Origin of the sequence: uncultured Duncaniella sp., assembly GCF_910577345.1 — a bacterium.
Classification (GTDB): Bacteria; Bacteroidota; Bacteroidia; order Bacteroidales; family Muribaculaceae; genus Duncaniella.
In genome coordinates this window covers 1-45,792 of record NZ_CAJTMT010000026.1, presented here as the reverse complement: position 1 = coordinate 45,792, position 45,792 = coordinate 1, and the positions used below count along the sequence as shown (strand labels likewise).

Sequence of the window (45,792 nt, the reverse complement as noted above, 5' to 3'; positions counted from 1 at the left end):
AATTTCGCCCTGCGGGCTTCATTGCATCGCGCTCGATGAGGGGCTACCACCGCACCGCTGCTTCGCAGCTCGCTTGCTGCCTTTCGGTAATAGAAAGGCAATCCGAATTTTGCCTTCCGGTTGGGGTTAATACGGATATTACCTTCTTGTAATAGGATGCCAATTCGGGTGTTGCCTTTCGGTTAGGGTTAATACGGATGTCACCTTCTTGTAATAGGGAGCCAATCCGGTTTTGCCTTTCGGTTAGGGTTAATACGGATGTTACCTTCTTGTAATAGAATGCCAATTCGGGGGTTGCCTTCCGGTTGGGGGTAATACGGATATTACCTTCTTGTAATAGGGTGTCAATCCGGTTTTGCCTTTCTGTAATAGTATGCTAATCCGGGTTCAATCCGAAAATCCGGCTCATGTAAGATGAAAAGAGATACAAAAGTCCCTATAACACGTTCCGTATTAGCTTGAAGCAATATAACAAATTCGTTATATGATAGAACGGAATAAACAAAAGTCCCTATAACATGTTCCGCATTAGCTTAGAGCAGTATAACAAATTTGTTATATGATAGAACAGAATAAACAAAAGCAACAGATACATAATTTGCTGAAAATTAATCTTTTTGTATCTTCTGACCGTTTGTCTTTCTGTACCCTTTTCAGATGTTGACGGATTTAATACGCCGTAATTATGGCTTGTGCCCTAATCCGGATTTTAGGATTGACTTGAAATCAGCACAACAGGCCCGCGGAATTCTGAATTCCACAGGCCTTTTGTGCTGATTTTGTATCTTTTTTGAAATTGATCCTTTTGTGAGGCGGTTGGATTAGTCGCCCATTGTGCGGAGGAGTTCGTCGTTGTCGGAGGTGCGTTCCATGCGGTCTTTGATGAATTCCATTGCCTCGATTGAGTTGCGGTCGCTGAGGAAACGGCGGAGAATCCACATGCGGTTGAGGGTCTCGTTGCGCAGCAGGAGGTCGTCGCGGCGGGTTGAGGATGCCATGATGTCGACGGCGGGGAAGATGCGTTTGTTGGAGAGCTTGCGGTCAAGCTGAAGCTCCATGTTGCCAGTTCCCTTGAACTCCTCGAAGATGACTTCGTCCATCTTTGAGCTTGTCTCGGTAAGTGCGGTAGCGATGATTGTGAGCGAACCGCCGTTTTCGATGTTACGCGCCGCGCCGAAGAAGCGTTTGGGCTTCTGAAGAGCGTTGGCGTCCACACCACCGGAGAGGATTTTGCCTGATGCGGGAGCGCAAGTGTTGTAAGCGCGGGCAAGACGGGTGATTGAGTCAAGGAGAATCACGACATCGTGGCCACATTCGACCATGCGCTTTGCCTTTTCAAGCACGATGGACGCGATTTTGACATGGCGGTCGGCAGGTTCGTCGAATGTCGAGGCAATGACTTCGGCGTTTACGCTGCGGCTCATGTCGGTCACTTCCTCCGGACGTTCGTCGATGAGGAGAATCATGATGTATGTTTCCGGGTGGTTCTCTGCAATGGCATTGGCGATGTCTTTGAGGAGAAGTGTCTTACCTGTTTTTGGAGGCGCTACAATCAGACCGCGCTGGCCTTTGCCGATAGGGGAGAACATGTCGACGACGCGGGTCGAGATATTGCTCGAACGACCGGAAGTAAGGTCGAATTTCTCGTTGGGGAAGAGGGGTGTAAGATGCTCGAATGCCACACGGTCGCGGATATATTCGGGTGAACGGCCGTTTACGCTTCGCACTGAGCTGAGGGGATAGTATTTATCGCCTTCGCGGGGAGCGCGGAGTGTTGCGTCGACAACGTCGCCGGTGCGGAGGGCATATTGTTTGATCTGTTCCTTGGTGACGAGGACATCGTCGGGCGAGGGGAGATAGTTGTAGTCGCTTGAACGGAGGAAGCCATGACCTGCGGGGTCGATTTCAAGCACGCCGGTTGTCTCGATTATGCCATCGAAATTATAGGGCTGAGGCTTCGGCTGATCGAACTGCTGATTCTTGTTGCGGTTCTTCTTGTTTTTCTTGTTCTGAGGCTGCTGTTTCTCCATTCCCGGTTCGCCAAGCACGATTGGTGCGGCAGGGACAGGTGCGGGAGCAGGTTGCGGAGCCTGCATGGCCTGTTCTTTTTCCTGCTGGGAGCGGGGTGCGAATGTGCGGCCACCGGCGCGGGGGAAGAGTGAGCCAAACGAGCTGTCCTTCGGGCGGAAGTCGCGTTTGGGCTGCTGCTGTCCGTCAGGACGGTTGTCATTGTCGGGAGCAGGCCCAATCATGTCGGGCGACTGGCCGGGGCGGATGAATACACCGTGGCGCGGACGCTCTTCTTTCGGCTGACCCTCAGCAGATTCAGTTGTGGGCTGGTTCTGCTGAGTATTTTCTGTGTCAGCATTGTTGTTGCTTGCAGCAGGAAGGAATCCCTTGGGTTCGGAAGACTTGACGTCGCCTTCGGCTGCTTCTGCATTATTATTGTTTTCGATTGCGTTTTCTGCAGCAGGAGCAGGAGTGTTTGTGTCTTCGGGGCGGGGATTGCGTGGAGGACGGCCACGGCGGCGCTTCGGCTGCTGTTCGCCCTGTTCCTGCTGGGCTTCGCCGACAGGCTGTTCTGCGCTTGCCGCTTCCTGCTGAGGCGCGGTTTCCTGCGCTTTAGCTTCGGGAGCGGGAGCGTCGGCAGCGTCCTGATTCTGCTGGTTTTGAGCGTTTTCGGCCTTGGGCTTGCGTCCGCGGCGCTTTGCAGGTTGCTCAGTCGGTTGTGCAGCGGCTGCTTCGGCAGGCTGCGGTTGTTCGTCAGGATTGTTTTTTTTCTGTTTGGAAGCGCTCTGGGGCTTATCCTCCTTATTATTGTCTTTTTTTCGACGGCCTTTCGCTATATTGGCAGTCGAAGTGGCAGCCACGTCGCGTGCCTGCTGTTCAAGAATGTCATAAATGATGCTTTCCTTGTCGGAAGAGTCGATTTTCTTTATACCATGTGATAGTCCGATTTCCCGCAATTGCGAGTCGTCCATGGCTTCAAGCTCATTGTAGTTATACATATATTTAATATATAGATTGCGGCTGAAAGTGTTCAGCGGCCCTGGGGGGATATATTAATAAATAGAAATCTTTAGGTAAAAATCCGGTATGATAAAAATCCGGTGATTATTTGCCGTGGGAAATTGATTTTTATCTGCCGTTGACAAATTGCATTCGAAGAAAAGTTGTCAGTGGGGAGAGGGGTGGGGTGTGAGAATGTGGATTGCTTGGAATTGAAATAGAGCGGAGAAGGGGAGTGGCGGAAAATTGAAAAGAGGGAGCTGCGCCCAAACGGACGGACGTAAGAAACCACTGCTTCACCGGATGAAAATAGTTGAAAACTGCTCTGTGGATTTTTTTTGAGGAAGAGATGTTTGTTGAGAATCTCGACCGGCGACCTTAATAAATTATCATGGATTATGAAGAGGGGGAGGTCGCTGATGCAGTCTTGGAAAAGACCGATCTTTAATCACTGCAAAGATACAACTATTTTTCTTAAACAACAAAGGAAACATGAAAAATGTTTTATATTGTGTTTTCATCCCATAATTGTGAGATATATTCAGAAAAAGTCGTAAATTTGCAGCGTTAAAATCATTAGCAAGTTATAAAAATAGCTCTTTATAATCATGATAAATCGAGTTTTGATCCGAATCAAAGTGGTGCAGCTCCTCTATTCCTACCTGCTTACGCAGAGCGAATTCAAGATTGAGCCCCCGGTGGAAAATCCTTCACGCGATAAGAAATATGGCCATGAACTTTATCTTGATTTGCTGATGATGGTTCTGGAAATGTCAGGCTTCGATGTCTCCTCCGGTCGCCGGCAGTCTCCTCTCCGTGGCATTGCACTCAACAAGCATATTGACCATAACGCACTCGCACGTTCGCTCAACGGACTTGACGAGATCAGGGCGATTATCCTGCGTGACCGCTCGGGCGTGGCGCAGTTCGACTCCATTATCCCTGCGATCTACGATGCCATCCCGACACTTCCAGCCTATAAAAGCTATATCCGTATCAAGAAACCCGAGCTTAAGGACGATGTGACCCTCTGGGCCTCTATCATCACCAACCTCATTGCCAACAATCCGGAATTCGTGGCCGTGGCCCGCAAGAACCCCGGCTTTACAGTGGCAGGTTTCACCCGTGGTGTGAATTCGCTCATGCACACGCTCAATGAGTATAACGACAACCGTGGTCTCTTCAACCATGCCCGTCATGCTCTTGACTATTCGCTTGACAAGGCCCATGAGCTTTACCACAGCCTCCTGCTCCTTTCGGTAGAGCTCACCCGCCTGCAGGACCAGCGTCTCGATGCTGCCAAACACAAGTTCCTGCCGACCGACGAGGATCTCCATCCCAACATGCGCTTTGTCGAGAACAAATTTGTCAAGGCGCTTTCTGAGAATGAGGATTTCATTGCAGCGGTAGATGAGAAAAAACTCAACTGGGACTCGGATGCTCTCCTTCTCAGAAGTATTCTCGACAAAATCACCGAAAGCGACTTATATAAGGAATACATGAGCCGCGAGGGTGAACCGACTCTTGAAGAGGATGCCGATTTCTGGCGACAGGTCTACAAGACCATCATCCTTCAGGGTGACGAACTCGCTGACGCTCTCGAATCCAAGTCCGTGTACTGGAACGACGACCTCCATGTCATCGGCACTTTCGTCCTCAAGACAATCCGTCGTATCGGTCAGGGTGATGTCTTCGGCGCGCTCCTCCCGCAGTTCAAGGATGATGAGGACAGCCGCTTCGGTGGCGAGCTTTTCGAGCTTGCAGTCAAGAACTATGAGGCATATCGCGAACTCATTGACTCCTTCGTCAACCGCAACCGCTGGGATGCCGAACGCCTCGCGTTCATGGACATTGTCATCATGGTCACTGCCCTTGCCGAAATCATGAATTTCCCCGCGATACCCCTTGCCGTAAGCCTCAACGAATATATCGAGATTGCCAATGCCTACAGCACTCCGAGGAGCGGAGCGTTCATCAACGGTATCCTCTATGCGGTCATCAACCATCTTAAGGAAGAGGGCAAATTGATGAAGGCCTGATTATCCCATTAAACAGACAGAATACTAATCTCCCAATATAAAAACAGAAAAATATGCTTAACACTATTCTTCTTCAGGGCAACAGCGCAAGCTGGGCAAACATCCTGATGATTGTGGCGCTCATCGCAGTCTTCTACTTCATGATGATCCGTCCGCAGCAGAAACGACAGAACGAAATCAAGAAATTCCGTGAAGGTCTCCGTGTCAACGACAATATCGTGACCGCCGGTGGTATCTACGGTAAGATCAAGAGCATCGACGAGACTACTTTCGTTGTTGAGATTGCCAAGGATGTCCGCATCACAATCGACAAGGGTTCTGTCTATCCTTCTGCACAGCAGGCTCTCCGCGACGCCGCCGAGAAGGAAAACAAACAGTAATCATTTCCTCTGAATGAACGAAAAAGCTCAGAAGATACAGAAGAAAGTGGCTACGGCTCTTAAATCGAGCCGTGGCCAAAACGTATTGCTCTACCTCCTCTTTGTGGCGGTGGCCTTCGTCTTCTGGGTTTTTCTTTCGCTCGACACCGAGGTGCAGCGGGATTTCGACATTCCTGTCGAACTGCAGGATGTCCCCGACAGTGTCACGGTGATAGGGCAGGTGCCCCCGTCGCTCGGTGTGAGTGTCAAGGGTAAGGACTCGCAGCTCCTGCGCTTCCTCTGGGGCAAGCTGTCGCCTGTCAAACTGAAATGGCAGGACAACATCGAGGATGATGCGCTTGTCCTTAACCATCAGAAACTCGATTCGCGCATGAGGGAATATTTCGGCAACGGTGTGCAGATTGTCTCATGCCGTCCCGATTCGTTGCGCCTTCCGTTCACAACCCAGCCGGGAGTGAAGGTGAAACTCATCGTCCAGGCTGACATCCATCCTAATCTCCAATACATCATTTCGGGTCCGATCATGGCGAGCACTGATTCCGTGACCCTCTATTCCGTAGCCGACCTTCCTCATTCGCTCAAATTCGTCTCGACTGAGCCTATCGTTAAATCAAATCTCAAGGATACGACGCGCTATGAGGTGAAGGTGAAGCCGATTGCAGGTGTGCGTATCATTCCTGATGTGGTGACAGTCACTGTGCCGATCGAGCCTCTGATTATGCGTAAGCGCTCTATCGGCATTGAGGTCGAGAACCTTCCTGAAGAAACCAATCTCATCACTTTCCCGTCGAAGGTCGAGATAAGCTATCTTGTGCCTATGAGCGCATATAACGATGACTATCCCGTGAAGGCCTACGTTGACTTCCGTGCTGCAAAGCCGTCGAAAAAGAAGCTTGGTGTGTCGCTGTCTTCACTTCCGGCGGTTTACCACAATGTAAGTTTTACGCCTGACAGCGTTGAATACATCATCGAGAACAGCAAATGATTCCGTAACGTTCTCGCCTGTTCCCCTCCCTGCCTTTGAATTCTAATCCATACACAATCCTGAAAATATTATGCTGATAGCTATATCCGGTGGTATTGGCTGCGGAAAGACCGTGGTGAGCCGAATTGTGGCAGCCATGGGCTATCCGGTCTATGATTGCGACAGCCGTGCCGCCCGCATCATGGACACAGATACTGCAATAAAAGCCAATCTGGCCGAGCACGTGCATCCAGAATGCATCACCCCTGCCGGAGAGATTGACCGCAAACGTCTGAGCGAAATCGTCTTTTCCGACTATGAGGCCCTGCAGCGCTTGAATTCGATTGTCCACGAAGCTGTCAGACGCGATCTTGCCCGATGGTATGGCGAACAGACCGCCCCGAAGTCATTTGTGGAGACGGCCATACTCTATCAGAGCGGTCTCGACAAGATGGTCGACGAAGTTTGGGAGGTTGAAGCTCCTCTTGACGTCCGTGTAGCGAGGGTCATGGAGCGCAACGGCTTCGACCGCAATCAGGTGCTTGCGCGCATCAGTTCGCAGGAACAGTTTGAGGTGGTTGAGCCACACGCCTGCGTCAGGATAATTGTCAACGATTCCATACTCCCCGTGCTTCCCCAGATAGAGGAGGCTATTTGAATTTTTGTGTCAGAACCATCCGCTGACGCATGAAATTGACATGCTTTTATAATATTAACGTTTTGTTAACGTTAGATTAGTGTAATGCCTCGGTGGTATTATGCTTTATGAGAACAACTCTTTATGAAAACCAAATCATTATTCCTGAGCGTTATTGTTGCCGGTTTGTTTGCCTCTTGCAATAGCAGCAAGACGGTTTTGCCTTATTTCACAGACATTTCAACCATTAAAGAGGGCAGTTTTCCGGCCGAGAACTATATGCCGGAAATCAAACCTGATGATGAACTTTTCATATCCGTGACCTCAATCAATCCCGAGGCCACGGCAGTCTACAATGTCCCTACGCTGAATCCCGCGACCCGTGAAATGTTCGGGAATACGATTACCCCGACTCCCCAGACCTACGTCGTGAGCAGCACCGGTGACATCAATTTCCCCGAACTCGGCAAACTCCATGTGGCCGGAATGACCACTGAACAGCTCCAGCAGGAACTTACAAATCAGATAAGCAAAGACGTGGAGGACCCGATGGTCATCGTAGACCTGGTCAACTTCAAGGTCAATGTGGCAGGTGAGGTCAACAATCCGGGCCAGATCCGTGTGACGCGCAACCGATTCTCAATTCTTGATGCTCTCTCTGCCGCAGGCGACATGACGCCCTACGGCGAGCGCTCGAATGTGCTTCTCATCCGTGAGAACAACGGCAAGAAGGAATATGTGCACCTCGACATGAATAAATCCGATGTGCTTGATTCGCCGTACTACTATCTCCAGCAGAACGATTACATATATGTGGAACCCAACAAGGTCCGTCAGGCTAACTCCAAATATAATCAGGACAATGCCTTCAAACTGTCGGTGATTTCAACAGTGGTCAGCGCCGCTTCGGTCATCGCTTCACTTGTCATTGCTCTCACTGTAAAATAAGTAAACACGAATATCTCGAATTATGGCAAAGAAAAACACATCAGACTTCTTTGATGTAAATGCTTTGGTTAAAACATACGTGTCGAAATGGTACTGGTTTGTCATTTCGGTAATTTTCTGCCTTGTCATGGCTTTCCTCTTCTGCCGCATCTACAAGCGGCCGATGGCCATCAGGGCCAACGTCCTGATTCAGCAGGAGGATTCCAACCCCATGGCTGACCTCGGGGGCATGGGCAGTCTGTTTGGCTCGAAAGGCTTCGTTGAGGATGAGGTGTTTGTCATCGCCTCACATTCGCTTTTCAGCGATGTGGCCAAAGAGCTTGGCATCAACAAGATGCACTATGTCAGTGACGGTTTCCTCAAATCGCACCTTGCTTATCCAGAGTTTCCTGTCGATGTCGTGGCCCCCGGCATTGCCGATACGCTTATGTCGACCATTGTGTTTAAGGTGAAAATCAACGATAAAGGCCTTGCGAATATCAAAGCCAAGGTGAAGCGCGATGTAATCGGTAAAGCCAAGGATGTCACTCTTCCGGCTCAACTCCACACCGACTATGGCGATTTCACCATTGTCACCACTCCTGAATATGTCAAGGGTAAGTCATTGAAAACCACCATCAGCTTTACCGGCTATGACGTTGCGGCCGAGGATCTTGACAAGGAGGTCATGGCCTATCGTGGAAGTAAGAAGAGCAATGTCATAAGCCTCGCGCTCAACACACCTAACGCTGACTACGGCACAGCCGTGCTCAACAAGATTATCGAGAAATATAATGAGCGTGGTATCAATGAAAAGAATCTTCAAGGCGAGAAGACAGCGGCTTTCCTCAACGACCGCATAGGACTGCTGTCTAACGAGCTCAATGAGTCGGAATCTGCAATCCAGCGTTATAAGGAGCAGAATCGGATAGTCGACGTTGCAGCCGAGGCCAACTACCAAAGTGTCAAAAAGGGTCAGATGGAATCCGCCGTGTTCAATACTGAGAAAGAAATCGCCCTTCTCAAACTCACCCGCGAATTCCTCGCAGACTCACTCAACTACACTGAACTCATCCCTGCGTCAGTGGCTAACGGTGGTGTGCAGAGCGGTATCAACACCTATAACGCCCTTGTGTTCAAGCGTCTTGAACTCACCCAGAATGCCAAGCAGAACAGCTATGCCCTCCGTCAGTTGACAAAACAGATGGATCTCGTCCGTGCCAACCTTCTTGTGTCGAGCGATAAGGCCCTTGAAAATGCCGAACTAAATCTCAGTAAGATTAAGGCGGAGCAAAGTTCGATTGCCGGAAAACTCGGAAATATCCCTACTCAGGAGCGCGAATATATCAACATGAAGCGCCAGCAGGAAATCAAGCAGGAAATCTATCTTTTCCTCCTCCAGAAGCAGGAAGAGAATGCCATGCTCCTTGCCAATTCAATTCCTAAGGGCCAGATTATTGACGAGGCTTTCTCGCTCAGCGAGCCCCTCGGTCTTTCGAAGAAGGTGATTCTTCTGATAGCATTAGTGCTCGGTCTTCTCTTCCCCCCGATGCTGCTCTATATCCGCAGTCTTGTGCGCAGCAAGTTCGAGACGAAGGAGGACGTGGAGCGCCGCATCTCGGCTCCTATACTTGGCGAGATGTGTGTGGACCGCTCTGGCCGCAACCTCGTCGTCTCTGCTACGGACACCTCTTCAGCTACGGAACTCTTCCGCCTCATCCGCACCAATCTCCAGTTTATGCTGGGCGGTGAAAACGACAAGGTTGTGCTCATGACCTCAACCCGTTCGGGCGAAGGCAAATCCTTCATCTCCCTTAACCTTGCCGCCACACTCTCCCTCCTTGAAGGCAAGAGAGTACTTCTCGTCGGCATGGACATCCGCAACCCGCAGCTTGCCAACTATCTGGGCATCAATCCTCCGATGGGTCTCACCAATTATCTCTCGGCAAGCAATGTCTCGCTTGAATCCATCATTCAGCCCGTCCCGGGTGTTGCTGACTGCGATGTCATTGTCGCCGGTCCGATTCCACCGAATCCCGCCGAACTCCTTGCATCGAAGAAGGTGGATGAACTCTTTGCCAAGCTCCGCACGATGTATGACTATATCGTCATCGACAGTGCCCCTGTCGGCATGGTCAGCGATACGTTCAGCCTCGACCGCGTGGCCGATGCGACAGTCTATGTCACCCGCGTCAACTACAGTACAGTCTCCGACCTTCGCTTCGTTGAGGACATCTATACCAACAACCGTCTTAAGAAGCTCTCCGTCGTTGTCAACGGCACGACTTCGAAGAAGGGCTACGGCTACGGCTATTCTGCAAAGAGTGCCCGTAAATAACCGCTGTTCCGGTTGTCGGTTATAGTAAAAAGTAAGATAAGGTCAAACAAGGTGAACCAACTTTGATATGGTAGAGAAATACAAGGTCTTTTCCGGCTTGTTTTTCGGGGCGATGTGGGCTCTTCTATGCTTCGGTTTCGTCGCAGAAGAACTCATTCCCCCGCTTGCATCGGCAAAAAGTGCGGTCTACCTTTTGTGTGACTTTGTATTTCTTGTTTGCGGACTCTATACATTACGGAACCGCCGCGATATAATTGTGTTTGGCAGTTTTGTCGTGCTTGGAGTGGTATCGGCTTGTTTGAACCATCTTGGATTTGTTTTCACTGTCAACGGCGCGCGTGATTTCTTCGGACTCCTGTTTGCCGCTCCTATCATTCGTTTCATGCTGACTTCCCGTCATCGTGAGCGCTTCATCGAGTCGTTTGACAAGCAACTTTACATCTTCCTTTGGATTCAGGCATTCTGCATGACTGAGCAGTTCCTGCGTTATGGTGCCAATGACCATGGCGGAGGCTCGATGGGTTATGGATTTTCCGGTATTGCATCGACATCCATTTATATCATCTCATTTTATCTTATTTCCAAAAAATGGAAATTCGGTAACTACTGGGGGGAGTTGGCAAAAAATAAAGTCTACGTTTTTCTCCTTTATCCGACATTCCTTAACGAGACGAAAATCAGCTTCCTGTTTCTATTGGCCTATTTTCTGCTTCTGCTTAAATTTGAATGGAAGACTGTATTCAAGCTGCTTGTATCAACCCCGATGATTATTGTCGGAATGATAGGAGCCGGTGTGGCATATCTTGGAATCACCGGTCAGGCTATGGAAGCAGTGTTTTCAGAAGACGCTATGGAAGCCTACATGGTAGGTGAGGATCCTGAAGGTCTGATGGAATTAGCTGAGTTAATACAGGATGAGGTTTATACGGTGGATGATATAGGCGGTGGTATTGATATTCCACGATTTACAAAGATTGTTTTTGTCCCGGAAGCACTTTCGTATTCTTCCGGAGGAATTTTATTTGGCGCAGGTCTTGGACAGTTTAAAGGTGGAACCGTTATTGAAATGTCGAAGTTTGCATCCGAATGGCAGTGGCTGCTTAGTGGTTCTCTTCCGTTGTCCTTTTCCATCTTGATTCAGTTGGGGATTGTTGGCTTTGTTTGGTTTGTTTTCAATATTGTGACATTAATGGCTCCGCGCAGTGCCTCTCTTCTCGGTATAAATATCAAATGTTTTATATGGATTATCATCCTCTTGGTTTTATTATATAATGACTCATTGCGTTTCTTCCCGTTTGCTTTTATCCTTTTTTACATTGCAATGAGAGGTTATGTATTTTCTGAATGCGATGGGGAAAGTGTGAAGGATGCCTGAAAAACGGGTGTCAATATTATAACACGGAAACAACTTGTTAAATGAGTGTTCAAAAAGACAAGAATATAAGGCCTAAAGCGCTGATAGCTGTGAGTCTCACAGGTTTCATGTCGTTCATACTTGATGATATTGACATCTTGCGTGATATGGGCTATGATGTGACTGTCGCTGCTGACAATCGTCTTGGTGAAGATTACATCCGCGGTGAGATCGCTCGTCGCGGTGCAAACTTCGTCGATATCAGGATGGATACCAAATCACCAGTGAAGAAGATTAATTGGGATTGTTACAGAAACTATTGCCGATTGATTCATGACGGAGGATATAAGGCTGTGGTATGTCATACCCCGATAACCGGTTTGGCAGTGCGCATGGCTGCTATCGGGACCGGAGCAAAAGTCATTTATGTCAGCCACGGCTTGTCTTGGACCCATCTTTCAGATTGGAAAACGAAGATTAAATTTAAGCCGATAGAGTTCTTTGCAAGCTGTTTCTGTGATGCCATTATAACTATTAATAATGAGGATTTTGAGGCTGTACAGTCGTTTAATTGTCCGAATGTTTATAAGATTAATGGTGTCGGATGTGACATAGCTGGCTACAGGGATGTACATGTCGATAGAATTGCCATGCGTCATGATTTAGGTGTGTCTGATGATAAAATTTTGGTGTTGGCCATAGGAGAGTTGTCTGAGCGTAAGAATCACATCGTGATAGCCCGCGCATTGGCTTCGTTGCCTGATGCACACCGTTATGTATATGCAATCGCAGGAAGGGAGATTGCTTCCTCGGGCGTTGGTAAGGAGATTCAGGCCTTTTGTGAGAATAATGGAGTACAACTCAAATTGCTTGGCTTCAGAAGTGATATAGACAAGCTCGTCCATTGTGCGGATATCGGAGTTATTCCGTCGGTTCGTGAAGGACTTGGGATGGCCGGTATCCAGCAACTTTGTGCCGGAGTCCCGATGGTTGGCACTGCTGTTCAGGGAATCAAGGAATATGTAATTGACGACCTTACAGGATTTACTGTCAATGAACCGGATGATATTCATGGATTTGCATCCGCGATTAATCGCCTTTCAGATGCGTCTCTCCGAAAATCGATGTCCGGCAATTGCATTCGTGTCGCCGAAAAATTTTCATTGGAGCAGTCACTCGCATCCCGACGAAAGATATTTGCTGAAGTTTTTAATGAGGCTCATGGTTAGCTTGTGTGGCTTATCAAAAAAGAGAACAGCGATGAATAATCCTGAATTATTATTGATAGACAAGGTCCCATTTGGAGAACTCACAGATTTATACAAATGGTGTGAGTATCTTAGGTGCGATTATAATATAACAGTTCTCACGACGAGGCATAAGAAAAAGTTTTGGGAAATGAACGGAGTGAATGTCATATATGTCCCGTTTAAATTTCCCCATTTGGTACGTGGCCTTATCTTTATCATAAGTGCCGTTTGGAAGAGCGCATTTTTCAAGGGCCCGATATTGGTGGAGTATTTCAAAGGTTGCTCTGTTTTGAAACTTCTTTGCCCCTGGCGGAGGATGATTATGGATGTCCGTACATTTTCGATTGAAGCCGATTCGGACGTGAGAAGTCGTGCTGATGCGGGATTGCGGAAAGAAAGCCGTCGTTTTGACCTTGTTTCCACTCTCTCTAAAGGTATTGCCGGAAAAATAGGGCTGGACACTGTCCGCTTGCTTCCTCTTGGTGCAGACGTTATTTCGACTGAACCTAAAGACTATATGAGTGGGTTGAATCTGCTCTATATCGGGACTTTCACCAACCGTAAGCTCGATGTGATGCTCAGAGGAATCAAATTGTTCCGCGACCGTCACCGCAATTTGCCGATGTCGGTTGATATTGTCGGCGATGGACTGCCGGGAATGCTTGATGGACTGAAAAAATTGTCTGCTGAACTTGGTTTGGATGAGATTGTAAAGTTTCATGGCTATGTTCCTTTGACACAGGTCAAACCGTTTTTCGACAGATGTAATGTCGGGTTAAGCTTCGTTCCGATAACTTCCTATTACGAGCATCAACCCCCTACAAAGACATTCGAATACGTCCTTTCTGGACTTTTCTGCATAGCGACCGCTACCGGAGCCAACAAGGAGATTATCACCCCGGAAAATGGCCTGCTGATTCAGGATACTCCGGAGAGCCTTTGCGACGGACTTGAACAATACCTTGCCATACGTTCGACTATCAACGAGACGACCCTTCGTGCCTCTCTCTCGGACAGCAACTGGAATTCAATTGCCCACAACTATCTTGTCCCTATTCTTGATGAATTGTCTGCCGGACAAAAAGATTAAAGCCATCTAAAAAATAATTCATATCACAGCATCGATAAATATTTATTGCGAAATTAAGTGGGTGTAAGGGATTTTTCATAATTTTGTATTCGGTACTCCCTAAATAGTTGTGACAGGGCAAATAAAATGACTACATCCAATAATAAGCGTATAGCGAAAAATACTTTTTTCCTCTACATCAGGATGCTCTTGATGATGGGGGCGACGCTTTATACCAGTCGGGTTGTTCTGGAGGTGCTTGGTATTGAGGATTACGGTATCTATAATCTTGTGGCCGGTGTGGTCGTGTTGTTTACATTTCTGAGCACGACGATGACCACTGCAACGCAACGCTATTTCTGTACTTTGATTGGTCGGGGTGAAAAAGGTTTGTTGCAGGAGATGTTTTCGTCAAGCTTGATTGCCCATCTCCTTCTGATTCTTCTTCTTGTTGTCATAGCGGAGACATTGGGCCTATGGTTCATCAACACACAACTGGTCATTCCGCCAGACAGGCACTATGCCGCGCTGATTGTCTATCAGCTTTCGATTGCTATCACTGTGACAAACGTATACCGCATACCGTTTAATGCTGCCGTCCTTTCCTATGAACGGATGTCGTTCTATGCCTATACCGGTATCGTGGAAGTTTTTTTGAAACTGGCCATACTTTGGCCCTTGTCAATGATTAAGGCCGACAAGCTTGTGCTCTATGTCATGCTGTTGCTTGCGGTAAATGTCATTGTGCTGTTATGGTATATCGTCTTTGTCCATACCCGCCTTGAGTCGGTCAGACATCGCTTTGCGGGCTTTAAATCATCATGCGTTACTGATATATTTAAATTTGCCGGATGGAGTTCATTCAGCGCGTTTGCAAATGTCGGTTCCCGTCAGGGTCTCAATTTCCTCGTAAATATTTTTTATGGGGTAACTCTAAACGCAAGCATCGGAGTGATGAATCAAGTGAGTTCCGCTGTCTTTCAGTTTATTGGTAACTTTCAGTCGGCGGTAACTCCTCCGCTGATAAAGGACTATGCTAACGGTGAGTTTGGAGAGGTGAGAAAGCTGCTCATTTTGTCATCGAAATTCTCGTTTTTTCTCTTGCTCCTGTTGATTACTCCGATTATATTCAATATTGACAAGATACTTGGAATATGGCTGACAGACGTACCTCCGCTTACATCTTGGTTCTGTGTATTCTCTCTCATATCCCTTCTCCCAAATACTATCGGTGGGCCTGTTTGGACGGTTATGCAGGCCTCCGGTCGCATTAAACGGTATCAGATTGTGATAAGTGCTGTGACCCTCCTTAACATTCCTGTCTATTACCTGTTGCTCAAATTAAATTTCAGTCCTCAATCCACAGTGTTGGTGCAGTTCGTGACAAATATGCTTGTCGTGTTTGTCGGAACGCGCATGGGATTGGGTAGACTTGGCATTACTGTCGGTTCAATGCTCACAGGCGTTGTGATTCCTTGCTTTTTGCCGTTGTTGATCGGATGGACATTGATTTTTGCCCAGATGCAATATCTCCCCATCCATATCTCCGGTGATTTTTTTGAAATCGTCGTGTCGGCGTGCTTGCAAATTGTGTTTGTTGGAATTATAATCGCCTTTGTCGGACTTTCTGGAAAAGAAAGAGAGCTATTCAAAAACATGCTGCTTTCAAGATTTAGAAAATGATTTCAATTATAATACCGGCTTACAATTGTGCTGAATGTGTCGGCCGGACCATAAATAGTATTCTCACGCAGACATATACAGACTATGAGATTGTGGTAGTCGACGATGGGTCTGCTGATGCAACATTCGATGTGCTGACAGATTTCGCAAAGAAGAATCCCGCCGTAAAAGTTTATTCCATATCTAACGGTGGGGCATACGCTGCGCGTCTTTATGGTGTGGGCAAGGCCGCTGGGGAATGGATCACTTTTGTCGATGCTGACGATGTTCTGCCTGCCAACGCTTTGGAATTGCTTATTTCCGAAGACGACGGTATGGCGGATATTATTGCCGGAACTTTAAGTTTAAACGGCAAGGATTTTCTGCCAAATAAACTTTCAGGACTCCAATCTCCTGAGAATTACATGGATGCTCTCTTGATGCACGAGACTTCGATAGGTCCTTACGCCAAACTTTATCGCAGGGACTTGTTCGGACGTACATCTTTGGAATTGGAATGCCGCATCCATCAGAATGAGGATTTGCTGATGCTTATGAGGCTTTCGGCAAAAGTTAAAGCTATAAAGATTGCACCCGACAAGGTGGTTTATGACTATATTCTCAATCCTCGTGGAGTCTCGAAACAGAAACGACCGTTGACTGAGTGGTTCGCTCTTTTTTCGTTGCTCGCTGAAGTGATTAAAACGCTACCATACGCCTCCGTTCTCCAGAAACCGTTCACATACTACAGAATCACTACTCTCTATGAACAAGGAGTGTTGAAGATGAACGATTTCAACGCTGTCGATCCGCAGCTTCATGAATTTTACAAATCCGTCAAACAGATGGATTTACCTGCTGATTATGCCCGTAAGTTGGCAATAATCAAATCTCCTTTTAGACGCTTTGTTTGGGGATGTGTTACGGTTGCTAAAAATAGAATTAAAGATTTGATTAAAGGCATTCTCAATTATGGCTAAAAATATCAGTAGTCTTGAAAATTGCTACGGTTGTGGCGTGTGTGTAAGCGCCTGTCCTGTGAAAATCATATCTCTTGACAAGAGTAAGGATGGCTTTTATATTCCGGTAATCAGGGAACAGGCTCGCTGTATCGACTGTGGTCTGTGTCTGAGGATTTGTGCTTTCAACCATGATGAGATTGCTTCGCAGTCTACCGATATTTTATCAACCGCTGTCTGGAGCAATGATGATGAAGTGCGCAGCTCATGCTCATCCGGTGGGATTGGCTTTGAAATTGGCAGAAAGTTGTTGGCCGATGGTTATTCGGCGGTTGGTGTCAGATATAATGCCGATTCTGAAAGAGCCGAACATTATATTGCAGATTCTGTCGATGAGTTCCGTGCTTCGAGAGGAAGTAAATATATCCCGAGTTTTACCGCTGATGCTCTTATTAAGATTGATTTGAAGAAGAAATATCTGGTTACCGGTACTCCTTGTCAGATTGATTCGTTCCGTCGGTTGATAAAACTCCGCAAAGTCGAGGACAATTTCATTCTGCTCGATTTCTTCTGCCATGGGGTCCCGAGTCTATTACTTTGGGACAAATATATCGCGGAGACCAAGACAAAAATCGGAAGCATCCGTGATGTCAACTGGCGCGACAAGCAGACCGGTTGGCATGATTCATGGGCGATGAGGATTGTCGGGCAGGCAGAAGGCGATGGTGCCGGTTCATCCGCCTGTCGGAAGGAGGATGAACACATTTCAAGAATGTCGCAAGGCGATTTGTTCTATGATTTCTTTCTCGGTAACTACTGCCTGAACCATTGTTGCTATAAGTCATGCAAATACAAGATGACCTCCTCTTCTGCCGACATCCGCATCGGTGATTTCTGGGGGAAGTCCTACGCATCCAACAAGGAAGGTGTCAGTGTCGCGCTTGCATTTACCGATCGAGGTAAGAGGCTATTGAATGACTTGAAAGACAGTTGCCATTTCGAGCCGCAACCTCTTGGCGTCTGTTGCGAGGGCCAGATGGCTCGTGCTCCGAAAATGCCCTTCATACGCAATCACTTGCTTGAGCAGTTACGTTCATCACGCTCGCTCCGGCAGATCCGTTCCGGATTGATTGCAGCATATAGATTGACTTTTCTTCACAAGCGCATCGCATATAGGATTAAGAAACTGATGGAAAGGGGGAGCAATTGATATGAAAATAGCTCTGATGACAATTTTTCAGGTACCGAACTATGGGTCGGTACTTCAGGCCTTCGCCACTCAGACTGTATTGGAAAAACTTGGCTATGAGTGCGATGTGATAAACTATAATTACCCCAATGACTGGCATTACCGTCATGGATTTATCCGGCCTTCGGCGTTGAAGCAACGTGTCAAGAAGGCGTTGGGGTTGTTAGGCATACATGTCGATAAGTTCAAGACCGGAATAGAGACATTCCGAAAATCACGGTTGAATCTCACACGGCTCTATAAGGATCTTGATGACCTCGCTGCCGAAGATTGGTCCGGGTATACTGCTTTAATCACAGGCAGTGACCAGGTATGGAATCCTCGTTTTCTTAAAGGAGATTCTGCTTTCATGCTGTCGTTCGGTCAGGATGTGAGGCGGATTTCTATTGCCTCAAGTTTTGCCTGCGACTCACTGCCGTCGGAGTTGATTCATAAGTATAAATCCTGTCTGGCTCGCTACTCCGCTATTTCCGTGCGTGAGGGGAGTGGGCTGAGGATTCTTCGTGAGCAACTTGGCCTTGAGTGTCCTTCCTGTACCATGCTTGATCCGACCTTGTTACTGTCTGCCGATGAATGGACGTCAAAGTTAAAGCTTAGGGATAAGCCTGATTGTAGGAAGTATGTCCTGCTCTATGTTCTTGACTATGCCTTTGACCCTCGTCCACAGATTTTGGATATAGCTGCAAAAATGAAAGAGCGTTATGCTTGTGACACAATTATAACTTTTTCAGAAAGAGACAGTCCTGAGGTCCGCGAACTTGGAGCTGTCAGTGTCGAGGTTCGGTCGGTCGATGAATTTGTCGGCTATTTCAAAAATGCAACCGTTGTGGTGACATCTTCCTTCCACGGCACAGCTTTTGCCCTTAATTATTCGCGCCCTTTGATTTCTGTCTGTCCTCAAAAAAGCGACGAACGGCAGCAAGGGTTGCTTAACGAATTGGGTATACCATCCAATGGTGTCGCTGCAACGAGTCCGATTGAATCTATTGATACTCTTGATGCAGACTATGATACCTTCAAAGTTCAATCGGCATTGACTGCCCGTCGTCAGAAACATTTAGAATGGATAAAGGCTTCGATTGAGCCTTGACAGTTAAATGCCAGTGAAAATAAAAAGCAGAAGATTAGAGCGTTTTAACTCTAATCTTCTGCTTTTTGTTTCCGCTGGTTTCGGAAAGCCTCAGCATTCAATCCCTTATTTTCTTCAAGGCTTTCTTGTTGATTTTGACTTTGTATTTCTTGCGGAGGGAGTTGACCCAGTTCTGTTCGAGTTCCTGCTGATAGTCGCCGGTGATGGCGCCGCGCACGTCGGCTGCTTCCTCAGGGGTGTCGATGATACGACCGTTGTAGGCGAACCATGCTGTCCATTTGCCGGGTGCCTCGGGACGTTCGCCGTTGAAAGCGACATTGTCGACAATGGCATTCTCACCCTTGGCAGTCACCACGCGCTCAATCTTGATATGGCGGCCGAAATTGTCGCGCAGACGGTTGACGAGCGAATCATTTTCGATTTTGGTTGATGCAAGATAATCCTTGGCCGCACCTGCAATGGAGTCTGAGGTCGCGAAGACCACATAACCCTTATAGTGAGGGGCATCCCAGTTGTATTTCGAGCGGTTTGCTGCGAAATAATTTGCAAGTCCCTCGCTGTCGGTCGTCGAGCGTTCCCACACATTGCGGTTGCTGATTTCAAAGAGAAGGATACCGTCGCGATACTCGTTGACGAGGTTGCGGTAGTCGGCATTCTCTTCTGCAAGACGTTCGCGCGCTTTGCCGATGACGGTCTCGTCGATGAGACTGTTCATTCCAAGGTTGAAAGCGGTGAAAGCATCTGCAGCGCCTTTGCGTACGTTTTCAGGAAGAGAGTTGCTGACCTCGGCGGCGGTGAGCTGGCGGTCACCGACAGTCGCAACCACCTCGTTGCCTGCTGTCGCAAAAGCTGCTGCGAGGTCGGAAGCCGCACCCATTCTGTCCTTCAGGCCGAAAAGCGCAGTGGAATCGACCTTCACGCCAAACTCGCGTTTCAGCTCTGCAAGGCGTTCCTTTTCAGGCATTGTCGAGCGCATGTCGCGGTTGATTGCAGCCTGTATGCCCGGAAGCTCCTCCTCGATTGTGCCGATGCTGTGGTGAGCGAGTGTCTGGACGATATGGTAGCCGTATGAGGTCTGGAACGGGGCTGAAATTTCCCCCTCCTTAAGTCCGAAGGATGTTTCCTCGAATTCCTTGACCATCTGGCCGGGGCCGAATGTGCCGAGCTTACCGCCGTTGGCTGCCGAACCGGGATCCTCGCTTTCCGCACGGGCTATTGCATCGAAGTCGCCGCCGTTGAGCAGGAGGGCATGGATTGAGTCAATCTGCGCCTTCTTGACCGCTGCTTCCTCAGGAGTAAGTCCCTGGGTCAGTTTGAGGATATGGCGGGCTTCCACCTTTCCGGGATTCGGACGCTCGTCCTCTACCTTTATGATATGGTAGCCGTAAGGAGCATCGTCAATCACCTCTGAAATCTCGCCGACAGGAGTATTGTAGGCGGCATATTCGAAAGGATAGGGGAAACGGTTTGCAAGGATGTAGCCCATTGAGCCACGGTTGCGGAGCGCCGATCGGTCCGACGAATATTTCATCGCCATCTCGCCGAAGTCTGCACCGCCGTTCACGATGGCATTCCTGATGCTGTCGAGGCGCTGGCGGTTGGCCACGTTCTCATCGTAGGTGCTTCCCATCGGGAGCATGATGTGGCTGACGCGGCGCGAGGTGGCCAGGCGGCCGTATGCTTCGTCGATGAGCTTCTTCCCGACAAGTGTGTCGCTCAGATATGGCTTGGAGAGTTCGGCACAGTAGCTTTCATATTCCTTCTTGAATCCGTCGGTCAGATGCAGACCTGCGGCTTCAGCCTCGGCTACCTTGAGCTTGTAGACTACGAACATGTCCACATACTCCTCCATTGTCTGCGGAGCGAGCTGTTGGAGATTGTTTTTCTGATAGAGGTATTCAAATTCGCTCTGGCGTATGTCCTTCCCGTTTACAGTCATCACGACGGGGTCGGTTGTCTTTGCAGCCGTGGCCGAGATGATGGCCGATGCGGCTATGGCAGACAGGATAAGCGTTTTTTTCTTCATGATTTTGTGGCGTATAGACCAATGTTTTCAGTTACATTTATCTAACGGATTTCTCCACGCTTTATTGCGGTCATGCATCTAAAACATCTTATTCAAAGGTTGTCGCGGGAGCTTAAATGGCATGGGAATATGCACACATACGGAGGACGAATGTTCCAATCCACGGACATATCCGTTTCTGAAACCTTTCGTCCTCCGTATGCGTATCTTCCTGCGCCGACAGTCCTTACCGGCGCTGTGGAATTCGGGAGTTATCGTGCCGAAGCGCTGTAGTTGGGAGCTTCGGAAGTGATTGCCACGTCATGGGGATGGCTTTCGGCCACACCGGCGTTGGTGATGCGGGTGAACTTGGCCTCATGCAGACGCTCGATGTCGGGGGCACCGCAGTAGCCCATACCGGCGCGGAGACCGCCGAGCATCTGGTAGACAACCTCGTAAAGAAGACCCTTGTAGGGGACGCGGGCTGCGATTCCTTCGGGCACGAGTTTCTTCGCGTCGGTCTCGTTGGCCTGGAAGTAGCGGTCCTTCGAACCTTTTTCCATAGCTTCGAGCGAACCCATGCCGCGATATGATTTGTATTTACGTCCGTTGTAGATGATGGTGTCGCCGGGTGATTCCTCGACTCCGGCAAGCATTCCGCCGAGCATCACTGAGTATGCGCCTGCTGCGAGAGCCTTCACGATGTCGCCTGAATAGCGGATACCGCCGTCGGCAATCAGAGGTACACCTGTGCCTTTCAGAGCCTTGGCAACGTCGTAGACAGCGCTGAGCTGGGGAACACCGACACCTGCGATGACGCGGGTTGTGCAGATTGAACCCGGGCCGATGCCTACCTTCACGCCGTCAGCTCCGTTCTCAACAAGATATTTGGCTGCTTCGCCGGTTGCGATGTTGCCGACAACGACATCGATATGGGGATACTTCTCCTTGATGGCTTTGAGTACGCCGATTACGCCTCTCGAATGGCCGTGGGCAGTGTCGATGACGATTGCGTCGACACCGGCTTCAACGAGAGCGTCGACACGCTCCATCGAATCAGCTGTCACGCCGACACCGGCTGCAACACGCAGGCGGCCGAGCTTGTCCTTGCAGGCGTAGGGTTTGTCCTTTGCCTTGGTGATGTCCTTATAGGTCACGAGGCCGACGAGACGGTTGTCGGAGTCAACGACGGGGAGTTTTTCGATTTTGTGTTGCTGGAGTATCTGTGCAGCTTCTTCGAGATTTGTCGACTGGTTTGTCACAACGAGTCCCTCCTTTGTCATGACCTCGTCGATCGGACGGTTGGGGTTCTGCTCGAAACGCAGGTCGCGGTTGGTGACGATACCGACGAGTTTGCGGTCCTCGTCAACGACGGGAATGCCGCCGATGTGGTATTCACGCATCATGTTGAGGGCATCGGCCACGGTGCTGCCGCGTTTGATTGTCACAGGGTCATAAATCATGCCGTTTTCCGCGCGCTTCACAGCGTGAACCTGACGAGCCTGTTCGGCAATCGACATGTTTTTGTGAATCACGCCGATACCACCTTCGCGGGCGATGGCGATAGCCAATGCAGCCTCGGTCACTGTATCCATAGCGGCAGAGACGAGGGGAACGTTGAGCGTGATGTTGCGGGAAAATCGGGTGCTAAGGTTTACTTCGCGGGGAAGAACTTCCGAATAAGCCGGAATAAGGAGGACATCATCAAATGTGAGTCCGTCCATTTTTACTCGATCAGCAATAAATGACATATAACGATTAAAATTTATTGCGTGCAAAGTTAATCATTTTTTTAGAAACACAGAAATGCTGCGCCGTGATATTTTTTGTGATGTTAAAAATTTTTTCACACGCTTTGCATTATCGCACCATTTCCATATATCCGGGATATTAACTTTGCCGAAGATAATATCACCCTTAAACCGAAATACTGCGATGAAACAATCCTCCACCTCATTTTCTCAATCCTCCACCTCATTTCCCAAAGTAAGCGACAAGACTCCCCGCTCCAAAGTTTCAAAAAAATTCCACGCCTACATCCACGGCCGGGTGAGTGAGGCGTGTGCCGTCTATGGTCAACCGGTTCTTGCCGTTGTGGCTTCAGGGATGATTGACGTCTATATAGCCGACGGTGCTGCACCCTCGGCTGATTCTGATGCGGTCTGCATGATGATTTTCACAATTCTGCGCCCTGAGATTGACCGCGCAATTGAGCGATCAGCCTCTGCGCGTCGTCGTGCCGCCTTGCGCCGCGGCGATTCTGCTGTGATTGAAGATGTGTTTGCCACTACTACAGAGCGCATAACCTCCGACGGCAATGATGAAGAAGTCCATGTCTGTCCGGACTGCGATGATGAAGCAACTGCCTGTCCCGACTGCGATGATGAAGCAACTGCCTGTCCCGACTGCGATGAGCCGGACTATTCCTCCATTCCATTTCCCAACCGCCGTGCGCGCCGCTTGTTTATGAACGATATGAAACGCCGTGCCCGCACACGGATAAAACCATTGACCGCCGCCGGCTGATGGCTCCAATAGCATCCCACAATCCGCATTTTTCATGCCTATGTCAAAGTTTTTGATGATGAAGACCGTAAATTTTCGTAAATATCCGTATCTTTGTCCCTGATGCAAATGGCACGCGGGCGCATGTCCGTCGTCAGAACAAATGTACGATTTTATAAAACTTAAGGTAGAAAATATTATGAAAATTGCTGTCATTGGAGCAGGAGCAATGGGTGGCGCTGTCGCCTCCGGACTGCTCAATTATGCAAAGGATAAATATTCGCTTACAGTTTCCAATCCCTCGGCCCGCCCGCTTGAAATCCTGTCGGCGGAGGGCGCTACAGTCACCAACAACAATGTCGAGGCCGCGCGTGATGCAGAAATCGTCATCGTTGCAGTCAAGCCCTGGATTGTCGAGACTGTTCTCACTGAAATTAAGGATTCTCTGGATTATTCCCGTCAGACCGTTGTCGTTATCGCTGCCGGACTGACCGGATTGCAGATGATGGAGTGGCTGAGAAAGGATGGCGCTGACGAGCCGTCGCTGCTGATTGCCATGCCCAACACCGCTGTCTCGGTCGCTCAGTCGATGACCTTCATCGTCCCTGTCCATGCCTCGCAGTCTGTCACGGCTGATGTGACCGGAGTTTTCGATTTCCTCGGTGAAACCATGGTCATCGACGAGGCTCATCTTCCGGCAGCCACCGCGCTTGCTTCATGCGGTATAGCCTACGCCATGCGCTATGTCCGTGCGGCTGTCGAGGGTGGCGTTGAACTTGGCTTCAAGGCTGCGGTAGCCCAGAAGATGGTCGTGCAGACTCTTCGTGGAGCCGCCGCTCTGCTTTCGATTGATGGCGCTCATCCGGAGAGTGAGATTGACAAGGTGACAACTCCCGGTGGCATAACCATCCGTGGCCTCAACGAGATGGAACATGCCGGTTTCACTTCCGCAGTAATCCGTGGGCTTAAAGCATCTGTGAAATAATCCCTTTGAAATTATGGCAGAAGAAAAGAAAGGATTGCGCATAGTCGTGAAGGTCGGGAGCAATGTGCTGACACGTCCCGACGGCAAACCCAATGTCACCAATATGTCGGCGCTTGTCGACCAGATTGCCGTGCTCCGTGCGCAGGGCCATGAGGTGATTCTCGTGTCGAGCGGTGCTGTGGCCTGCGGACGCGGTGCGCTCCGTCCGTCGCGTCAGCTCGACTCGGTGGCTCAGCGTCAGTTGTTTTCATCCATCGGTCAGATACGCCTCATCAACATCTACAATTCGCTTTTCAGCGAGTACGGCTATGTCGTGGGTCAGGTGCTGACTCAGAAGGAAAATTTCTCGTCGCGCACATCCTATCTCAACCAGCGGGCCTGTATGCAGACCATGCTTGAAAATGGTGTAGTTCCGATTGTCAACGAAAACGACACGGCAAGCCTTACGGAACTGATGTTTACCGATAATGACGAGCTGTCGGGACTCATTGCGGCGATGATGGATGCCGACATGCTTGTTATCCTCTCGAATGTCGACGGTATTTATGACGGCAACCCGTCGGATCCGGCTTCGCGTCTCATCGGGCGTGTGCGTCCGGGAGAGGATGTAAGCTCCAATGTCGTGGCTTCCAAGAGTGGTTTCGGCCGTGGAGGCATGGGCACCAAGTGTGGAATAGCCCGCAAACTTTCGGAGGAGGGTGTCAGTGTGTTCATCGCGCGTGGCGATCGTCCGAATGTGTTGGTCGACCTTATAAATTCCCCGTCTACCGTACCTCACACCCTTTTTGAACCCCGCCCGGAGGCTCTGAGCAACATCAAGCGCTGGATTGCCCACAGCGGAAGTTTTGCCAAGGGTGTCGTGACGGTCAATGATAATGCCGCAGCGGCTTTGCGCAGCGACCGTGCGGTAAGTCTTCTGCCTGTCGGTGTGACCGCTATTGATGGTGAATGGGAGGAGGGCGACATCATTACCCTTACTACCGATGGCGGTGAGGTCATCGGTGTCGGACGTGCCGCTCTCGGAAGCGGAGAGACAGCCGCGATGATTGGTCAGCGTGGCGGTCGCCCCGTCGTTCACTACGATTATCTTTTCATTGAATAACAGGATGATTTCAGATGTGTGCATACAATTATTAATTGTGTGATGTCTAAGGACGCATTCTGAATCGACAAATTAAAACGTAAAAATATGAATCAAAATATAACCGGCATTCTTTCCGGCGTGAAACAGGCTTCACGCTCACTGTCGTCTATCTCCGATGAGGAGCGTGTGGCGCTTCTTATGCGTCTTGCCGATGCTGTCGATGCTTCTCAGGAGGAGCTTCTCGCTGCCAATGTGGCTGACCTTCAACGGATGGATCCTGCAAATCCTCTCTACGACCGTCTGCAGCTCACTCCGGATAGACTGACTGCCATTGCCGGCGACATCCGCCATGTGGCCATGCTTCAGTCGCCTGTCGGTGAGGTAATCGAGGAGCGTACTCTGTCCAATGGTCTTCGTCTGCGCAGGGTTAGGGTGCCGTTTGGTGTTATAGGCGTCATTTATGAGGCCCGACCCAACGTGACCTTTGATGTCTTCTCGCTCTGTTTTCGCAGTGGAAATGCCTGTGTGCTGAAGGGTGGTGCGGATGCTGCATCGTCAAATGAAGCAATTGTCGGGCTGATTCATCGGGTGCTTGCCGATGCGGGCATGGACACCGCTTGCGTGGCTCTTCTCCCTTCGACCCATGAGGCTACGGCAGCTATGCTGAATGCTGTAGGCTATGTCGATGTGTGCATCCCCCGTGGCGGACGGCGACTGATTGATTTTGTGCGCGACAATGCCCGCATTCCTGTGATTGAGACCGGAGCAGGGGTGGTGAGTGCCTATTTCGACAAGGCCGGTGACCTTGCGATGGGATGCGACATAATCACCAATGCCAAGACCCGCAGGGTGAGCGTGTGTAATGCCCTCGACACTCTGCTTATCCATCGTGACCGCCTCGCCGATCTTCCCGCACTCTGTCGTAGGCTTGCCGAGAAAAATGTGGAAATTCATGCCGATGTTCCGGCGCGTGAAGCCCTTTCCGGACATTACCCCGCTGCGTTGCTGAAAGATGCGGACGAGGACACTTACGCTACCGAATGGATGGACTATAAGATGGGTATCCGCACTGTCGCTTCGCTTGACGAGGCTATTGACCACATCGCCCGCTATGGTTCGGGCCACAGTGAGTGTATCATTACCGATGACGAACAGGCGGCTGACCGTTTTCAGCGTGAGGTGGATGCTGCATGTGTTTATGTCAACGCTCCGACGAGCTTCACCGACGGCGCACAGTTCGGCCTCGGTGCGGAAATAGGCATCAGCACGCAAAAACTCGGTCCCCGTGGCCCGATGGGTCTGCGCGAAATCACCACCTACCGCTACCTCATCAACGGCCACGGCCAAACTCGTCCATAACAGCACGGCCAGCCCCGACCATAACAGCTACCGCCAGCCCCGGCCATAACGGCACGGTCATACCCGGCCATAACAGCTACGGCCATACCCCGCCATACCCCCGCTACGGCCTCACCCCTGCCGGATGGTAATTTCTAAGCTGCGAAGCAGCGGTATGATGGTAGCCCCGCATCGAGCGGTAAAGCAATGAAGCCCGTAGGGCGAAATTGCTTCACCGCGAAGGTGTGGGGTCACGCGTAAATCCACAAAAATGGGCATCGAAGATGTCCGATAATAACATGCTGTACCTTAATATAACATGCTGTACGTTAATATAAATTGTGGCTATATTGTGGATTTTTAGTATAAACGAAAAAGGCTGTCATCCCGACAGCCTTAATTTCGTTTAATAAACCAATCATTATCACATTTCTTGCAATGGAAAAAGTAATTTTTCTCTTATGCCATTATAACGCGGTGGTCAGGAAAAAGGTTCATGTAGGGTTGAAAAATTTTTTTATTCCATTATTTAGTGTCTTTCATGGCGGGACGTATCATGGTTGGATTGACGGGTCATGGCCGGTTGTAGGGACGCGCTGTAGCGCGTATGCCAAATGTAATAGTAAAAACATGGGTACAAAAATTCAAAAATAACAGAAATTACAGACGGTTTTCAGTTGCCGGTGGTTTGATGAATTAATCAAACCGGTATTGAAAAATATCAGCCTTGAAAAATATCTGTAATTTCTGTTATTTTTGAATTTCTGTACCCCTCTGGGAATATCCGGTTCATCTGGCATACGCGCTACAGCGCGTCCCTACAACCATTGTTTAAATGCCCGACAAATCACCCACCTCCTATTTCCCTGTGCCGAAGCGGGATGTGTCGATGTCTGTTTCATGGGGTTTGAAGCCATTGAAGCGATAGACGAAGGTGAGGTTGAGGCTTCGCGTCATGTCCACTACTTTCATGCGGTAGTCCTGTCCACGGGTATTGATGGTCAGGGTCGGTGACCAGGTGTTGAAGATGTCATTGCATTTTAGATTGAATTCGCAGCACCGTTTTCTTGCAAAGCTCCACTTTATACCGGCATCCATTTTCCATAAACCTGTCAGATTGCCTATACCTTGAATAGAGGGGGTAATGCAGGAGATGTCAAGTGAAATAGCGATAGGAGAGGTCGGGGAGAGGCGGAGGGTATTATTGAGTTCACCGTAGAATGTCCATCGGCGGTTGTCGAAACTTATGTCGTGGAAGCGGTCGGCTTTCGCGCGCTGATTGAAGAGATTGGCCGTGATGGTCGAATTGAGGATTGATTTCAGTTCGAGAGGGATATGGAGGTGCAGCCCGACGGTCCGGGTATAGTTCATGTTGACAGTCTGATAGATGAGCTGCAATTCCGTCGGCGACTGATAGGGGAGCTGGACCGATGCACGGTCGTTGTATTTCACATAGAGCGTGGCCACATATTTCTGCCGGAAAATGTAGGAGAATTGGCCTGAATATTTTAGCGTGGGGAGAAGATCGGGATTGCCGACCACAATGCTGTAGGGGTTCAGATAGCCTGTCGCCCCGTGCAGTTCCCAATATGAGGGGTAGACGCGTTCGGAAAAGAATGAGAGCTGAAAGATGCTTGTCGGTGTGCGGTAGTATGTTGCACCCAACTGCGGGACAAAGTCCCAGTTGTGGACGCTTGCATTATGGTAGTATTCCCCTGCGAGTGAGGCAGTGAGGGATAGGCCGAATGGGAATGATCCTTGCATCCCGGCGTAGACCTGGACTGTCTTTTCATTGAGAGTGCTGTTGAAGCCAGGATTTTCGGGCAGGAGGAATGATTGACGGCTATGGTCGGAGGCAGAGGTGTATTCGGCGCCGTAGTTTATCGCCATGTCATTTATTTGGTGTGTCATGTCGGTATAAACGTGTGTTCGGCTCACCCTTTGTCTGTTGGACGCATCCATGATTGGAGCATCGGGTGAGAGGGATTGAAGATACTGATGGCGGCGTTCGGAATAGTGGGAAAATTCGCCTCCTGCGGCGAGGCCGAAAGGGGTGGTATAGCGCAAAGCTGCGTAGTGGAAGGCTATGGGTGATTGGTAGGTTGAGGTGTTGAGGCTTTGTCCGAGAGTACCTGTGGTGTGGCTCAGATTTTTGGAATTGGATGTGAACTGCCCGTTGTAGGTCAGTTTCAGGCTGCTTTCTTTGGTGAATGAATAGGCAGTTGAGGCGTAGATGAGGTTTGAAAGCTTGTGTGAGATTCTGCTGTTGTCTTCCTCGATGAGATGGCGGGTGCCGTCGACGAGATGGTTTGAATAGGTTACTTCACGGTCTTTCCCGCGTCCATCCCGTAGCGAGTAATTCATGTCGAATGTCCACTTCTTTATTGCGTAGGTTGCGGCTGCACCGGCTCCGTAGGATGGACGGTGGGTCTGCTCATAGCCTGCCCGGAGCTGGCCTTGAAGTCCGTCGAGAGGGGTGGGAGTTTTAAGAATGACGTTTATCACCGCTCCTTTGACATGGTATTTAGCGGGAGCGGCATACATGATTTCGACATTTTTCAATTTGTCGACCGGCATTGAATAGAGGAGTTGGTAGAGGGTTTCGACCGACATGTCGGTTGGCTCGCCGTTGAGTATGATGCTGACTGTTCCTGCTCCCGCAAGTGAGAGCATCCCGCCGTCGGAAGAGACTCCGGGAAGATATGTCAATGCTTCGAGGATGTTGCTGACCGGTTTGTTCCTGACGATGGATGGAAGGTCGACCACCATGCTTCCGTCGCGCGATCTGATTTGACTCTTCTCACCTTTGACCACAACCTCATTGAGCATTTGGTCAGGAATGGAGTCGACGCCGGAGGCTTGGAGTAGTGGGGAGGACTGATGTCGGGTGGTTGAGAGTGTGTCCGGCGCTTGGTTTATGGCAGAGAGGGGTAATGCCATTGAACAGAAGAGAAGCAGTATGGGTAAAGCGGATTTCATCATGATGCACTCTGTTATTTCTGATGGTTATTGATGGCATGGTCGGTATTTCCGGGAGCCGAAGCAAAGTTATCCATACGCCGTCACACTGCCTACGGAATTTACTTATTTAGTCTTACCTCTGGCTTATTTAGTCTTAATTCTTTCAACGGAGGTTGGCAGGATGGGAGAAAGTGCGTAAATTTGGGCTTGAAGCCGGATGATTATCAGCATTGCGGTAATCAGTGACCGGTATTATGGTCCGCAGTCCGTGCGCAATAGAGTTTTATGAAGAATTTTAAGACTGTCACCACATTAATAATCGCAGCTTCCGTCGTGGCTTTTGTCATCGACATAATCTGCCTTCACGCGCTTTACCGCTCGATAGAGAAGGATGTGAGGCGCGATGTTTCCGTGTCGATAGTCTATATGGATATTGACGAGCTTTGGGAACGCACCATCAATTTCAGTAAACTGCAGGCTATGTCCGTGGAAGGTACATTGGAAAATGGCAGTGACACCTTGGTGATGAAGGCGACAGGTTCCGACGGAGCGGAGAAAGTTGTCAACAAGCGCCGGTTGATAAAGGCCGAGGCGTTCACTGCCCAGATTGTGGATGAGATGAGCGAGCAGATGCACGTCCAGATGGACAGTGACATGCCGTTGGATGTCTCGGTGTCCGACAGTATTCTTCTCCGCCGTCTCAACGAGAGAGGGATAAATCCTGATTTCGTGGCTGTTGAACTGGTGGACTCGGTCGGGAATGTGGTTTGTGCCAATCCGAGGTTGGAGCGTGACCGGAGCGGACTTGATGTGTTTGAACACCGCTATGGCAAAGGTAAGGGTCAGCGTTATCTCGTCTATATGTCGCCATTGATGTCGCAGGTGTTCCGGCGCATGGCGGGCGTGGTTGCGGTAAATTTCGTGCTGATATTGATTTTTGCGGTCGGATTCCGCTATCTTTTGCTGACGGTCGGTCGGCTGCGTACCTTGGAGGAGCTGAAGGATGATTTCGTTAACAATATGACTCACGAACTTAAAACGCCGATTGCCATTGCCTATTCCGCCAACGATGCCCTGCTGCATTTCGACCCTGCCAATGACCCGCAGAGGAAGGAGGCATATCTCACCATTGCCATCCGTCAGCTCAAACGTCTCGGCGAACTGGTGGAGAGCATATTGGCAATGAGCATGGAACGCAGGCAGACTATGCAGCTTTCGATGGATGACGTGGAGCTTGTCGGGTTTGTCCGTGAAATCGCTTCGGCGCAGCGGATGAGGGCGGAGAAGCCGATTGAGATTGCAGTGGAGGCTGCAGAGGAGGAAATCATGGTGAGGACCGACAGGGTGCATTTCGCCAATGTGGTGAACAATTTGATTGACAATGCAATCAAGTATTCGGGTGAGAGCGTTGAAATCAGGATAAACTGTTCGCGGGATGGTATAAGTGTGGCTGACAATGGAATCGGTATTCCGGCTAAAAGTCTTCCGCAGCTATTCAATAAATTCTACCGTGTGCCACACGGAAATTGCAACGAAGTAAGAGGCTATGGCATAGGTCTCTATTATGTCAGACAGATACTCGAAAAGATGGGATGGACAATCAGTGTCAGAAGCCGTCTGGGAAGAGGGTCGGAGTTCACGATAAAATTCAATGATTATGGCAAGGAAAATATTGTTGGTCGAGGATGAGGCGGATCTTGCAATGATTGTCGCCGATACCTTGCGCGGACAGGGCTACGAGGTGACAGTTGCGGTCAACGGGCTTGACGGACTGTCCAAGTTTCAGTCGGAAGGAGCCGACGTGGTGGTGGCCGATGTGATGATGCCGGGTCTCGACGGTTTTGGAATGGCAAGGAGGATAAGGCGGTTGTCGCCTTCGGTGCCGATACTTTTCCTTACGGCCAAGAGTTCGATTGATGATGTCGAGGATGGGTTTGAAGCGGGTGGCAATGACTATCTGAAGAAGCCTTTTGAATTGCGGGAACTTATCGTAAGGATAAAGGCACTTCTGCGTGTGCGTTCCTTCGCGACGGTTGAGGAATCCGATGTGGTCTATGAAATCGGTGCTTACACTTTCAATGCCACTACTCAGTCGCTGAGGTTTGACGGGAAAGAACTGAGCCTTTCACACATTGAGGCACGTTTGCTTTCGGAACTTGCTGCGTCGATGGGCCACACCGTGGATGCCTCCAGACTCATGATTGCTATTTGGCAGCGCGACGATCTGAGCAACCGCAATTCACTTCACGGTTTTATTCACAAACTGCGTCGCCTCCTTCGCCATGATTCAGCCATCACTATAGTCAATCAACGTGGATTCGGGTATATGTTGGTAGTCAAGCGATAGTTGGAGGGTGAATAGACTATTGTTGAATATGTCAGGATTGGGAATAATGCGTCATGGTAGGAATAATATGTCTTGGTTGGAATAATCCATCTTAGTTGGAACAATGCATCACATGGTTGGAAGGGAGTATAAACGAAAAAGGCTGTCATCTCGACAGCCTTAATTTCGTTTAATAAACCAATCATTATCACATTTCTTGCAATGGAAAAAGTAATTTTTCTCTTATGCCATTATAACGCGGTGGTCAGGAAAAAGGTTCATGGTGGGTTGAAAAATTTTTTTATTCCATCATGCAGAGCCTTTCATAGTGGTTTGTATGGACGGGTCATGGCCGGTTGTAGGGACGCGCTGTAGCGCGTATGCCAAATGAACCGGACATTCGCAGGGGGTACAGAAATTCAAAAATAACAGAAATTACAGATATTTTTTAAGGTTGATATTTTTCAAGGCTGATTTGATTAATCCATCCGCCGGCAACTGGAAACCATTAGCCTTTAAAAATATCTGTAATTTCTGTTATTTTTGAATTTTTGTACCCAAGTTTTTTAGTATTTCATTCGGCATACGCGCTACAGCGCGTCCCTACAACCGGCCATGACACGTCTCTGCAATTGTTTTTGGATGGTGATGTGAAATTTTTGTGTGATATATTGGATAGGTGATATAAACGAAAAAGGCTGTCATCCCGACAGCCTTAGTTTCGTTTAATAAACCAATCATTATCACATTTCTTGCAATGGAAAAAGTAAATTTTCTATACCATTATAACGCAAGGGTCGGTGATTGGTTCACGGTTGGATGTATTTTTTTGAAAATTCAATTATATGTTTTAGAAATTTCAATTAAATATTCTTCCGAAAATTCAATTTATATACTTTTTGAAAATTCAATTTATGGGGAAATTTAATGAATTTACTCAGGTCGTTTCTCCCATCGTATGAATCATCAGATCATTTCAGCGATGATGTCCTTGATGCGCTGGGCGAGGGCATCGGCTTCGGCCATTGTTGCGGCTTCGCTGTAAATGCGGATGATCGGTTCGGTGTTGGACTTGCGGAGGTGAACCCACGAATCCTCGAAATCAATCTTCACTCCGTCGATGTCCGTAATCTGCTCTCCTGCAAATTTCTCCTTTACGGCTGCGAGGATGGCATCCACATCAATCTCAGGGGTGAGTTCCATTTTGTTTTTGGCGATTTCGTAGGCTGGATATGTCTTCTTGAGTTCGCTGACCTTCTTGCCGCTCTTTGCAAGGAGCGAGAGGAAGAGAGCAACACCGACGAGAGCGTCACGGCCATAGTGAGCGGCGGGATAGATGACACCGCCATTGCCTTCGCCACCGATGATGGCTCCGGTTTCCTTCATTTTGGTTGTCACATTGACCTCACCTACGGCAGCAGCTGAGTATTCGCAACCATGACGGCGGGTCACGTCGCGAAGAGCGCGTGAAGAGCTGAGGTTGGAGACGGTCGAGCCGGGAGTGTGGGCGAGAACATAGTCGGCGATTGAAACGAGGGTGTATTCCTCGACAAACATCTCGCCATTTTCCATCACGATAGCGAGGCGGTCAACGTCGGGGTCGACAACGAAACCGACATCAGCACGACCATCAGCCATGAGCGATGAAATCTGGGTGAGGTTCTGAGGAATGGGTTCGGGGGTATGGGCGAATTTGCCGTTGGGCTCGCAGTTGAGCTCGATGATGTTTTTCACCCCGAGGGCACGGAGTAATTGGGGGATGACCACACCGCCGACAGAGTTGACAGCATCAACAGCAACCGTGAAGTTGGCTTTGCGGATTGCCTCGACATCAACGAGGTCGAGAGCGAGAACCTGCTCTATGTGACGGAGATTGTAGGTGTTGTTGGTGTATTCGTGTCCGAGATTGTCGACTTCTGCAAAAGTGTAGGCTTCCTCGTCGGCGATGCGGAGCACTTCCTTGCCCTGGGCATCGTTGAGGAATTCACCATCCTCGTTGAGAAGTTTGAGCGCGTTCCACTGTTTGGGATTGTGGCTTGCGGTAAGGATTATGCCTCCGCAGGCTTTCTCGGCAACCACTGCGATTTCGGTGGTAGGGGTCGATGCCGGACCGATGTTGATGACATCAAATCCCATTGCGGTGAGGGTTCCGACAACAATGTCGTTGACCATCTTTCCGCTGAGGCGCGCGTCGCGTCCAACCACGATTGTGCGGTTGGTGCGGGTTGTGTTTGCAGCGATAAAGGTTGCGTAGGCCGCAGTAAACTTAACAATGTCGAGAGGTGAGAGACCGTCGCCGGGAGCGCCACCGATGGTGCCGCGGATTCCCGAGATACTTTTGATAAGTGACATGGCTTATTATATAAGTGAGGGTTAAATCATTGACTTATAATAAGTGATGGTGTAGAGGTAAGGGATGACGTATGACATCTCGTCGGTCGGGCCGTCCTGCGATTTGATGACGAGGTTGACCTTGGCGTTGTAGCCGAGGAACTTCATCGGGAGCTGGATGCCTGTGCCGTACTGGGTGGACTGTGACACGGAGGTGTTGTCGAAGAGGAAGAAGGTTGCCTCAGTGTTCATGCCGTCGGCATTACCGGAGCCGAGGAGTGTGTTGTCGCCACCGACAACGTAGTAGAACATGTTGTAGCGGGTGAAGCGGAAGTAGACACGGTCGTTTTTCTCTGGCTTTTCGTCAGTGCCGAGAGAGAGCACCTGCATGTAGACGTTGGAATTTTCGTCAATGCGATAGAATGGAGCGTCCTCCCCGACCTCAAAGACTGAATCGGCGGGAATGGCATCGACCACCTTGAATTCCACAAGGAATTTATTGACGGCCTGATTCTCGTCGGCGAGGAGTTCGGCATAGCTCTTTGAATCGTCACATGAGGTGAGGCCCATCGCAATGGCGATGAGAAGGACTATGGGAGAAAGAAATTTTTTCATTGCAGATATTTATCGTAGTTTGGTATGATTTCGAGTAGTTTTTCAAGTGCCTTGCCGAGGGGGCCGTGGAATTCGCCGCCGGCGGCGTTGGTGTGGCCTCCACCGTCGAAGTTTTCCTCACACATAAGGCTGACCGAGAAGTCGCCTTTGCTTCGCATCGACACCTTGACGCAGTTTTTGTCGTCCTCGCGGAGAAAGACGGAATAGGTGACTTCAGGGATGGAGAGGGGAACGTTGACGAGTCCCTCAGTGTCGCCCTTGTTGTAGTCGAATTCTTTCAGCTCCTCCTCGCTGAGGGTGATGATGGCGGCGCGATGGGAGGGGAGAAGTTGCATTTTATACTGTGCGTAGCCCATTATGCGGACGCGGGATTCCGAGGCGGTGTTCATCACGAGCTTGTAGAGGTTGTCCTTGTCGATGCCCTTGCGCATGAGGTCGTGGACAATCAGGTAGAGGTCCGGATCGTTGGAATTGTAGGAGAAGTTGCCGGTATCGGTCATCATTCCGGTGTAGATGCAGGCCGCAGCGCTGCGGTTGAGATAGCGGGTCCATCCGGCTTGCCACAGGAACAGATAGAGCAGGGCGGAGGTGGAGGACACTTCCGGGCGTGAGATGAGAATCTCGGATTCGATACAGGGATCGAGGTGATGGTCAATGACAATCTTCTTGGCCTTGGATGATGTAAGCGCGTCAGTGAGCCTGTCGACACGCGATGGATCATTGAAATCCATGCAGAAGATGAGGTCTGCCTTGGCGATAAGCTCGTGAGCGCGGTCGGCCTGACGGGTAGCCGCCACAATGTCGCGGACACCGGGCAGGAACTGGAGCGAACGCGGAGCGCAGTCGGCGGTCACGACATGGGCTGTCTTGCCAAGCGCCTTGAGGACATACCAGAGTGCGCATGACGAACCCAAAGCATCGCCGTCGGGACTGACGTGGCAGGTGATGACAATGTCTCTCGCAACGAGTACGAGCTGCTTGACCCTCTCCACAAGGGCAGGGTCAATTACGGTACGGAATCTGGGCTGTTTTCTGAATTCTGCCATAATGACTGCAAAAGTAGCAAAAAACCGCGATATTTACATTCCTTTGAAGAATAAAAAAGCCATAGTACATAGTCAATGACCTCCTTAAGATAGATTATCTCCTGACTGTTAGAAATTATGGCGTTTTAAGGGGGCGGAAATATTGGATGCTTAATAGAATAATTAATATGAATAAGAATGGGCCGGATTACAAGGATCTTTACAATAATAATTTGGTTTGGATTTGATTTTGCCTAACTCTTATAGAAAAATATTTTAGCCTATCAGTAGCTATGAGGCATAGAAAAAAGAGAGGGGGTCTCACGACTGCCTCTCTCTCCATTCATCACATTATGCTTATTTTAGTGCTATATTTTGTTTAGTAATGCTTATTACTTTAGTGCGTTTGTTGTTTTTATGTTGTTCCCGGCGTTTGCGGGGTCTTGATTAATCGTTAAATGTAACGGCTTGAAACGATGTCCCAGTCAACAATTTTCCAGAGCTCCTTAAGAGCATCGAGACGTCTGTTGCGGTAATCGAGATAGTAGGCGTGTTCCCACACATCGAACACCAGAAGTGGTGTCAAGCCTTCGCAAAGCGGATTGCCTGCGTTGGAGGTCTGTGTAATGAACAGCTTGCCGTCCTTATCTTTTGAGAGCCATACCCAACCTGAGCCGAAAATGGCGGCACCGGCGTCCTCAAACTCCTTCTTGAACTGGTCGAATGAGCCGAATTGCTCGTCGATAGCCTTGCGCAGATGGCCTTCGGGTTCGTGACTGCCATCGGGCGAGAAGGTGAAGAAGTAGAAGATATGGTTCCATGCCTGAGAGGCATTGTTGAAGAGCGGACCGGATGAAGAGGTTATGATTTCTTCAAGTTCCATGTCCTCATATTTCGTATCCTTTATCAGACGGTTGAGATTATCGATGTAGGTGCGTTCGTGCTTTCCATAATGATAATCCACGGTCTCTTTAGAGATGGAGGGCGCAAGAGCGTCGTTCGCATACGGTAAATCAGGAAGTGTATAGATCATAGTTTTGAGTGTTTTTGTATTCGTTATATCCTAAAAACGCCTCCACAGGCCAATGGTTCGGGCATTGTCTGTTAAATATCTTCAAGAAATGCTTCATGATGCTATTTGTCAATCAAAAATATTGGCGTAAATTTGCCAACCCTTTTAACCCAATATCAATTCAACCATGACATCCACAGCGCCAACTTCACGCAAAGCGGCTTTCGGCAACAGTGTCCGCGACTGGGCAGCCATCGTGCTTGGAATAACCATCTATGCAATCGGCTTCACGGTCTTCATCCTCCCCCATCATGTGGTCATCGGCGGAATGGCCGGTTTCAGTACCCTGATATATTATGCCACCGACGGACTTCTCCCGGTGGCCGCAGTCATGTATGGCACCAACATCCTCCTGCTGATATGCGGCTACAAGTATCTTGGCAGAGGTTTCGTGTTGCGCACAATCTTCGGCACGACCCTCCTGTCATTGCTCATCGGCTTGGTGGAAGGCTATTTCACGTCGCATCCTCCGATTGTGTCGAGCGCACCGATGAGCATCATTCTCGGTGGCGTCCTTCTCGGTCTGGGAATAGGTATCTACTACAGTCATCACGGAACCACAGGCGGCACCGACATCGTGGCAGCCATAATGTCGCACGTCAGCAATGTCAGCATGGGGCGCGTCATGATGATAATCGACGTCAGCATCGTTGCGTTCTCTTTCTTCCTCCCCTTTGACGGCGATATGGAGGCCCGAGTGCAGGCGCGCACACAGACAATCATCTTCGGCCTTCTTGCGATAGTCATATATTCTCTGCTCGCGGACAAATATATCGCTCAGGGCAAACAGACTATACAATTCATAATCCTTTCAGAAAAATGGAATGATGTGGCCTACCGAATCACCCATGAGACAGGACGCGGGGCCACTATCTGGGATGCGCAGGGCTACTGGACCGGTGATGAAAAGAAACTGATGCTCGTGTGGTGTCGCGAGGTCGATACATACAATATATATCGGATTGTGCATGAAGTTGACCCGAATGCCTACGTCACCACCTCGACTGTGAGGAACGTCTATGGAAACGGATTTGACCGATTGAAAATCAAAAAGAAACAGCCCCACCGACAATCAGACAAGGCCAACTAAAACTCGCCTTTCAGGACACTATTCTTTTCAGGAACAAAACCAACACGGGCCGGAAACCAGGAAAATTTTCCTGGTTTCCGGCCCGTGTCAGATTCATGGCCTGAGCAATGTTCAGGACAATTTTTTCATATCATTCATTTGATGCCATATCTGCTTGAAATTTCATGATGGAAACGCAAGCAGACATTGCAAAGAATGGGGTCAGTCTTCAAAATCCACAATGTCGACGTCCTCGGCAAACATGGGATCCCACGGCGGGAGAAGAGTGGGATTCTGCTTCAGCACTTCCTTCACCTTAGGAGTGATATATTTCTTATTCACGACCACGCGGAACATGTATTCATTGAACCACTCGTCGGTCATGATGAGGTGACCGTCGTTCGCGCCTGTACCCCAGCTATTTTCAACCATCCATTTCTTTGACTTACCGTTTTCGTCAAGGTCGACTGCCACGAGAGTCATCGCATGGGATGATGCCGACGAATGGGTGCGGATACGGTCGGCCTTATCCATTCCGAATTTGGTTCCAAGGAGGGAATCGTAGTCAAAGTTGTTGAGGTCAAGCACACCGCGCTCCCGGTCAAGGAATTTGTTGACATCGCAGGAGATATACATAGCATTGTTGTCCTTGATCGATGCGATGGCCATTTCCTTCAAATCGTCGGCAGGAAGGTTGACGTAGGTCCAGTTGTAGCCGTCGTAGTTGTGGCGGTCATATTCAATCTCATAAAGTTTGTAATACTCACGGGTGGGGTCATTCATGAGCATCACATAGTCACCCTTCAGGTCATTTCCGGCAAAAGTCTTGTAGAAAGATTGAGGAGTGTAGGTGTCGGTGCTTACGGCATTTCCATCGGCATCACGGCGCGTCCATGTGAACTCAGTAGGAGGTTCGCCAAGGTTGAGAGCGAGGATGCGGTAGACTTCCGTCAGCATCTCTTTCTTGCGTGCATCGAGTTTCTTGGCATTTGCACCGGCAGCAGCCATGCGGCGGAGTTCGAGTCCATCCTCGCTCAGACGCAACTTCATCAGGCTGCGCAGCTTTGAGGTCGCTTTGCTTGTATGGGTCTCCGGCATTACCTCGATGGGAACCACTCCGTATTTCATCAGATTGTCGGCGACGCCTGTGTATTGGCCTCCGTCAGCGATCGCATTACTGAAAAGCCAATCTACCTTACGGTCATCTTCCGGGAGCGATGCAGTGTCGATTATGCCCTGAAGGAAAAGGTTTGACTTCTCAAGCTGATCCCAGAAGAAATTATAGTTCTGCGAAAGTTCAAGCTTGGGCAGATTATGGTCACGCATCATCTGTGCACGCAACACGTTGAGACCGGTGAAGAGCCAGCAACGGCCCGACGACCGCTGGTTGGTGATGCCCTTGCTCTTCACACGATGCGAGAAATGATTGTCGAAATTAGCCAGATTCGAATGGTTGGTGGCAAGGGCCGTGATACCATTGCCCGCGATGGCATTGTGGATAGCCTTGTTGGCAGGAGTTTTCTCGTAGGCATTGCGGAAGGCAGTGATGTCCTCTTCAGAAATTCCGCCACCGTTCACCGGCGCAGCGGCAAATGCCGATGGAAGCGCCAGCGAGAAAGCAGCCCCGATAATCAGCAATGATTTTTTCATGATGGTATAATGATTGTATGGTTAATGTGATAAATTCTCACCTCATATCCCCGCTTTCATTGAAATACGGAGATTATGACACAAATTTAGTGATTAATTTCTTATTTTTGCTGATTTTGTTTCAAAATCAGCAAAAATAAGTTCTCCAGAAGACCTCATATCAGCTATTACTCTATGTTAACTTACTTCATGCAGATACATCAGTATATTGGAGGTACTTATTATATCAGCAGCCAGTATAATATAAGTATAATATATTAGTAATAATGGTCAATAGTAATGAATAGTAATGGTCAATAGTAAGGGTCCGACAATTTTATTTTGGTATGGCGAGTGAAGTGAGTTCCATCTTATATTTCAGATGATACATACGAATGATTATTTTAACAATGGTAACCGTAGTCAAGGTGATAATATTTTCATCTTTTTTTAATGAACATTTGTTCACCACAAAGAATTCAGTGAAAAAACATCTAAAATTTCAGTTTTTATAAAAAAAGTGGTGTAAAAATTTGCATAGTTCGTGAGAAAGTCCTACCTTTGCAGACGTAAAAATCACGGTATGGTTCCTTGGCCGAGTGGTTAGGCGCCGGTCTGCAAAACCGTTTACAGCAGTTCGAATCTGCTAGGAACCTCTTCAAAAGCTCTGAAACTTATAAGTTTCAGGGCTTTTCTGCGTTTCACGACATGGCCATAATCTAACGGGGCCCCGGTTTTTAGGGGAGCAGTCTGTTTTTTCCGTGGAATTGTTAAAAATCAGGTGCAGAGTTTAGACAGACGATACAGGAAGAATGGGATGTCTGTCACGCCGTGAAACTGCGCTCGGAAAGCCTTGACTTTTGCGTTGAAAGACTCCGCGAAGGCGTTTGTCGAGCGGTCAACGAAGAAGTTCAGTATCGTATCATAGTGATTCTGAAAGGTGTTCAGTATTGTGATGAACTGGTTTCCCGTCAACTTCTCGACCTTGTCATACCAACGGGCGAGCATCAGTCTGGCCTCGTCCTTGGAAATTTTCCTGTTGAAGATTGAAGTCAGCTCCATTGCCAGATCATAGGCCTCTTTCAGTTCCGGATAGAACTCGAAGATGATGTCCGCCCTCCACTGCTGTGAGCGCGTCCATTTCGAGGAGTGCTTAGTAAGTATGTATTTGGCTCTGGCCAGAAGCTGTTTACGGGTATCACCGTTCGCGTATCTGAACGGGACGTATGCGCGTCCTTCCTTCCGGCATTCCGCCATGATGCTGTTCTCGAGGTCACGGGCCATCCATCTGAGTGAGACACGGAGCTCATCGATGGCCTCATAGAACAGTCTGTGCACATGGAAACGGTCGTTGGTCATGGTGGCCTTAGGGAAGACGGTCCGTGCGACAAGCATCATTGTCGGGGATATTCAGATTATTATGTCGTATAACATCATAAAATAATATTCTCTGGTATATGGCTTAACATTAAATGTTTAGTTGTAGTGCTCGGTCTGATGTCGCACAAAGATGGGCTTTTGCTTATTAGTTCCCGATGTGGGATTGGTTGTTGCTGTTGTAGCGGTTGCCTTGGATGATTATTGTGTCGAGGGTGGCATTGATGTCGGCCATTTCTTCCGGAGTGTAGGTGACGTTGGCTGAGGCAATGTTGTCCTCAAGGTGTTTGAGGCTTCGGCTGCCAGGGATAGGAACAATCCACGGTTTCTGATAGAGAATCCATGATATGGCCACTTGCGCAGGGGATATGCCTTTTTTCTCGGCGATGGATTTGACAAATTCCACGAGAGCCATATTAGCTTCGATGTTTTCCTTTTGGAAACGGGGGACAGAAGAACGGAAATCGTGTTTCCCGAACTTTGTGTCCTTGGTTATGCCACCGGTAAGGAAACCCTTTCCGAGGGGACTGAACGGAACAAGACCGATTCCAAGTTCTTCGAGAACAGGCAGGAGGTTCTCCTCAGGTTCACGCCAGAAAAGTGAGAATTCACTCTGGACGGCAGTAAGTGGCAAAATTGAATTTGCCTCCCGGATTGTGTTCACCCCGGCTTCCGAAAGTCCCCAATGGAGTATCTTGCCCTCTTCCATAAGGTCCTTGATTGTTCCGGCGACATCGGCAATAGGGACATCGGGGTCGACGCGGTGCTGATAGTAAAGGTCGATATGGTCTGTGCGAAGTCGCTTCAATGAACCTTCCACTGATTTACGGATGGTTTCTGGACGGCTGTCAAGCACTTGTTTGAAATCGTCCATATTCATGCTGATGCCGAATTTTGTGGCAATTTTCACCTCATTTCGTATCGGTTCGAGAGCCTCACCGACAAGTTCCTCATTGGTATAGGGGCCGTAGACCTCCGCCGTGTCAAAGAAAGTCACGCCCAAATCATGGGCTGTACGGATAAGTTTTATCATTTCTTTCTTGTCGGCAGGTTTGCCATAGCCGTGGCTCATGGCCATACAGCCAAGTCCGATGGTAGATACTTCAAGGGGAGATGTCGTTCCTAATATTCTATGTTTCATATCTTGTTATTTTTTGAATTCAGTAAAATAACAACTGAGCTTTGCCTGATGCGTTTGCAAAATGGCGGTAACGATTACACTTTTTTCGGTTTCTTAATCAGCATATACAGGTGGAATGCCGGAATTATTGCCTGAGGTCATATTTTTCTGCCAGAATTTCAGTGCATCGTTTATCCAGCCATCGGCTACTGTAGCTTGACCTAATCCGAATCCATGACCCAGCCCATTATATACATGAAACTCAGTGGGTATGCCCATTGCAGAAAGACGTTGCAGTCTGTTTTGCATAGTTCTCCAAGAAGCAATGCCGTCGTTTGAGCCAACGCATACATAGGTCGGTGCATCATATTGCGAAGCTTGTGTATAGCCGGTGTATTGCATTATCACGGCCGATGCCTGTGGAATGTCTGTGCGTCCGGTCAGTTGTTGCAGATAGGCCTCATTGCCTAAAACCGCAGCCATTCTTGCTCCGGCAGATCCACCCCAAAGGGAATAATCATCCGCTTCGACACCCAATTCCGTGGCATGGTCATGGATGAATTCTATTGCTTTTGCCAAATCCGAGTAAGGGTCATCGGGCCTATATATAAGTGCAAATGCGTTGTAGCCTGCCTTACTGATTTCAAGAGAATGTGGGAAACTGTCGTGCATAGCTCCGACATACATGAATCCCCCTCCGGCATTGGTAATGGCAAATGGTTTACCGGTTTCTCCACGGAACAGGAACAGTCCGGTATCAGCTTTAGATGGATCAGCCGCGATTTCTGCATCGGAATACATGCGGTAGAATATCTGACTTCCCGCTACGGCATCGCTATACAGGCGGTTGATTATCTCTACCGTTTTTTCAGTCTGTATGTGGCTGTACCATACATATACGCTTGATGAACTGATGCCGGCAAGCGTCATCGTGCGCGACACATTCCGGTCAACCGGAAACAACAGATGGCCAAAATCTCCAAATGCCGGATCGGAAATCACATCGGCAACAGTTGACGATGAGGTAAATTTATTTTCAATGGGTGCCTTATCAATTTCGCTGTTTTCATCGGCAGGTTTTTCAGTATTCGGTTTCATGGAATCCTCCTTCTTAATAATGCTTTCATCTTCCGAGCATGAAGCGCACAGAAGAATTGCGGACAATATTAAAACATGCATTTTCATATTAAAAATCTAATTATCAGGTTTTCAATGCGCAAAATTACTAAAGAGACCTTACACAACACCTACATTTATTTCCGTGAGTTCTTACGATTTTTCCGAAAAAACGTTCAGTCATGCAGTGAATAAGAAAAAAGTGTATGATACACCGAAATTTTTATGAAATGGCTACAGGTCAAAAGGAATAACTTTGTAAATATTACTACAAAAGTTTTTTAGATGAAAGCAAAATCCATCTTCATACTCCTTATAGGACTTGTTTTTTGCTCTTGCAGCGAGTTTACCGGATCTGAGAAGCCGCTATATATCGGCAATTACATATTGCCCGATACGACACGCAATGTATTGGTTGCATATTTCAGCCGAAGCGGTAATACTGAAAATGTAGCAAAGGCGATAGCAGAAAACACAGGTGGCACACTATATCGTATTGAACGAAAAGTGCCATATCCCGAGGATTTCAAAGATTGCGCGTCGGAAGCAAAATCAGAATTGAATGACAGTGTATTTCCTGCGTTGAAAGACACCATTTCTGATTTTGACAGGTATGATGTGATTTTTGTCGGAGGTCCTGTATGGTGGCACACTGCACCAATGCCGATACTGTCTTTCCTTAAAAAATCCGGCTATGATTTCAGTGGAAAGATTGTGGTGCCGTTCTGCTCATACGCCAATATGTTCCCACATGAAACATTACTTGAAATAGTTAAAGCTACACCAAACTCACTGCACCCCGACGGTTTTATCTCAGAAGAAGGAGACACAACCGGCATAGCTCAATGGCTTGATGATATAAACTTAAAACTAAAATAACCATGGCAAGAAGTATCGTGACTTTTGTCGCAGCAATTTTACTTGCGGCAGGAGTTCAAGCCCAGACACGCCAGTCAGAAGAAATGGCGTATAGGGTAAAAGACCAAGCCTTTAATCATTCTCAGGTTGAAGGCATATCACATTTCATTACTGACAAACTCGGTTCGCGCCTTGCGGCCTCAAAGCAAAAATTGCGAGCTGAAAAACTCGTGACGGACACATTGAAAGGTTTTGGATTCGATAATGTCCACACCGAGTTTGCATCGGATTTTGCAAAAGGCGGCTGGGACAACGAAAAGAACTATGTAGCTATGACTGCACCATACTATTGCAGTTTCACTGCTAATCCAAAAGCATGGTCAGGGAGTACGGATGGGTTAGTTACAGGTGATTGCATCCTATTAGAAGCAACCGATACGACTTCATTATCAAACTATCGCGGAAAACTCCACAGGAAGATTGTCATTATGCCAATCGCAAGGGAATATGAACTCTCGTTCCGTCCTATGGCAAAAAGATATACCGATGAGGAACTTGCAGAAATGACTAAGGACAATCGCCCTTCAAATCCGTGGGGACGATGGTCGTCCGGTTCAAACAAGGGGTTGCAACAGGCTATCGACTCGCTTATAAAGGCAGAACGTCCGTTGGCTGTAATTGTAGGCGACGGGACTTTCAATATCCCGGGCTCACGAGGTGTAAATTATAAAGTAGGCAATCCTGAGCCTGTCCCGGAGATTGTTTTGCCCACCGAAGACCACGGCAGAATGGTTCGCCTACTTAAAGGCGGGGATGAGGTAAAAATGGAACTTGATGTAAGAAACACTTTTACTGACAATCAGAAAATCAACAACATCATTGCCGAGATCCCGGGCACAGACCCAAAACTCAAAAATGAAGTCGTGCTTATCGGTGCACATCTTGATTCTTGGCATGGCGGAACAGGTGGTGCTGACAACGGCTCAGGCTGCATTACAATGATAGAGGCAATGCGCATCCTTAAAGCCCTTGATATAAAACTCCGGCGTACTATCCGACTTGCTCTGTGGGGTGGAGAGGAACAAGGGCTGTATGGTTCAAGAGGCTATGCCGACCATAAGCTCTACGATAAGGAGCAAAAGAAAAAGTTACCGGAATATGATGACTTCGCGCTGTACCTGAACATGGATTTTGGTTCGGGCCGATTTAAAGGTGTATATCTGGAAGAGAATGACATGGCATATCCATATTTTGAAGCATGGAAACAGCCTTTGGTTTCATTAGGTTTTGACACCTTTTCGCCAATGTCTGTCGGCAGTACAGACCATGTGAGCTTTACTCGTCTGGGACTTCCTGCATTCCAATTCATACAGGATCAGCTTGACTATTTCAGAGCTTACCACACAACAATGGATACATACGAACGCTTGTCATTGGACGACTTGAAAG

The 45,792-nt window shown here is 48.7% G+C and carries 34 protein-coding genes and 1 tRNA gene; 23 read left to right on the top strand and 12 right to left on the bottom strand.

Going from position 1 to position 45,792, the window contains the following annotated elements:
- Positions 1-821: 821 nt before the first annotated feature.
- Positions 822-3,008 carry a transcription termination factor Rho gene (gene rho / locus QZ310_RS10770; RefSeq protein ID WP_297072651.1) on the bottom strand — a complete coding sequence of 729 codons (2,187 nt, stop codon included), beginning with the start codon at positions 3,006-3,008 and terminating at the stop codon, positions 822-824.
- A 609-nt stretch (positions 3,009-3,617) separates the two neighbouring features.
- Between rho and QZ310_RS10765 the strand changes: the two genes are divergently transcribed.
- The 13 genes from QZ310_RS10765 (at position 3,618) to QZ310_RS10705 (ending at position 18,927) form a co-directional block, all read left to right on the top strand.
- Positions 3,618-5,048: a transcription antitermination factor NusB gene (locus QZ310_RS10765; RefSeq protein ID WP_297072650.1), complete on the top strand. Its 1,431-nt coding sequence runs from the start codon at positions 3,618-3,620 to the stop codon at positions 5,046-5,048.
- A 53-nt stretch (positions 5,049-5,101) separates the two neighbouring features.
- A complete protein-coding gene (gene yajC / locus QZ310_RS10760) occupies positions 5,102-5,428 on the top strand; it encodes a preprotein translocase subunit YajC (RefSeq protein WP_297072648.1) in 327 nt (108 codons plus the stop codon).
- A 13-nt stretch (positions 5,429-5,441) separates the two neighbouring features.
- A complete protein-coding gene (locus QZ310_RS10755) occupies positions 5,442-6,413 on the top strand; it encodes a hypothetical protein (RefSeq protein ID WP_297072646.1) in 972 nt (323 codons plus the stop codon).
- Between the two features lie 70 nt (positions 6,414-6,483).
- The gene (gene coaE, locus QZ310_RS10750) at positions 6,484-7,050 is read left to right on the top strand and encodes a dephospho-CoA kinase (protein ID WP_297072644.1); all 567 of its coding nucleotides are present in this window, start codon (positions 6,484-6,486) and stop codon (positions 7,048-7,050) included.
- A 198-nt stretch (positions 7,051-7,248) separates the two neighbouring features.
- Positions 7,249-7,977, top strand: coding sequence for a polysaccharide biosynthesis/export family protein (locus QZ310_RS10745; protein WP_297072642.1), 729 nt, complete (start codon positions 7,249-7,251; stop codon positions 7,975-7,977).
- A gap of 22 nt (positions 7,978-7,999) precedes the next feature.
- Entirely contained in the window at positions 8,000-10,294 is a 2,295-nt protein-coding gene (locus QZ310_RS10740; RefSeq protein ID WP_297072639.1) for a polysaccharide biosynthesis tyrosine autokinase, read from the top strand.
- Positions 10,295-10,361: 67 nt separating this feature from the next.
- Positions 10,362-11,669: a hypothetical protein gene (locus tag QZ310_RS10735; RefSeq protein ID WP_297072637.1), complete on the top strand. Its 1,308-nt coding sequence runs from the start codon at positions 10,362-10,364 to the stop codon at positions 11,667-11,669.
- A 41-nt stretch (positions 11,670-11,710) separates the two neighbouring features.
- Positions 11,711-12,877, top strand: coding sequence for a glycosyltransferase (locus QZ310_RS10730; protein ID WP_297072635.1), 1,167 nt, complete (start codon positions 11,711-11,713; stop codon positions 12,875-12,877).
- Positions 12,878-13,220: 343 nt separating this feature from the next.
- Positions 13,221-13,988 carry a glycosyltransferase gene (locus QZ310_RS10725; protein WP_297072633.1) on the top strand — a complete coding sequence of 256 codons (768 nt, stop codon included), beginning with the start codon at positions 13,221-13,223 and terminating at the stop codon, positions 13,986-13,988.
- Between the two features lie 126 nt (positions 13,989-14,114).
- Entirely contained in the window at positions 14,115-15,650 is a 1,536-nt protein-coding gene (locus QZ310_RS10720; RefSeq protein ID WP_297072632.1) for a hypothetical protein, read from the top strand.
- Positions 15,647-16,609, top strand: coding sequence for a glycosyltransferase family 2 protein (locus QZ310_RS10715; protein WP_297072630.1), 963 nt, complete (start codon positions 15,647-15,649; stop codon positions 16,607-16,609). The genes QZ310_RS10720 and QZ310_RS10715 overlap by 4 nt, the downstream gene beginning before the upstream one ends.
- Positions 16,602-17,798 carry a Coenzyme F420 hydrogenase/dehydrogenase, beta subunit C-terminal domain gene (locus QZ310_RS10710; RefSeq protein WP_297072628.1) on the top strand — a complete coding sequence of 399 codons (1,197 nt, stop codon included), beginning with the start codon at positions 16,602-16,604 and terminating at the stop codon, positions 17,796-17,798. The genes QZ310_RS10715 and QZ310_RS10710 overlap by 8 nt, the downstream gene beginning before the upstream one ends.
- A gap of 1 nt (position 17,799) precedes the next feature.
- On the top strand, positions 17,800-18,927 hold the full coding sequence (locus QZ310_RS10705; protein WP_297072626.1) for a polysaccharide pyruvyl transferase family protein: 1,128 nt from the start codon (positions 17,800-17,802) through the stop codon (positions 18,925-18,927).
- A 97-nt stretch (positions 18,928-19,024) separates the two neighbouring features.
- On the opposite strand, the gene QZ310_RS10700 is transcribed toward QZ310_RS10705, so the two are convergent.
- On the bottom strand, positions 19,025-20,953 hold the full coding sequence (locus tag QZ310_RS10700; RefSeq protein ID WP_297072624.1) for a peptidylprolyl isomerase: 1,929 nt from the start codon (positions 20,951-20,953) through the stop codon (positions 19,025-19,027).
- A 251-nt stretch (positions 20,954-21,204) separates the two neighbouring features.
- Positions 21,205-22,683: an IMP dehydrogenase gene (guaB, locus tag QZ310_RS10695; RefSeq protein ID WP_297072622.1), complete on the bottom strand. Its 1,479-nt coding sequence runs from the start codon at positions 22,681-22,683 to the stop codon at positions 21,205-21,207.
- A gap of 184 nt (positions 22,684-22,867) precedes the next feature.
- Here guaB and QZ310_RS10690 point away from each other — a divergent pair, with 184 nt between their 5' ends.
- The 4 genes from QZ310_RS10690 to QZ310_RS10675 all read left to right on the top strand — a co-directional run bounded on the left by QZ310_RS10690 (position 22,868) and on the right by QZ310_RS10675 (position 26,865).
- Entirely contained in the window at positions 22,868-23,458 is a 591-nt protein-coding gene (locus tag QZ310_RS10690; RefSeq protein WP_297072620.1) for a hypothetical protein, read from the top strand.
- Between the two features lie 178 nt (positions 23,459-23,636).
- Positions 23,637-24,422, top strand: a complete 786-nt coding sequence (locus QZ310_RS10685) for a pyrroline-5-carboxylate reductase dimerization domain-containing protein (protein WP_297072618.1) — start codon at positions 23,637-23,639, stop codon at positions 24,420-24,422.
- Between the two features lie 13 nt (positions 24,423-24,435).
- A complete protein-coding gene (proB, locus tag QZ310_RS10680; protein ID WP_297072616.1) occupies positions 24,436-25,524 on the top strand; it encodes a glutamate 5-kinase in 1,089 nt (362 codons plus the stop codon).
- A gap of 87 nt (positions 25,525-25,611) precedes the next feature.
- A complete protein-coding gene (locus QZ310_RS10675) occupies positions 25,612-26,865 on the top strand; it encodes a glutamate-5-semialdehyde dehydrogenase (RefSeq protein ID WP_297072614.1) in 1,254 nt (417 codons plus the stop codon).
- Between the two features lie 837 nt (positions 26,866-27,702).
- Here QZ310_RS10675 and QZ310_RS10670 read toward each other — a convergent pair.
- Positions 27,703-29,826: an outer membrane beta-barrel family protein gene (locus QZ310_RS10670; RefSeq protein ID WP_297072612.1), complete on the bottom strand. Its 2,124-nt coding sequence runs from the start codon at positions 29,824-29,826 to the stop codon at positions 27,703-27,705.
- 264 nt (positions 29,827-30,090) lie between these two features.
- Here QZ310_RS10670 and QZ310_RS10665 point away from each other — a divergent pair, with 264 nt between their 5' ends.
- A complete protein-coding gene (locus tag QZ310_RS10665; RefSeq protein WP_297072610.1) occupies positions 30,091-31,494 on the top strand; it encodes a HAMP domain-containing sensor histidine kinase in 1,404 nt (467 codons plus the stop codon).
- Positions 31,463-32,152 (top strand): response regulator transcription factor, encoded by a 690-nt coding sequence (locus QZ310_RS10660; protein WP_297072608.1) that lies wholly within the window; start codon positions 31,463-31,465, stop codon positions 32,150-32,152. The genes QZ310_RS10665 and QZ310_RS10660 overlap by 32 nt, the downstream gene beginning before the upstream one ends.
- 945 nt (positions 32,153-33,097) lie before the next feature.
- On the opposite strand, the gene glmM is transcribed toward QZ310_RS10660, so the two are convergent.
- The 4 genes from glmM to QZ310_RS10640 all read right to left on the bottom strand — a co-directional run bounded on the left by glmM (position 33,098) and on the right by QZ310_RS10640 (position 37,135).
- A complete protein-coding gene (gene glmM / locus QZ310_RS10655; RefSeq protein ID WP_297072605.1) occupies positions 33,098-34,483 on the bottom strand; it encodes a phosphoglucosamine mutase in 1,386 nt (461 codons plus the stop codon).
- Between the two features lie 21 nt (positions 34,484-34,504).
- Positions 34,505-35,077: a DUF4827 domain-containing protein gene (locus tag QZ310_RS10650; protein ID WP_297072603.1), complete on the bottom strand. Its 573-nt coding sequence runs from the start codon at positions 35,075-35,077 to the stop codon at positions 34,505-34,507.
- Positions 35,074-36,123 carry a bifunctional oligoribonuclease/PAP phosphatase NrnA gene (locus QZ310_RS10645; protein WP_297072601.1) on the bottom strand — a complete coding sequence of 350 codons (1,050 nt, stop codon included), beginning with the start codon at positions 36,121-36,123 and terminating at the stop codon, positions 35,074-35,076. The genes QZ310_RS10650 and QZ310_RS10645 overlap by 4 nt, the downstream gene beginning before the upstream one ends.
- Before the next feature lie 433 nt (positions 36,124-36,556).
- Positions 36,557-37,135 carry a superoxide dismutase gene (locus tag QZ310_RS10640; RefSeq protein ID WP_297072599.1) on the bottom strand — a complete coding sequence of 193 codons (579 nt, stop codon included), beginning with the start codon at positions 37,133-37,135 and terminating at the stop codon, positions 36,557-36,559.
- 166 nt (positions 37,136-37,301) lie between these two features.
- Between QZ310_RS10640 and QZ310_RS10635 the strand changes: the two genes are divergently transcribed.
- Positions 37,302-38,264, top strand: coding sequence for a YitT family protein (locus QZ310_RS10635; RefSeq protein ID WP_297072597.1), 963 nt, complete (start codon positions 37,302-37,304; stop codon positions 38,262-38,264).
- Positions 38,265-38,465: 201 nt separating this feature from the next.
- On the opposite strand, the gene QZ310_RS10630 is transcribed toward QZ310_RS10635, so the two are convergent.
- Positions 38,466-39,893 (bottom strand): C1 family peptidase, encoded by a 1,428-nt coding sequence (locus QZ310_RS10630; RefSeq protein ID WP_297072595.1) that lies wholly within the window; start codon positions 39,891-39,893, stop codon positions 38,466-38,468.
- A gap of 564 nt (positions 39,894-40,457) precedes the next feature.
- Between QZ310_RS10630 and QZ310_RS10625 the strand changes: the two genes are divergently transcribed.
- Positions 40,458-40,528 (top strand) — tRNA-Cys (locus QZ310_RS10625).
- 121 nt (positions 40,529-40,649) lie between these two features.
- Here the strand turns inward: QZ310_RS10625 and QZ310_RS10620 are convergent.
- From QZ310_RS10620 to QZ310_RS10610, 3 genes are all read right to left on the bottom strand, one after another.
- Positions 40,650-41,270, bottom strand: coding sequence for a transposase (locus QZ310_RS10620; protein WP_297072593.1), 621 nt, complete (start codon positions 41,268-41,270; stop codon positions 40,650-40,652).
- 127 nt (positions 41,271-41,397) lie between these two features.
- On the bottom strand, positions 41,398-42,390 hold the full coding sequence (locus tag QZ310_RS10615) for an aldo/keto reductase (protein WP_297072591.1): 993 nt from the start codon (positions 42,388-42,390) through the stop codon (positions 41,398-41,400).
- Between the two features lie 93 nt (positions 42,391-42,483).
- The gene (locus tag QZ310_RS10610; RefSeq protein ID WP_297072589.1) at positions 42,484-43,554 is read right to left on the bottom strand and encodes an alpha/beta hydrolase; all 1,071 of its coding nucleotides are present in this window, start codon (positions 43,552-43,554) and stop codon (positions 42,484-42,486) included.
- 216 nt (positions 43,555-43,770) lie between these two features.
- On the opposite strand from QZ310_RS10610, the gene QZ310_RS10605 reads away from it, so the two are divergent.
- Entirely contained in the window at positions 43,771-44,364 is a 594-nt protein-coding gene (locus tag QZ310_RS10605; RefSeq protein ID WP_297072587.1) for a flavodoxin, read from the top strand.
- A 2-nt stretch (positions 44,365-44,366) separates the two neighbouring features.
- On the top strand, positions 44,367-45,792 hold a 1,426-nt coding region (locus QZ310_RS10600; RefSeq protein WP_297072585.1), incomplete at its 3' end, for a M20/M25/M40 family metallo-hydrolase.

Coding starts and splice junctions, on each gene's coding strand:
- rho (WP_297072651.1), bottom strand. CDS start 3,008: ATGTATAACTACAATGAGCTTGAAGCCATGGACGACTCGCAATTGCGG.
- QZ310_RS10765 (WP_297072650.1), top strand. CDS start 3,618: ATGATAAATCGAGTTTTGATCCGAATCAAAGTGGTGCAGCTCCTCTAT.
- yajC (WP_297072648.1), top strand. CDS start 5,102: ATGCTTAACACTATTCTTCTTCAGGGCAACAGCGCAAGCTGGGCAAAC.
- QZ310_RS10755 (WP_297072646.1), top strand. CDS start 5,442: ATGAACGAAAAAGCTCAGAAGATACAGAAGAAAGTGGCTACGGCTCTT.
- coaE (WP_297072644.1), top strand. CDS start 6,484: ATGCTGATAGCTATATCCGGTGGTATTGGCTGCGGAAAGACCGTGGTG.
- QZ310_RS10740 (WP_297072639.1), top strand. CDS start 8,000: ATGGCAAAGAAAAACACATCAGACTTCTTTGATGTAAATGCTTTGGTT.
- QZ310_RS10735 (WP_297072637.1), top strand. CDS start 10,362: ATGGTAGAGAAATACAAGGTCTTTTCCGGCTTGTTTTTCGGGGCGATG.
- QZ310_RS10730 (WP_297072635.1), top strand. CDS start 11,711: ATGAGTGTTCAAAAAGACAAGAATATAAGGCCTAAAGCGCTGATAGCT.
- QZ310_RS10725 (WP_297072633.1), top strand. CDS start 13,221: ATGGATGTCCGTACATTTTCGATTGAAGCCGATTCGGACGTGAGAAGT.
- QZ310_RS10720 (WP_297072632.1), top strand. CDS start 14,115: ATGACTACATCCAATAATAAGCGTATAGCGAAAAATACTTTTTTCCTC.
- QZ310_RS10715 (WP_297072630.1), top strand. CDS start 15,647: ATGATTTCAATTATAATACCGGCTTACAATTGTGCTGAATGTGTCGGC.
- QZ310_RS10710 (WP_297072628.1), top strand. CDS start 16,602: ATGGCTAAAAATATCAGTAGTCTTGAAAATTGCTACGGTTGTGGCGTG.
- QZ310_RS10705 (WP_297072626.1), top strand. CDS start 17,800: ATGAAAATAGCTCTGATGACAATTTTTCAGGTACCGAACTATGGGTCG.
- QZ310_RS10700 (WP_297072624.1), bottom strand. CDS start 20,953: ATGAAGAAAAAAACGCTTATCCTGTCTGCCATAGCCGCATCGGCCATC.
- guaB (WP_297072622.1), bottom strand. CDS start 22,683: ATGTCATTTATTGCTGATCGAGTAAAAATGGACGGACTCACATTTGAT.
- QZ310_RS10690 (WP_297072620.1), top strand. CDS start 22,868: ATGAAACAATCCTCCACCTCATTTTCTCAATCCTCCACCTCATTTCCC.
- QZ310_RS10685 (WP_297072618.1), top strand. CDS start 23,637: ATGAAAATTGCTGTCATTGGAGCAGGAGCAATGGGTGGCGCTGTCGCC.
- proB (WP_297072616.1), top strand. CDS start 24,436: ATGGCAGAAGAAAAGAAAGGATTGCGCATAGTCGTGAAGGTCGGGAGC.
- QZ310_RS10675 (WP_297072614.1), top strand. CDS start 25,612: ATGAATCAAAATATAACCGGCATTCTTTCCGGCGTGAAACAGGCTTCA.
- QZ310_RS10670 (WP_297072612.1), bottom strand. CDS start 29,826: ATGATGAAATCCGCTTTACCCATACTGCTTCTCTTCTGTTCAATGGCA.
- QZ310_RS10665 (WP_297072610.1), top strand. CDS start 30,091: ATGAAGAATTTTAAGACTGTCACCACATTAATAATCGCAGCTTCCGTC.
- QZ310_RS10660 (WP_297072608.1), top strand. CDS start 31,463: ATGGCAAGGAAAATATTGTTGGTCGAGGATGAGGCGGATCTTGCAATG.
- glmM (WP_297072605.1), bottom strand. CDS start 34,483: ATGTCACTTATCAAAAGTATCTCGGGAATCCGCGGCACCATCGGTGGC.
- QZ310_RS10650 (WP_297072603.1), bottom strand. CDS start 35,077: ATGAAAAAATTTCTTTCTCCCATAGTCCTTCTCATCGCCATTGCGATG.
- QZ310_RS10645 (WP_297072601.1), bottom strand. CDS start 36,123: ATGGCAGAATTCAGAAAACAGCCCAGATTCCGTACCGTAATTGACCCT.
- QZ310_RS10640 (WP_297072599.1), bottom strand. CDS start 37,135: ATGATCTATACACTTCCTGATTTACCGTATGCGAACGACGCTCTTGCG.
- QZ310_RS10635 (WP_297072597.1), top strand. CDS start 37,302: ATGACATCCACAGCGCCAACTTCACGCAAAGCGGCTTTCGGCAACAGT.
- QZ310_RS10630 (WP_297072595.1), bottom strand. CDS start 39,893: ATGAAAAAATCATTGCTGATTATCGGGGCTGCTTTCTCGCTGGCGCTT.
- QZ310_RS10620 (WP_297072593.1), bottom strand. CDS start 41,270: ATGATGCTTGTCGCACGGACCGTCTTCCCTAAGGCCACCATGACCAAC.
- QZ310_RS10615 (WP_297072591.1), bottom strand. CDS start 42,390: ATGAAACATAGAATATTAGGAACGACATCTCCCCTTGAAGTATCTACC.
- QZ310_RS10610 (WP_297072589.1), bottom strand. CDS start 43,554: ATGAAAATGCATGTTTTAATATTGTCCGCAATTCTTCTGTGCGCTTCA.
- QZ310_RS10605 (WP_297072587.1), top strand. CDS start 43,771: ATGAAAGCAAAATCCATCTTCATACTCCTTATAGGACTTGTTTTTTGC.